This window comes from Phormidesmis sp. 146-20 (genome assembly GCF_052939475.1).
The window spans coordinates 1-57,671 of sequence record NZ_JBJPHT010000034.1; the positions used below are offsets into that span (position 1 = coordinate 1).

51 protein-coding genes are annotated in these 57,671 nt (G+C 49.9%); 28 read left to right on the top strand and 23 right to left on the bottom strand.

What is annotated here, in order from left to right; all coding sequences use genetic code 11:
• Positions 1-191: 191 nt before the first annotated feature.
• Positions 192-2,006: a M61 family metallopeptidase gene (locus ACKFKH_RS22240; protein ID WP_446860543.1), complete on the bottom strand. Its 1,815-nt coding sequence runs from the start codon at positions 2,004-2,006 to the stop codon at positions 192-194.
• A 1,287-nt stretch (positions 2,007-3,293) separates the two neighbouring features.
• Here ACKFKH_RS22240 and ACKFKH_RS22245 point away from each other — a divergent pair.
• The 6 genes from ACKFKH_RS22245 to ACKFKH_RS22270 all read left to right on the top strand — a co-directional run bounded on the left by ACKFKH_RS22245 (position 3,294) and on the right by ACKFKH_RS22270 (position 9,236).
• Entirely contained in the window at positions 3,294-4,721 is a 1,428-nt protein-coding gene (locus ACKFKH_RS22245; protein ID WP_446860544.1) for a PP2C family protein-serine/threonine phosphatase, read from the top strand.
• A 358-nt stretch (positions 4,722-5,079) separates the two neighbouring features.
• Positions 5,080-5,232 (top strand): type II toxin-antitoxin system HicB family antitoxin, encoded by a 153-nt coding sequence (locus tag ACKFKH_RS22250; RefSeq protein WP_446860545.1) that lies wholly within the window; start codon positions 5,080-5,082, stop codon positions 5,230-5,232.
• Between the two features lie 74 nt (positions 5,233-5,306).
• Positions 5,307-6,392 carry a hypothetical protein gene (locus ACKFKH_RS22255; RefSeq protein WP_446860546.1) on the top strand — a complete coding sequence of 362 codons (1,086 nt, stop codon included), beginning with the start codon at positions 5,307-5,309 and terminating at the stop codon, positions 6,390-6,392.
• Between the two features lie 189 nt (positions 6,393-6,581).
• The gene (locus ACKFKH_RS22260; protein ID WP_446860547.1) at positions 6,582-7,532 is read left to right on the top strand and encodes a branched-chain amino acid ABC transporter permease; all 951 of its coding nucleotides are present in this window, start codon (positions 6,582-6,584) and stop codon (positions 7,530-7,532) included.
• Between the two features lie 137 nt (positions 7,533-7,669).
• On the top strand, positions 7,670-8,596 hold the full coding sequence (locus tag ACKFKH_RS22265; protein WP_446860548.1) for an RluA family pseudouridine synthase: 927 nt from the start codon (positions 7,670-7,672) through the stop codon (positions 8,594-8,596).
• Between the two features lie 22 nt (positions 8,597-8,618).
• A complete protein-coding gene (locus tag ACKFKH_RS22270) occupies positions 8,619-9,236 on the top strand; it encodes a phosphorylase (protein ID WP_446860549.1) in 618 nt (205 codons plus the stop codon).
• On the opposite strand, the gene ACKFKH_RS22275 is transcribed toward ACKFKH_RS22270, so the two are convergent.
• The 3 genes from ACKFKH_RS22275 to ACKFKH_RS22285 all read right to left on the bottom strand — a co-directional run bounded on the left by ACKFKH_RS22275 (position 9,228) and on the right by ACKFKH_RS22285 (position 10,621).
• Positions 9,228-9,623 carry a RidA family protein gene (locus tag ACKFKH_RS22275; protein WP_446860550.1) on the bottom strand — a complete coding sequence of 132 codons (396 nt, stop codon included), beginning with the start codon at positions 9,621-9,623 and terminating at the stop codon, positions 9,228-9,230. The two genes, ACKFKH_RS22270 and ACKFKH_RS22275, sit on opposite strands and share 9 nt — an antisense overlap.
• Positions 9,624-9,650: 27 nt before the next feature.
• A complete protein-coding gene (locus tag ACKFKH_RS22280) occupies positions 9,651-10,199 on the bottom strand; it encodes a thylakoid membrane photosystem I accumulation factor (protein WP_446860551.1) in 549 nt (182 codons plus the stop codon).
• A gap of 143 nt (positions 10,200-10,342) precedes the next feature.
• Positions 10,343-10,621, bottom strand: a complete 279-nt coding sequence (locus tag ACKFKH_RS22285) for a hypothetical protein (protein WP_446860552.1) — start codon at positions 10,619-10,621, stop codon at positions 10,343-10,345.
• 197 nt (positions 10,622-10,818) lie between these two features.
• On the opposite strand from ACKFKH_RS22285, the gene ACKFKH_RS22290 reads away from it, so the two are divergent.
• From ACKFKH_RS22290 to ligA, 3 genes are all read left to right on the top strand, one after another.
• A complete protein-coding gene (locus tag ACKFKH_RS22290; RefSeq protein WP_446860553.1) occupies positions 10,819-13,506 on the top strand; it encodes an ATP-binding protein in 2,688 nt (895 codons plus the stop codon).
• A gap of 69 nt (positions 13,507-13,575) precedes the next feature.
• Positions 13,576-14,865, top strand: coding sequence for a sensor histidine kinase (locus ACKFKH_RS22295; protein WP_446860554.1), 1,290 nt, complete (start codon positions 13,576-13,578; stop codon positions 14,863-14,865).
• A 49-nt stretch (positions 14,866-14,914) separates the two neighbouring features.
• Entirely contained in the window at positions 14,915-17,092 is a 2,178-nt protein-coding gene (gene ligA, locus ACKFKH_RS22300; protein ID WP_446860555.1) for an NAD-dependent DNA ligase LigA, read from the top strand.
• Between the two features lie 194 nt (positions 17,093-17,286).
• Here ligA and ACKFKH_RS22305 read toward each other — a convergent pair whose 3' ends face one another.
• Entirely contained in the window at positions 17,287-19,257 is a 1,971-nt protein-coding gene (locus ACKFKH_RS22305; protein ID WP_446860556.1) for a protein kinase domain-containing protein, read from the bottom strand.
• Between the two features lie 182 nt (positions 19,258-19,439).
• Here ACKFKH_RS22305 and ACKFKH_RS22310 point away from each other — a divergent pair, with 182 nt between their 5' ends.
• From ACKFKH_RS22310 to truB, 6 genes are all read left to right on the top strand, one after another.
• Entirely contained in the window at positions 19,440-21,104 is a 1,665-nt protein-coding gene (locus ACKFKH_RS22310; RefSeq protein WP_446860557.1) for an alpha/beta hydrolase, read from the top strand.
• A gap of 165 nt (positions 21,105-21,269) precedes the next feature.
• Positions 21,270-21,587, top strand: coding sequence for a DUF2500 domain-containing protein (locus ACKFKH_RS22315; protein ID WP_446860558.1), 318 nt, complete (start codon positions 21,270-21,272; stop codon positions 21,585-21,587).
• 92 nt (positions 21,588-21,679) lie between these two features.
• Positions 21,680-21,910: an addiction module protein gene (locus ACKFKH_RS22320; protein WP_446860559.1), complete on the top strand. Its 231-nt coding sequence runs from the start codon at positions 21,680-21,682 to the stop codon at positions 21,908-21,910.
• Positions 21,907-22,203 (top strand): type II toxin-antitoxin system RelE/ParE family toxin, encoded by a 297-nt coding sequence (locus ACKFKH_RS22325; RefSeq protein ID WP_446860560.1) that lies wholly within the window; start codon positions 21,907-21,909, stop codon positions 22,201-22,203. Before ACKFKH_RS22320 ends, ACKFKH_RS22325 begins: the two co-directional genes overlap by 4 nt.
• Positions 22,204-22,331: 128 nt before the next feature.
• Positions 22,332-22,847, top strand: coding sequence for a Uma2 family endonuclease (locus tag ACKFKH_RS22330; RefSeq protein WP_446860561.1), 516 nt, complete (start codon positions 22,332-22,334; stop codon positions 22,845-22,847).
• Between the two features lie 23 nt (positions 22,848-22,870).
• On the top strand, positions 22,871-23,803 hold the full coding sequence (truB, locus tag ACKFKH_RS22335; protein WP_446860562.1) for a tRNA pseudouridine(55) synthase TruB: 933 nt from the start codon (positions 22,871-22,873) through the stop codon (positions 23,801-23,803).
• Between the two features lie 276 nt (positions 23,804-24,079).
• Here the strand turns inward: truB and ACKFKH_RS22340 are convergent, their stop codons facing one another.
• Positions 24,080-24,889 carry a hypothetical protein gene (locus ACKFKH_RS22340; RefSeq protein WP_446860563.1) on the bottom strand — a complete coding sequence of 270 codons (810 nt, stop codon included), beginning with the start codon at positions 24,887-24,889 and terminating at the stop codon, positions 24,080-24,082.
• A gap of 150 nt (positions 24,890-25,039) precedes the next feature.
• On the opposite strand from ACKFKH_RS22340, the gene ACKFKH_RS22345 reads away from it, so the two are divergent.
• The 3 genes from ACKFKH_RS22345 (at position 25,040) to ACKFKH_RS22355 (ending at position 25,856) form a co-directional block, all read left to right on the top strand.
• Positions 25,040-25,255, top strand: coding sequence for a hypothetical protein (locus ACKFKH_RS22345; protein ID WP_446860564.1), 216 nt, complete (start codon positions 25,040-25,042; stop codon positions 25,253-25,255).
• Positions 25,256-25,278: 23 nt separating this feature from the next.
• Positions 25,279-25,479, top strand: a complete 201-nt coding sequence (locus tag ACKFKH_RS22350; RefSeq protein ID WP_446860565.1) for a DUF2949 domain-containing protein — start codon at positions 25,279-25,281, stop codon at positions 25,477-25,479.
• Positions 25,480-25,547: 68 nt separating this feature from the next.
• A complete protein-coding gene (locus tag ACKFKH_RS22355; RefSeq protein ID WP_446860566.1) occupies positions 25,548-25,856 on the top strand; it encodes a hypothetical protein in 309 nt (102 codons plus the stop codon).
• Positions 25,857-25,944: 88 nt separating this feature from the next.
• Here the strand turns inward: ACKFKH_RS22355 and ACKFKH_RS22360 are convergent, their stop codons facing one another.
• Positions 25,945-26,412, bottom strand: a complete 468-nt coding sequence (locus ACKFKH_RS22360; RefSeq protein WP_446860567.1) for a DUF4174 domain-containing protein — start codon at positions 26,410-26,412, stop codon at positions 25,945-25,947.
• A 320-nt stretch (positions 26,413-26,732) separates the two neighbouring features.
• On the opposite strand from ACKFKH_RS22360, the gene ACKFKH_RS22365 reads away from it, so the two are divergent.
• A complete protein-coding gene (locus ACKFKH_RS22365) occupies positions 26,733-28,478 on the top strand; it encodes a ShlB/FhaC/HecB family hemolysin secretion/activation protein (RefSeq protein ID WP_446860568.1) in 1,746 nt (581 codons plus the stop codon).
• Positions 28,479-28,921: 443 nt separating this feature from the next.
• Positions 28,922-29,551 (top strand): esterase/lipase family protein, encoded by a 630-nt coding sequence (locus ACKFKH_RS22370; RefSeq protein WP_446860569.1) that lies wholly within the window; start codon positions 28,922-28,924, stop codon positions 29,549-29,551.
• Here ACKFKH_RS22370 and ACKFKH_RS22375 read toward each other — a convergent pair.
• A complete protein-coding gene (locus tag ACKFKH_RS22375) occupies positions 29,548-29,979 on the bottom strand; it encodes a VOC family protein (protein WP_446860570.1) in 432 nt (143 codons plus the stop codon). The two genes, ACKFKH_RS22370 and ACKFKH_RS22375, sit on opposite strands and share 4 nt — an antisense overlap.
• A gap of 61 nt (positions 29,980-30,040) precedes the next feature.
• Here ACKFKH_RS22375 and ACKFKH_RS22380 point away from each other — a divergent pair, with 61 nt between their 5' ends.
• On the top strand, positions 30,041-30,820 hold the full coding sequence (locus tag ACKFKH_RS22380; RefSeq protein ID WP_446860571.1) for a TIGR00297 family protein: 780 nt from the start codon (positions 30,041-30,043) through the stop codon (positions 30,818-30,820).
• Positions 30,821-30,837: 17 nt separating this feature from the next.
• On the opposite strand, the gene ACKFKH_RS22385 is transcribed toward ACKFKH_RS22380, so the two are convergent.
• The 8 genes from ACKFKH_RS22385 to psbZ form a co-directional block, all read right to left on the bottom strand.
• Positions 30,838-31,707, bottom strand: a complete 870-nt coding sequence (locus ACKFKH_RS22385) for an SDR family oxidoreductase (protein WP_446860572.1) — start codon at positions 31,705-31,707, stop codon at positions 30,838-30,840.
• 54 nt (positions 31,708-31,761) lie between these two features.
• Positions 31,762-32,541, bottom strand: coding sequence for an exodeoxyribonuclease III (xth, locus tag ACKFKH_RS22390; RefSeq protein ID WP_446860573.1), 780 nt, complete (start codon positions 32,539-32,541; stop codon positions 31,762-31,764).
• A 53-nt stretch (positions 32,542-32,594) separates the two neighbouring features.
• Entirely contained in the window at positions 32,595-33,914 is a 1,320-nt protein-coding gene (locus tag ACKFKH_RS22395) for a protein kinase domain-containing protein (RefSeq protein ID WP_446860574.1), read from the bottom strand.
• A 185-nt stretch (positions 33,915-34,099) separates the two neighbouring features.
• A complete protein-coding gene (locus ACKFKH_RS22400; protein WP_446860575.1) occupies positions 34,100-34,804 on the bottom strand; it encodes an FHA domain-containing protein in 705 nt (234 codons plus the stop codon).
• A gap of 94 nt (positions 34,805-34,898) precedes the next feature.
• A complete protein-coding gene (gene pgl, locus ACKFKH_RS22405; protein WP_446860576.1) occupies positions 34,899-35,624 on the bottom strand; it encodes a 6-phosphogluconolactonase in 726 nt (241 codons plus the stop codon).
• Between the two features lie 150 nt (positions 35,625-35,774).
• The gene (locus ACKFKH_RS22410; RefSeq protein ID WP_446860577.1) at positions 35,775-36,791 is read right to left on the bottom strand and encodes a sulfate/molybdate ABC transporter ATP-binding protein; all 1,017 of its coding nucleotides are present in this window, start codon (positions 36,789-36,791) and stop codon (positions 35,775-35,777) included.
• A gap of 278 nt (positions 36,792-37,069) precedes the next feature.
• On the bottom strand, positions 37,070-37,648 hold the full coding sequence (ribH, locus tag ACKFKH_RS22415; protein WP_446860578.1) for a 6,7-dimethyl-8-ribityllumazine synthase: 579 nt from the start codon (positions 37,646-37,648) through the stop codon (positions 37,070-37,072).
• 389 nt (positions 37,649-38,037) lie between these two features.
• The gene (gene psbZ, locus ACKFKH_RS22420; protein WP_446860579.1) at positions 38,038-38,226 is read right to left on the bottom strand and encodes a photosystem II reaction center protein PsbZ; all 189 of its coding nucleotides are present in this window, start codon (positions 38,224-38,226) and stop codon (positions 38,038-38,040) included.
• A 95-nt stretch (positions 38,227-38,321) separates the two neighbouring features.
• Between psbZ and ACKFKH_RS22425 the strand changes: the two genes are divergently transcribed.
• The 6 genes from ACKFKH_RS22425 to ACKFKH_RS22450 all read left to right on the top strand — a co-directional run bounded on the left by ACKFKH_RS22425 (position 38,322) and on the right by ACKFKH_RS22450 (position 46,645).
• Positions 38,322-41,078: a CBS domain-containing protein gene (locus ACKFKH_RS22425; RefSeq protein ID WP_446860580.1), complete on the top strand. Its 2,757-nt coding sequence runs from the start codon at positions 38,322-38,324 to the stop codon at positions 41,076-41,078.
• Between the two features lie 76 nt (positions 41,079-41,154).
• Positions 41,155-42,750 carry a serine/threonine protein kinase gene (locus ACKFKH_RS22430; protein ID WP_446860581.1) on the top strand — a complete coding sequence of 532 codons (1,596 nt, stop codon included), beginning with the start codon at positions 41,155-41,157 and terminating at the stop codon, positions 42,748-42,750.
• A 200-nt stretch (positions 42,751-42,950) separates the two neighbouring features.
• Positions 42,951-43,271 (top strand): DUF6825 family protein, encoded by a 321-nt coding sequence (locus tag ACKFKH_RS22435; protein WP_446860582.1) that lies wholly within the window; start codon positions 42,951-42,953, stop codon positions 43,269-43,271.
• 63 nt (positions 43,272-43,334) lie between these two features.
• On the top strand, positions 43,335-45,254 hold the full coding sequence (locus ACKFKH_RS22440; RefSeq protein WP_446860583.1) for an ABC1 kinase family protein: 1,920 nt from the start codon (positions 43,335-43,337) through the stop codon (positions 45,252-45,254).
• A 30-nt stretch (positions 45,255-45,284) separates the two neighbouring features.
• The gene (locus ACKFKH_RS22445; RefSeq protein ID WP_446860584.1) at positions 45,285-46,031 is read left to right on the top strand and encodes a Stp1/IreP family PP2C-type Ser/Thr phosphatase; all 747 of its coding nucleotides are present in this window, start codon (positions 45,285-45,287) and stop codon (positions 46,029-46,031) included.
• Positions 46,032-46,447: 416 nt separating this feature from the next.
• A complete protein-coding gene (locus ACKFKH_RS22450; RefSeq protein WP_446860585.1) occupies positions 46,448-46,645 on the top strand; it encodes an NblA/ycf18 family protein in 198 nt (65 codons plus the stop codon).
• A gap of 326 nt (positions 46,646-46,971) precedes the next feature.
• Here the strand turns inward: ACKFKH_RS22450 and ACKFKH_RS22455 are convergent, their stop codons facing one another.
• The 6 genes from ACKFKH_RS22455 to ACKFKH_RS22480 form a co-directional block, all read right to left on the bottom strand.
• Positions 46,972-47,871 (bottom strand): hypothetical protein, encoded by a 900-nt coding sequence (locus tag ACKFKH_RS22455; RefSeq protein WP_446860586.1) that lies wholly within the window; start codon positions 47,869-47,871, stop codon positions 46,972-46,974.
• A 178-nt stretch (positions 47,872-48,049) separates the two neighbouring features.
• Positions 48,050-49,165, bottom strand: a complete 1,116-nt coding sequence (locus tag ACKFKH_RS22460) for a glycosyltransferase family 4 protein (protein WP_446860587.1) — start codon at positions 49,163-49,165, stop codon at positions 48,050-48,052.
• Positions 49,131-50,132 carry a hormogonium polysaccharide biosynthesis glycosyltransferase HpsE gene (gene hpsE / locus ACKFKH_RS22465; RefSeq protein ID WP_446860588.1) on the bottom strand — a complete coding sequence of 334 codons (1,002 nt, stop codon included), beginning with the start codon at positions 50,130-50,132 and terminating at the stop codon, positions 49,131-49,133. Before hpsE (ACKFKH_RS22465) ends, ACKFKH_RS22460 begins: the two co-directional genes overlap by 35 nt.
• Positions 50,133-50,190: 58 nt before the next feature.
• Entirely contained in the window at positions 50,191-51,156 is a 966-nt protein-coding gene (hpsE, locus tag ACKFKH_RS22470; protein WP_446860589.1) for a hormogonium polysaccharide biosynthesis glycosyltransferase HpsE, read from the bottom strand.
• 88 nt (positions 51,157-51,244) lie between these two features.
• Positions 51,245-51,616: a hypothetical protein gene (locus tag ACKFKH_RS22475; protein WP_446860590.1), complete on the bottom strand. Its 372-nt coding sequence runs from the start codon at positions 51,614-51,616 to the stop codon at positions 51,245-51,247.
• Positions 51,617-52,297: 681 nt separating this feature from the next.
• Positions 52,298-52,510, bottom strand: coding sequence for a hypothetical protein (locus ACKFKH_RS22480; RefSeq protein ID WP_446860591.1), 213 nt, complete (start codon positions 52,508-52,510; stop codon positions 52,298-52,300).
• Here ACKFKH_RS22480 and acnB point away from each other — a divergent pair, their 5' ends adjacent.
• Entirely contained in the window at positions 52,511-55,120 is a 2,610-nt protein-coding gene (acnB, locus tag ACKFKH_RS22485) for a bifunctional aconitate hydratase 2/2-methylisocitrate dehydratase (RefSeq protein WP_446860592.1), read from the top strand.
• Positions 55,121-55,572: 452 nt separating this feature from the next.
• Here the strand turns inward: acnB and ACKFKH_RS22490 are convergent, their stop codons facing one another.
• Positions 55,573-57,150: a PAS domain-containing sensor histidine kinase gene (locus tag ACKFKH_RS22490; RefSeq protein ID WP_446860593.1), complete on the bottom strand. Its 1,578-nt coding sequence runs from the start codon at positions 57,148-57,150 to the stop codon at positions 55,573-55,575.
• Positions 57,151-57,671: the final 521 nt, after the last annotated feature.

The window sequence follows — 57,671 nt, forward strand, 5'->3', positions numbered from 1 at the left end:
TAGGGGGCTGAAGCCGATTGAAACGAAGCGAGTCACTCTCATCGAACTGACGTTGAATTAACAACCGCAGCGAAAGGTTTCATCGAATTCACGTTCAGACAAGACTTCCGCAGCTATCCAAATACGCTTCTAGTCTGCGAAGGCAGATTTCGTGCTTGTAGGCGCGGTTTTAAACGCCAGCCGCAAGTTATTTAATCCTCCCTCCTAACCCCATTTGGCACTTCTTCAAGGTTAGAGACCCCCAGCCATCCTTTGAGGTTTTGTTGCTGAGTTTGACTAGGATGCTCGATCGCGACTACCTGATATTGAGTCGGACGAGGCTCTACTAGTTTAATGGTGCAGATTCTTAACTCATCTTGATGAAACAGGGTCACCTCGATCGCATCCCCCCCAGAATATTCTTTGAGACGATCGCTCAATTGTTCCGCAGTAACTCGTAAACCGTCGATCGCTAATAGCTCGTCTCCAACATCAATGCCAGCAGTTTGAGCGGGGGAATTAGCTTCGACTAATTTAATCAGCGATCGTCCATTCTCTGATTTCACCGTCATCCCGGTGTAAGGCGGCAAGTCAGCCTCAAGATTTGACTGCAAGCGCAACCCAAAGCCAGAAAGATATTCATCAAAGGGCAGTTCTTCGGTGCCGTCGAGGTAGCGATCGCAAAAATTCGTCAGGTCAAATTCAGCAACAGACTCGATCACAGACTTCAATTGCTCAGGCAAAAAGCCAATCTCATCTTTGCCAAACTGCTCCCACATCTGGCGCATTACATGATCAAACGATCGCTGGTTGCTATGCTTGATCCGAATCGCCAAATCGAGCAGCAGCGTAATCATTTCGCCCTTCAAATAGTAGGATATCTGAGAGTTGGGACTGTTGGCATCAGGACGATAAAGCTTAATCCACGCATCAAAGCTGGACTCACTCAAGGGTTGCACCAGTCGCCCCGGAGTCGTCAGATAGCGAGAAATTTCCTGACTCAGCGCATTCAAATAAGCTTTTGCATCATAGATTCCCGCTTTGAGTGGAATGAGCAAATCGTAGTAGCTAGTTGTTCCCTCGCTAAACCAGAGAGAAGGCGTGTAGTTTTCACCTTCGTAATCAAAGACTTCTAGCCCCTTGGGACGAATGCGCTTAACATTCCACAAATGGAAGAACTCGTGAGCAACTAGCTGCATAAAGCGATCGTACTTATCCTTTGCCCGAAACCCCGATCGACCATAAACCAATGAGCAAGAATTTTTGTGTTCCAGTCCACCAAAGCCGTTGGTTGTTAGATGCAGCAGAAAAAGGTAGCGATCGTAGGGTAATCCTCCAAATAGATTAGCTTCGACCTCAATAATTTTTTGGGTGTCCTGAATGATGCGATCGACCTCCACATTTCCTTTGCCAAAAATTGCCCACTGATGAGGTTTTCCTAGCGCTTCAAATGAATAGGTCTGATGTGTTCCGATTTCAAACGGACTGTCTACTAACATATCGAAGTCGATCGCTTCAAATGTATTGGATCTACCTGGAACGATCGGCAGCGGAGTCGTGACTTGCCAACCGTCGGGCGGCACAATCTCAATTTGCATCGGTTGCTGCTCAAATCCTGACACATAGAAAAACAGCGCTGCCCCATTAAAATAGCCGTGGCTAACATTCAATTGATTCGTGCGAACAGTTAGCTCATTGGCAAAAATTCGATAGCGAACTGTAATCTCACTCTGTGCCTGCGTCTCAATCTGCCAATGATTTTTGCGAATCTTTCGCCAGGTTAACGGAGCCGCCTCAAAGTTTTGCAAATGTCGAGAATATTCGCGCACCAGATAAGAGCCAGGTGTCCAGACGGGCATTTTCAGATCTAAGGTGGGTTGTTGCCAGCCTGTGATGCGAAGGGTCACCTCAAACAGATGCGATTGGGGTCGAGGCATCGCCACCTGATAGTGAAGTTTGACGGTGGAGATCGGAGCCTCTGCGGAAGGGTTGACGGTCAGATCTTGCTTTAGATTCTCTCGATTCATGGTTTGATTGACTCCGATCGACACACAGCGTTATTTTGAGCGTTGCAGCGCAGCACAGACGTTAGACCTTAGATTCGTTCTGTCTAAAGTCGGGACTAAACAAGTAATACATATCATGCCTTACCTTCTCAACGACGCTGCCCACCTCACGGGTGAAATTTTTAACCCACTTGATGAAGTGCAAGGATAGGTGAATGCGATAAGATTCTGCGCGCTTTGAGACACCCGTGAGGAACTGTAGCGTCAGGTTGATCCGCAAATTCACCTGTCAAAGACTTTGATTTGAGAATCTTGTCTTATACCAAATCAACCAACAAACGATACTCGTAAAAATCAGTTAATTAACCGATTTCTATCTCTCAGATTTGAAAAACCCCATCAGGGAAGCTGTTTCAAAGTCCCCCAAAATGGGGGATTTAGGGGGCGAGGATCTGTATCAGTATAGTGAATTTGGTATTAGCCTGAATTCGATAGAATCTTTCGCTTCGCTTGCAGATCCGGGCAGCCCCCTAAATTCCCTACGAGTGAGGGCCTTTGAACCCAAAATCTTGTCTAAAAGTCCTCCAAAATTGGCAGCTTGAAGAAGTAATCAGCAATGCAGTGAGAAAACTTCATCAAAATGGCTTTAAGAATCACTATCGGAATTTTGATCCGCCTTAATTAAAACGGACTGACATACGGACAAAATTTTTCTGTGCAGCAGGTAATTACGCTGAGTCGCTGCTTGAAATTTATGAAAACTTTTTATACCATCGTCGGATATTTGCTCTATAACTGAAGAATTGTGTCGCTCATTCAGCAGAACGTTGATTACTACAGCCGTTATCATCAGGGTCAGAGCACAATTTCTGAGTTAAATTCTCGATCGAATGGTGACATTTGACGCTCTAATCTCCTTGTCAAGGGTAAATCACACAAGTTGTGACTTGATCGCTTGCAATTAATCAAACAGTCCTGTAGATTTTGCAGAAGTTTAGATTTTTGCGATCGCGCTATTGACGGCTCTCACATCCTTGATTCCTCTATGGTTAGCAGTTTGGTTGACAGAGGCTAATCTGTGATTTTACTTATTTTGCGATTGGTAAACTACTGAAAATCACGTATCAATAGAAACCAAATCTTGCAGTTTGAGAAACGGCTTTCTCAGTAGCTAAAAAAACTCACAAAACTAGATGTCACGATTTGCAAGTCATTCGCTAATATTGATGTTCACAACTTGTTTCCTGAATCTCACCAGATAGACATTTTTTTGAACGCGCTGTCTGTTTCACCCCATGCCCTGACCTAATGACTGCTGTGCCCCTTCCCCGACAGCCCTCTCAACCCGATCGCAACGGTGTCCCGCCAGATGTCACCCCTGTTTTTGCACTCAAAGAACTCGTGGCTCGGCTCAACCGTGAGCAACACAAAATTCAGGATTTGTTGAGTTCTCTGGGGTTTGCACTTCGCAGTTTCAACAATCTCAACCAGTTTTTAGAATTGATCCCCTTGATGGCCAGCCGCGTGACGGATGCGGATGGGGGCGCTTTGGTGATGTTTCGTCCCAACGGTCAGGTGAAGCTGGAGCGATTGCACTGTCAAGATAATCATTGGGGACAAGAAATTCGTAAAGCGCTCGAAGCGGCCACCCGACAGATCACGACTTCGCTCGCTGGATTGCCCCCTAGTGAAGCGATTACCAAGTCTCCGCAAGCGATCGCCACGCTGGATTATCAGGTGAGCCGTCATCTGGGATCAGACATTCAGATTTTTGGGACGGCGATTTTGGTCAAAAATAGCGAACGGGGACGGCTGTATGTGTTCAGTCGCGATCCCGATTATTCCTGGACAGAAACGCGGCAAAAACTTGTGAGACTTGTGGCCGATCAGACGGCGGTGGCGATTGAAAACGATGAGTTGACGGTTGAACTTCGCAAAAAAGAACGGCTCGATCGTGAACTAGAAATTGGAGCCGATATCCAACTGCGTCTGTTGCCGCGTCAGTGTCCCAAAATTCAGGGGATTGAGTTGGCTGCCATGTGTAAAACAGCGAGTCGGGTGGGCGGCGATTATTACGACTTTATTCCGGCGGATTATGGGCAGGTTCGCAAGTCTGATGTGGAGAATGCATCGGGGCGGTGGAGTGTGACGATCGGCGATGTGATGGGCAAGGGCGTTCCGGCTGGGCTGATCATGACGATGACGCGGGGAATGCTGCGGGCAGAAGTGCTGAACGGTCACTCGCCTGCGCGAATTTTGCAGCATCTCAATCAGGTGATGTATTCTGATTTAGAAAATTCCAACCGATTTGTGACGCTGTTCTATTCGGAATACGATCCGACGACGCAAATTCTTTCTTACAGCAATGCGGCTCACAATCCGCCGCTACTTTGGCAAGCTAAAAATGACGCAATCAAGCGGCTCGATACGTTGGGAATGTTGATTGGACTGGATGCCGAAACTCAGTATCAAGATGCTCAGGTGCAGCTTAATCCGGGTGACACGCTGATCTATTACACCGATGGCTTTACAGATGCCGCCAATCAATATGGACGCAGATTTGATGAAGAGAATCTGACCAATGCGTTTCGGTGGGCCTGCCGCAATTACAGTGATCCGCAGTTGATTTTGAAGTATCTGTTCGATCGCGTTCAGCAGTTTATCGGCGTGGGCAATCACAATGCAGATGATATGACGCTGGTGGTGATGAGAGTGGATGAGAGGGATGAGGGATGAGGGCGAATAGAATGTGCGCCTAGAAGAACGAAGTTTACCTTCGCAGACTAGATTTAACGTGAATTCGATGAAATCCTTCGCTGCCGTTACAAATCCGGGCAGCCCCCTAAATCCCCCACGAGTGAGGGACTTTGAACGAAGACTATGATCTAAAAGTCCCCCAGATTGGGGGGTTGGGGGGCAGAAGCGCTGAAGACCGAAGCGAAAAACTCCCATCGAATTCACGTCTGATTATCGGTCTACAGTCTGTCCGACAGGGGTATGATTCTCTGTAGGGGCGATCGACATCTGACTTGAAAACGCTAAGATTACCGTCCAAATCCTTCCTCTTGAGAAAAACCTGAAGTTGAGGCATCTGATGAAAACTAAAGTGGTCATTCATGAGGCAGAAGCGGGAGGATTTTGGGCAGAAGTGCCAGCCATTCCAGGTTGCGCTACCCAAGGAGATACCTTTGAAGAGCTACTGCAAAACCTCTATGAAGCGATCGAGGGTTGTTTAGAAGATGAATGACAACCGGATTTGACAAATTCTCGACAAGCGATCGCCTACAATCACAGTGTCAATATGCGGCTGGATAGCTAGAGATGACGCGATTGTGGATGGGCTGTTTGAAGGGATTTCTAGCGTTGATAGCCAGTTTGCTGCTAATGACGACGAGCGCGGATGCTAATGCGCCTGCACCCCCGTCTTATTTTTGGATGACGTTTCAAGGTCGAGATGCCAAAGCGGTCAACGTCGAGGGTGCCCAGTTTGTAGAATGTGCGACGAAGACATGCGATCGTCCCATCTTGTTAATGAAAACAGGCATTTGCACCGGAGAGGATTGTTTAAAGTTGAGTCCCATTCTCAGCGCTCCGCATCGGTTTGACTGTGTGCAAAACACCTGTCTCTATGCAGAATCGCAGTTTAGCCAGCGATCGACCGGCCCTTATTACAAATTGGTGGCTCAATTTGACGATCGCACCAAAACAACCCCCGCCTTCCCCTTAGATCTTCAGAATCCGTTGGTGGGCTATCCCAAACGTTTGAGCGTGACGGTGCAGCCTGATGACTTGACGATTGAAGTCGATCGCGCCCCCATGAAGCCGACTCGCTGGGAAATGTTTGGAATTGCCCTGGGTTTGACTCAGATCACAGAGTTAAGTTTGGCGGCCTTGTGCCTGTGGAGATTGAAGATTGAGCGATTGGTGATGAGAATTTTAGTTGCGATCGCATTCATCAATCTATTAACTTTTCCGGTTGTCTGGTTTTTCTTTCCAGCGTTGCAGCCGTTTCAATACACCACGACACGAGTATTTGGAGTCTTGAGCTTGCTGATTGCAATCGGTTTCAGCATTTTTCTAGCCACCCGTTCAGAAATTACCATTAGAACGCTGCAAAAAGTGTTTTTGGTCTGGTTACTTTCGCTGCCTGTGGTGTTAGCGATCGGCTTTGTCGTCGCTATCTTCTTGGGATATGGCGAATCACTGCCCCCGGCAATGGGCGTTCCTTCTCTGATCACGCTGCCTGCCTCTGAAATTTTTGCTGTGGGATGGGAGGCATGGCTGATTGATCGGTTGAGTCAAAAGCGTCTCATCTTTGCCCAGGTTCTCACTCTAAGTCTGTTGATGAATCTGGTAAGCTTGATTCTCGGTTTGGTCTTGCTTCCTGCAATCCAGCAGTTTGGTTAAGATCAAGCTTTTCCGCTGCGTTGTTTTGGGCTTCTGCCCCCCAACCTCCCAATTCTGGGGGACTTTTGGACAAGATTTTAAGACAAGCTTCTCGATTCAAAGTCCCTCACTCGTGGGGGATTTAGGGGGCAACCCGGATCTGTAACCGAAGCGAAGAGATTCATCGAACTCACATTTGTTAGTGTTTATATGGATGCCACAATCTTTTTGCAAAATTTCCTCAATGGATTGTCGATCGGCAGCATCTACGCCATTTTTGCATTGGGCTATACGTTAGTTTTTTCGATTTTAGGCATTATCAATTTTGCTCACGGGGCTATCTTTACGCTGGGTGCTTACTTTACTTATGCACTGATGGGTGGTGCATTCGGATTCAACGGATTATTTGCAAATTTGGTGTTGCCGATCAAGTTGCCGTTTTGGTTAGCAATTATTTTGGGAAGCGCGATCGCTGGCATTGTTTCTGTAATCATCGAACGATTTGCCTTCCGTCCTTTGCGTCGTCGAAAAGCCGATTCTTTGCTGACCGTGGTTTCAAGTTTGGGCGTTGCCGTTGTGATTGTGAATCTGATTCAATATCTGGTCGGCGCAGAAATCTATACCTTTCCCCCAGATACTTACGGAAACCTACCACCAGCGATTAACTTTGGCACCGATAGCAATCCCATTCCGATTCGCAGTGTGCAAGTCGTAATCTTCTTAGTGTCGGGTATTGTTCTCAGCATTCTGACTTACCTGATCAACGCAACCAAGTATGGAAAAGCGATGCGAGCCGTTGCCGAAGATCAGACGACCGCCAGCTTATTGGGCATTAATCCCGATCGCTTCATCGTCCTCACGTTTTTTGTCAGCGGCTTTTTAGGCGGCATGGCAGGCACGCTCGTCGGCTCCAGTGTCAGCATTGCCGGCCCTTATTTTGGCATCGGGTTTGGTCTCAAAGGATTAGCCGTTATCGTGTTAGGAGGCTTGGGCAGCATTCCAGGAGCCGTCGTTGGAGGGTTAGCGATCGGCTTAGTCGAGGCCTTCGTTCCAAGCGACTATTCTGCTTACAAAGATGCCGTCGCGTTTAGTATTCTCTTCCTCATGTTGCTGCTCAGACCGCAGGGATTGCTGGGACGATCGCTGATCCAAAAAGTCTAATCAACCTTCGATAAATCTTATCTCAAAGTCCCCCAAAATTGGCTGGGGGCAGAAGCCCAAAACAACGCAGCGAAAGAACTTTATCTAACTGGCGCTACCATAGAAGTCCCGCCCAAACGTCCCCTGTTCAATCTCTCATGTCTCTACTGACCGAAATTCAGGTTGAAGAAACGACCGACCGCCTCGATCGCTACCTCGCGGATGAGTTGGCAGATTTATCTCGATCGCGTGTTCAAAAACTGATCGAACAAGGACTCGTGCAGGTCAACGGAAAAGTTTGCACCTCCAAAAAAGCCGAAGTGAGAGAGGGCGATCGCATCCAGGTCGAGATTCCTGAAGCCCAACCGTTAGAGTTATTACCCGAAAACATTCCCCTCGACATTCTCTACGAAGATGACTCGTTACTGATTCTCAACAAACCTGCGGGAATGGTCGTGCATCCATCTGCGGGACACGAAACTGGTACGATGGTGAATGCTTTGTTAGCACATTGCCCAACGCTACCGGGAATCAATGGTATGCAGCGTCCCGGAATCGTACATCGATTAGATAAAGACACCACAGGCGCGATCGCTGTCGCCAAAACCGAACAGGCGTTTCACCATTTGCAATCCCAATTTCGTGTCAAAACGGCTCGACGAGATTATCTGGCGATCGTCTACGGCGCACCCAGCACAGACAACGGAACCGTCGATCAGCCCATTGGACGGCACCTGGTCGATCGCCAAAAAATGGCCGTCATTCCCGAAGAAAAAGGCGGACGGCGAGCCATCACTCACTGGCACGTTAAAGAACGCATCGGCAACTACACCCTCATCCACTTTGAGCTAGAAACAGGACGGACGCATCAAATTCGAGTACACAGCGCTTTCATCGGGCATCCCATTGTCGGCGATCAGGTCTACGGGTCAGGACGGTCGATCGGCGTAAACCTCCCCGGTCAGGCCCTTCACGCTTGGCGGTTACGATTAATTCATCCCGTGACTCAAGAATGGGTCGAAGCGATCGCCCCAATTCCTCGATCGTTGACCACGCTTTTAGAAGTTCTCCGACGCAGAGCTTAGATTTCTCAAACGGGAGGTTGATTTGCTGATTCTCGTTCCTCAAGGTGCAGAATATCAAGCGGTTTGTCGGGGCATCAAGCGCACGGCCCATCCGCCTCAAGTGGTGCCGATTCCGGTGGGCATTGAGCCTGTGACTCGCTTTTTACAAACCTGGCAGCCTCCTCAATCCGACATTTTGGTCATGGGGCTGTGTGGCAGTTTGACGGCCCAGTTTCAAGTTGGCGATGTGGTTCTCTATCGGGAATGCGTGGATCAGTTGGGGACAGTTTGGCCCTGTGATCCGTCTCGATTTGAGAAAGTTGCTCCTGCTGTCAGAGCCTTGACCAGCGATCGCATTCTCACCTCAGCGATCGAAAAACGCAACTTAGGCAAGCTTCACCAATCCGCTGTCGTCGATATGGAAGGAATCGCTATTCTCAAGGGGTTGCCGGGTGCGTCCATTTCAATGCTGCGGGTGGTGAGTGACGATAGTGAGTACGATTTGCCCGATTTGTCAGGCGCGATCGATTCTCAAGGACGACTCCAACCACTGCCTTTAGCGATGGGACTGATCAAGCAACCGATCGCCGCCACTCGTCTAATTCGCGGTTCTCTCAAAGGGCTACAAGCCTTACAGAGCCTGACTGCAAGCTTATTCTGAAATCACGGCAATACAATCCACCTCGACCAATACATCCTTGGGCAAGCGAGACACTTCGACACAGGCACGAGCGGGAGCCGTCGCCTCATCAAAATATTGACCATAAACCGCATTCACGGCGGCAAAATCATTCATATCTGCCAAAAAGACCGTCGTTTTGACCACATCTTCGAGGGTTGCTCCCGCCGCTTCTAAAATGGCTTTGAGACTGTTCATGGCGCGCTCGGTTTGCTTGGCAACATCGCCTTCGCCAACGATCGTACCCGTCATCGGATCAAGAGCAATCTGACCCGCGACAAAGACCATCTGACCTTGGGCGGCGATCGCTTGATTATAAGGGCCCACAGGCGCAGGCGCGGAATCTGTTTGAATAATTTTGCGAGACATACGAGTTTTGAGAAAGTTTTGAGAAGGCTATTTTTTGGCAGGGGCGGGGGGCACGAGTTCGGTGTTGACTTCGTTGACCTGGCGACGTTTTAAAGGAACGGATTCTTCTCGCGGCAATAGGTCAAACACTTTGCGAAATGCATCGTCAATTTGCTCGTAGGGAATCGCCCCCGTTTCATTCAAAACCACCTTACCAGACTGGTCAAACCCAACCGTCTGAGGCACGTAGCCCTTGTAATAGTAGCCCGCTTCGGTCGGCTCATATTTGTCTTTGATCGGCAACGAATCGATGCGAATTGCCAGAATATCACTCGCTCGACCATAAAACGCTTGAAACTGCGAAACAACGGTCGAATACTGCTTACAGTCGCTACTGTCGTCGGTATACAGCACCAGCAAAGTCGGTTTTTTTTGCTTGAGCGAGTCTGCCAGCGAGATCTTGGGCGGCACGAGAGACCCATTTCCGGCGTAGAGCGCAAAAATGTCACCATCATAGCGATCGTCGGTCAAGCCAGCCATTGCCGGAAGCGGAAACAGGAGGCAGACGATCGTCACCAGCGAAAACAAAACCGTCAAAAGGCGAGGGATTGATCGAAGAGACTTTGATCGAAGAGACTTTGATCGAAGAGACATAGCGTTAGAAATTACAAGGTCAACATGCTACTCCTATTGTGTGACCTCAAGGGAACATGCTCAAACTTTAGTCCCTAAAGAATTCATTACTCTACCTTCTCTCTTTGTGGCTTGCGAATGGTAAAGGAGATTGGCCGCGGCGCTTTGGGGGGTTCAAGTTCGAGCGGTTCTGACACAGACGCATCCAAAAACTCATCAGGCAGCAAGTTAAACGGAAAACTAGCGCGTCGATCGTAGTTAGAGGCGATCGCTAGAAAGGCTCCACCCAAAATGAATACGGGCAGCGGCAGCGAAAGATGCTTCATCCACTGAAACAATTCTGATAGGGCAAACAGCACAAAAAAACTCGCTAACCAAACCTGCATCGTTAACACCACAAGTACATATCTACCAGGCAGAATACTCGATTCTACAAATTTTGCAACCGCATCGCCTCAGATGAATTTGGTATGAATCAAGATCCACTGGGCACACTGGCTTACAAAATATAGCTTGCGCCATCATGGGCTTCAGACTTCCCCAAAAATTTCCCCTTCGCTTTGTTTTAGTTATACCGTTTCTGTTGCAGACTTCTACGGCGGTTGGGCTAGTGGGATATTTTTCCTTTAGAAACGGGCAGCAAGCCGTCAATGACCTGGCGTATCAGATGATGAACAAGGTAACCAACCTCGTTGATCAGCATCTTGACAGCTATTTAGCCACTCCTCACAAAATTGCCCAAACCAACGGAGACGCGATCGACCTTAAGCTACTCGACACTCAGGACTCAAAAACGCTGGGTCAGTTCTTCTGGAAACAGATGCAAAGTTTCGATATAGGCTACATTCTCTACGGCTCCAAGACAGGAGAGTTTGCTGCCGCTGGATACTTCTTCAACAACGATCGCGTCTCCATCAACGAAGTCTCGCCTCGGCAGCATCAAAATGGCGACCTCTACACCTACGACGCAGACAGTCAGGGAAATCGCGTCAAGTTAGCCGACATCGCCAAAGACTACGCCTTTCAAAAAGAAGGCTGGTACAAAGCAGCATTTGAAGCTAAGAAACCCGTTTGGAGCGCAATCTATCAGTGGGAGACGGCTCCCTATCCGCTGTCGATCGCCGCCAGTCGCCCTGTCTATGATCGCAACCAGAATCTGATCGGAGCGATCGGCGTTGAGCAGCGTCTTTCTCAAGTGAGTGACTTTTTACGTCAGCTTAAAATCAGTCCGTCTGGCAAAGCCTTTATTTTAGAGCGCAATGGCTTATTGGTAGCCGCTTCTAGCACCGAGCAGCCTTTCACCATTGCTAACGACAAACCGCAGCGACTTAGCGCGATCGCCAGTTCTGATCCCTTAATTCAGGCGGTCAGCCGACAGTTGGCAGCGCGTCTTGGTGACCTCAACCAAGTGCAGACTATCCGGCAATTTGAATTTTTGCTTGATGGTCAGCGGCAGTTTGTGCAAGTGAGTCCGTGGCGCGATCGCTGGGGATTGGATTGGCTGGTAGTCGTGGCGGTTCCCGAAGCTGATTTTATGGGACAGATCAACGCCAACACGCGCACCACGATTTTGCTGTGTCTGGGTGCTTTGGGCGTGGCGACTGTTTTGGGCATCTACACCTCTCGCTGGATTTCCCGACCCATTTTGCAACTCAGTCAAGCCTCCGAAGCCCTGGCCTCACACGTCGCTGATGGCACCAAGACCGGATTGGCTCAACCCGTCGAGGTCAAAGGAATTGGCGAACTCGAAACCCTGGCCCACTCGTTTAACCAGATGGCAACTCAGCTACGATCCTCGTTTGAGGAGTTAGAAATTCGGGTCGAGGCGCGCACTCTGGAACTCAAACAAGCCAAAGAATCCGCCGACAGCGCCAACAGTGCCAAGAGTGATTTTCTGGCGAATATGAGCCATGAGCTTCGGACTCCACTCAACGGCATTTTGGGCTATGCCCAGATTCTTCAGCGTGACAAAACAGCGACCGTCAAGCAAAAAGACGGCATCAGCATCATTCATCAGTGCGGTTCACATTTGCTGACGTTGATTAATGACATTCTTGACCTGTCTAAAATCGAAGCCCGCAAGCTCGAACTGTCTGCCAAAGATTTCTCGATCGACTCCTTCCTCACAAGCATTGTTGAAATCTGTCGCATTCGGGCCGAGCAAAAAGAAATTGCGTTTACCTACGAAGTGCTCAATCAATTACCCAAAGCCGTCTTTGCCGATGAGAAACGGTTGCGTCAGGTGTTGATCAATCTGCTGGGAAATGCGATTAAGTTTACCGATCGTGGCAAAGTCACCTTCAAAGTGGGCGTAGTCGGAGAGTCTCCCAAATCGTCTGAACCCTCAGAGGCGGACGTTCCAAAAATTCGCTTTCAGATCGAAGATACGGGCGTGGGCATGACTCCCCGACAGATCGAGAAAATCTTTTTGCCCTTTGAGCAAGTGGGCGACAAACAGCGCATGACCGAAGGCACCGGACTCGGACTCGCTATCAGTCAGCAAATTGTAGAACTGATGGGCAGCCAAATTCAGGTCGAAAGCATTGCGGGACAGGGCAGCAGATTTTGGTTTGATGTCGAGCTACCCGAATCAGACCAATGGATTGAAACCGACGGCAAAGCGAGTCACAACATCATGGGCTACCAGGGACGCAGACAAACGATTCTCGTCGTGGACGATCGCTGGGAAAATCGCTCTGTCATTCTCAATCTCCTGGCTCCGCTAGGATTTGACCTCATAGAAGCCGCCAACGGACAAGAAGGACTGAATCAAGCGATCGCTCAACCCCCCGATCTGATTCTCACGGATTTGGTGATGCCTGTGATGACGGGTTTTGAGATGGCGCAGCAGGTGAGGTCGTTGCCCAACTTTCAAACCGTGCCGATCATTGCGTCTTCTGCCAGTGTGTTTAATTTCGATCGTCAACAAAGTCAGGACTCAGGCTGTAATGATTTTCTCCCCAAGCCTGTGCAGTCAGAAGAGTTGTTTGAGCAGCTTCAGCGCCATCTCTATTTGACGTGGATCTATGAAGAGACAACCGTGTTGAAACCAGTCAATCCGCCGATTGAGTCCTCGACGATTCCCACTCGCGAAGAACTGGCAGATCTCTATGGGGCGGCTCTCATCGGTGACATCAACGCAATCAAGCAGGCTGCCCTCAAACTACAATCACTCGATCCCACTTACCAGGCTTTTTCTGAACAAATTCTACAACTGGCCGACGAAATGGACGAAGAAGCCATCTTTAAACGAGTCCAGCAGTTTGTCTAAAGCGCAGTGAACTTCTAGCGATCGCAGTCCTTTTGTTTCTACTCTTTGTCTCTTTATCTACTTCGACCCATGTCCATTCACCAAGCCCTGATTCTTGTTGTAGACGATAACTCAACCAATATCAAAGTGCTGTTTGATGTGTTGCAAGAAGCCAGCTATCGGGTGCTGGTGGCCAAGAATGGAGAAAGCGCGATCGCCAAGCTACAGGCCGTTTCGCCGGATCTGATTTTGCTTGATGTGATGATGCCAGGAATCGATGGATTTGAAACTTGTCGTCGCCTCAAAGCCTCAGAACACACTCAAACTATTCCAGTTATTTTTACAACAGCGCTAACGGACGTAACCGACAAAGTAAAAGGATTTAGCCTCGGCGCGGTAGACTACATCACCAAACCTTTTCGTCGAGAAGAAGTGCTGGCCCGCGTTCAGATGCATTTAAAGCTGCGTCACCTCAACCAGGCACTCGAACAGCGGGTGTCCGAACGAACGATCGAGCTATCCGAGGCACTGACCAAACTCCAGGATTCTCAACTACAACTGGTGCAGAGTGAAAAAATGTCGGCTCTGGGGCAATTGGTGGCAGGGGTTGCCCACGAAATCAACAATCCCGTCGGAGCCGTTAGAGGCAATCTGGTTCATGCAGGCACTTATCTACAAGATCTCATGCAGCATTTGCAGCTTTATCAACAACAAGCGTCTGAAACAGAAATCGCAGACCATGCGGCAGAGATTGAGCTAGATTACCTGCTCGAAGATTTGCCCAAAATGCTGAAATCGATGAAAGAGAGTGTCGATCGCATTCAAAATATCAGTGTGTCGTTGAGAACTTTTTCTCGAACAGATGGGGAGGTCAAAGTTGCGGCAGATCTGCACGAAGGACTGGACAGTACGCTGATGATTCTCAAGCATCGACTCAAAGCCAGTAGTCAGCATCCGGACATCGAAGTGGTGCAACAGTATGGTGATTTGCCGCTGGTTAGTTGCTTTCCGGGGCTGCTCAATCAGGTGTTTATGAATTTGTTGGCGAATGCGATCGACGCGCTAGAAGAATCGAACCACGATCGCAGCTTTGACGACATTAAAGCTTCTCCCAACCAAATCACCCTGCACACTGAAGCAAACTACCATCAGGTCAAAATCTCTATCCACGACAACGGCATCGGCATGACAGACGACGTAAAGCAGAAAATTTTTGATTACCTGTTTACCACCAAACCGATCGGCAAAGGGACTGGAATCGGGTTAGCGATCGCCCATCAGATCATCGTCGAAAAACATCAGGGTACCCTGGAGGTACGATCTGAGTTAGGGCAGGGTTCAACGTTTATAATAACGCTTCCATTGATGCAAAATGGGTAAATTAGTGGTACACAATTACTATAATGGCAAGTGGTGTAGATAGGTAGATATGGACTCGTTAGAACAAGCAACCCCCGAAATCAAGCAGCGAGTGCAAGAATTAACCAAGATTCTGCAAAAAGCCAGCTATGACTACTACATTCTGGACGCGCCGACGATCGAGGATGCTGTCTACGATCGCCTCTACCACGAACTGCTAGACCTCGAAACCCGCCACCCCGAATTGATTTCACCCGACAGCCCAACTCAGCGCGTAGGAGAGCGTCCGGCTAGTCAGTTCAATTCGGTTAAGCACAACGTACCGCTTTACAGTTTAGAAAATGCCTTTGGCAACGATGACTTGAGCTTGTGGGAACAGCGCTGGAAACGAGTCGCGCCCGATGTCACCGAGTTTGATTATGTGTGTGAACTCAAGATTGATGGGTCAGCGATCGCCCTCACCTACGAGAATGGCGTTTTGGTCAGAGGGACGACGAGAGGCGACGGCATTTCTGGCGAAGAGATCACGCAAAATGTGAAGACGATTCGATCGATTCCCCTCCGTCTGAATCTAGAAAATCCGCCTGCTTTGATCGAAGTCAGAGGCGAGGCATTTTTGCCGTTAGACTCCTTTGAGCAGATCAACCGCGAACGCGAACAAGCCGGAGAAGCCCTGTTTGCCAACCCCCGAAACGCCGCCGCCGGAACCCTTAGACAGCTAGACTCTCGCATCGTCGCCCAACGAAAACTCGATTTCTTCGCCTACACCCTACATCTTTTGAGGGAGGAGGGAGGAGAGAGGAGGGAGGAAAGTAATAGGGAGGAGGGAGGAGGGAGGAGGGAGGAAAGTAATCCTGATCTGCTGCATTCTGATCCATCAACCCAAACCTCGGAGTCTATTTCTTCCTCCTCACTCCTCACCCCTCATTCCTCACTCCTCACTCCTCACTCCCAATGGGAAGCCTTAGAACTTCTCAAAACAATGGGCTTTCGCGTGAATCCGGAGCGGCAGCGGTGCGGAACGATCGACGATGTAAAAGCCTACTGTGATCATTGGGCGATCGCTCGGACTCAACTGCGCTACATGACGGATGGCGTGGTGGTTAAGATCAATTCCTTTGCGCTTCAAGAACAACTCGGCTTTACGCAAAAGTTTCCGCGCTGGGCGATTGCCCTCAAGTATCCTGCCGAAGAAGCGCCCACGATCGTCGAAAATATTAGCCTGAATGTGGGACGAACTGGAGCCATTACGCCCGTTGCAGACCTTCGTCCGGTGCAGTTAGCGGGAACGACTGTTGCCAGAGCCACGCTGCATAATCGCGATCGCATTGCTGAGTTAGATATTCGGATCGGGGACACAGCGATCGTGCGTAAAGCGGGCGAGATCATTCCTGAAGTGGTGCGAATTTTGCCAGAGTTGCGGCCGGCGGGTGCTAAACCGTTTGAAATGCCGACTCATTGCCCGGAGTGTAGTGAACCTGTGGTCAAGCCTGAAGACGAAGCCGTGACGCGCTGTATTAATCTTTCTTGTCCAGCGATTTTGCGGGGGGCGCTGACTCATTGGGCGAGTCGAGGCGTTTTGGACATTGACAGCGTGGGCGAAAAATTGGTCATGCAACTGGTGGATCAGAAGCTAGTGCAATCGGTCGCTGATCTCTATGAGTTGACGGTTGAACAATTGCTGACGCTTGATCGCATGGGCAAAAAGTCAGCCGAAAAAATTGTCAAATCGATTCAGGCATCCAAGTCTCAGCCCTGGTCACGAGTGCTGTATGGGTTGGGAATCCGGCATGTGGGCAGCGTGAATGCTCAAGTTTTGACGCAGACGTTTCCTAATGTGGAGCAACTGTCCCAGGCTTCTCCAGAAGCGATCACTGCCGTCTATGGGATTGGGTCTGAGATTGCTCAATCGGTGTATCAATGGTTTCAAAATCACGCCAATCAAGTGTTAATTGAAAGGCTGCGATCGGCGGGTCTGCAATTAGCGGGCGAGGTCAAAATGCCACAGGCGCAAACTGCCATCACTGGAAAAGTCTTTGTAGTGACTGGGACGCTGCCGACTTTGAAGCGCGATGAGGCTAAGTCACTGATTCAAAAAGCGGGCGGCAAGGTGACAGATTCGGTGAGCAAAAAAACGGATTATGTGGTTGTGGGTGAAGAGGCAGGTTCTAAGTTAGAAAAAGCCCAATCTTTAGGAATTTCTCTCCTTTCGGAAGCGGAGTTATTGGAGTTATTAGAGTCAAGGTAATGGCAATTTGATGAATTAATGGGCAATTTAATGAAGTTTTTCGCTTCGATGTTCAGTGCTTCTGCCCCCCAACCCCCCAACTTTGGGGGACTTTCAGACAAGATTTCCGATTCAAAGTCCCCCAGAATTGGGGGATTTAGGGGGCTGCCCGGATTAATCACCGTAGCGAAAGATTTCATCGAATTCACGTAAATTTAAGGGTCAATTAATAGGCGGTTTTGTCGTTCTTCTTGATGTTTTTTGCGCTTGTAAAGTAAGTTTCTCACTGGCTTGAAATATTTCATTAGCGTTAGAAAAAATGCGCCATTGCTGACTGCTACAACGAGGGAAAAAAGCAGAAATTTATCTTTTGAAATCCAGAGCGCGCCCCAACTGATTCCGGCGACGATCGCCAACAAAAGAATCCCTAAAGCCGTCACTTTCTTAAATCCTCGTTGACCAAACGATCGCAAAATTCGTCCTGTACTGGTGCCGATCGCAGGAATCCAGAGCAACAGTTGGCGAATGACTCGAAAGCTCACCCAAAAGAGAATTTTTGTGACCAGTGCTGCGACCAATAAGGGAGCAAAGCGATCGTACCAACTGCCCGTTACCCAGTTGCGAATGAAGACCCAAACAATGCCAAACAGCGTCCCAAATAACAATCCGTCAAACGCTGCAAACAGCCGACTTTCGGTAAATAAAGCAACGCTATCTAACGCACAAAATAGTTTAGCGGTTGGAAACAACCCTCGTAAAACTGACCACCCGATCGCCCATCCAACTGCCGAGATTTCAAATGCATCGGGTAGCGCAACTCCCGAAAAGATTAGCGTATAAATGGTTGCGACAATAGGAATGATGGGAATAGAGGCAATAAAAACACCTATCAGATGAGCGTAGGGCAGAGTGTGGTTGACCGCAAGCGGCGCAATTTTTTGAACTTTGATCGTTAGCTCATACTCACTTGGCTCGGTATTTGTTTTGAGAATTAGAGCGCGATCGTAAACCAGATTTGACATTAAATATTCAGGATTAATCGTCAGGTTGAATTGAATTTTGGTTTCGTGATTTTTAAGTTTGGTGCTAAATCTTTCTGGAGAAATTGTAATCCAGGTCAGGCGATCAGCCGGAACAACCCATTCTCCCTTAAAGCTTGTGTAAGGGGTTGCATTGACAATCTCGATCGCTTGAGTAAGCTGTGCGGAATTAGTTTGTAAATCGGCTTCTGTAAACGTGAATTCTAACCGCGATCGAGAAACCATAATTTTGGGCAGCAAATCTAGATAAACGTCGTGGGCTGACTGATAGCGATCTTTAGCGATCGGCTCCAACAAATGATTCAAAACTTGTTTTAGCTGAGGCGTGATTTGGCAGCGGTTTAACGCTTCTTGCCACCAGGATTGGCTTTGAAAAAGCTGTTCGATCGCTTGAGGAGATTTCCCGGTGAGTAAGTGTAAGCAAGTTGCGCCCAAACTATATAAATCACTGGCAGCCGAGGCACGACCTGAAATTTGCTCGATCGCTGCATAGCCTTCGGTAAAAACTCGCGTTCCAGGCTTACCTGCATTCGTTTCGGTAAATTTTTTGGCTACTCCAAAGTCGATCAACACAAGCTGATTGTCGTCAGTTCGGCGCATAATATTTTCAGGCTTGATGTCTCGATGAATCACATTTCGCCCATGCACTCGCTCGATTACGGGTAACAGTTCTCTCAAAAAACGACGAATCTGAATCTCATCAAAACTTCCTTTTTGTTGCAGTTCTTCTAATAGATTTGTTCCTCGAATATATTCTTGAACCATGTATAAATATTTGGGGGCCGACTGTCCCTTGGGTTGCCCCATTTGCTCCAATTCTTGCTCAAAATAATCGAATAATGTGGGAATTTGAGGATGATGTCCCAACTCAGCTAGCCGCGCCGCTTCTTCTCGAAAAAGCCTTAAAAAAGTTGTCAGTGAAGCGGGATTTTTTTGCACTTCGATCGGTGGTAATAACTGCTTAACCACACAATGACGATTTGCTTGAGTATCCTCTGACAAAAAAACCTTTCCCCAGCCGCCTTTTCCTAATAGTTGAATTGCTCGATAGCGCTCCATCAACATCAATTTTGCACCACAACTTTGACAGTAGTTTTGACCACCGATCGCAGGAGACTTACACCGAGGATTAAAGCAATAGCCCATTCTTAATCACAATGACAAAGGATGCTTTGAGCAGATGAAAACCAACTGGAGAGTAATTAGAATAACCTGGAAGTAATTCTTAAGGAACGTTGCTCTCTAAGCGTCGAGGTACGGCACAATTAATTATGCCTGCTTCAAAGCAATTTAAGAAATCACCCTCACGGCTTACTCTTGGGCACTTTATGAACGATCGCGCTTCTCATCGGACTCGTCGAACCGCGGGTCAATTGCTCAAACGAATGGGCTGGGGACTGTTGCCCGTGGTTTTGATGACTCGCCCGGCACTCAGCGCCGAACGGCTCTACTTATCTTATGGGCTGCTGGAGCGATCGATTTCTGTGTCTGCGCTCGAAGCTTATGCCCAAAGAGGCGAACTGGACGAAGATTTGCTCGTTTATGCTCAGTACGCCAAGCCCCAAGATTTGCAAAACCTGCGAAAAGCCCTGGTTGCACGGGCAGATTTGACCCCGATCGCCGTCTCTCAGTTTCTCTACACGCCTCAAGGCGAAATTTTGCTGCGACGATTGGGGCAGGTGATTCAGCCAGAGTCTCGCGATCCAGGTTTTTTTGCGATTCGGGCGGCTCTGATTTTGGCATCCGACGATCCCCAGGGATTGACTCCTCTGAATGTGTTTCGCAAATTTCCTACCCGCGGAATTCGCATTGATTTGCAGCGGAGTCTTGAGATTGCTGGAAACCTCGAACAGATTGTCTCCCAGACCAACCGCGCCACCACGACGATCGCTCAACTGGCCACCCAGGAACCTGCCCCCCCTCTACAGGGCATCAGCGATTTGGGCACAAGAGGCCCTTACCCCTGGCAAAAAACAACCCTGAAGCTCATCGATCGCCGTCGAGGGTTTGTCACGGCTTTGGGACGCGATCGGATCTTTCCCGTCGATGTCTATTTGCCGCAGAGTCGGGGCGATCGTCGCGGGCAGATTCCTGTCATTGTGATTTCTCATGGGTTAGGTTCCGATCAAGAAACCTTCCGATATCTGGCAGAACACCTCGCCTCTCATGGGTTTGCTGTTGCCGTTCCCGAACATCCGGGTAGCAGTGCCAAACAAACTCAGGCCTTGTTAGCGGGCGTGGCTAATGACGTTGCAGAACCCAGCGAATTTGTCGATCGTCCCCTAGACATTAAATACCTGCTGGATGAATTGACTCGCCTTGCAAAGTCTGATTCTCGTTACAAACGGCTCAATCTCCAAGAAGTGGGGGTTTTTGGACAATCGTTTGGCGGCTACACGGTCTTTGCCCTGGCAGGTGCCTCAATTAACTTTGAGCAATTACAAAAGGACTGTAACCCGACTGCCCTGGACGATACGCTCAATATTTCTCTGCTGTTACAGTGTCGCGCGATCGCGCTACCTCAAATCAATTACGATCTGTCTGATCCGCGAGTCAAAGCGATCATTGCCATGAATCCGGTGAACAGTGGCATTTTGGGTCAAGCAGGTCTCAACCAAATTAAAATTCCTACCATGATAATTGGCGGGAACGCAGACACGGTTGCTCCGGCGCTACCCGAACAGATTATTCCTTTTACCTGGTTACAGACCGTCGATCGCTATCTGGTTCTCATCGATCGGGCGACTCATTTCTCAGCCCTGGCAGACTCCAAAAATGATGCGTTTGTTTTGCCGCCTGATGTGGTGGGCCCGACTCCTGCGGTCGCTCGTCGCTACACAAATGCGCTCAGTCTGGCCTTTTTTCAAACCTACATCGCCAATCAGCCCAGCTATCGTCCTTATCTATCTGCCGCCTACACAAGCATTCTCAGTCAGGGGCCCTTGCGGTTGAGCCTGATTCGATCGCTGACTGCCGACCAGATCGCAAAATAAAAGAAGCTCAGTCAAACCAAACCTTTGTTAGACCGCTTGAGTTCTCTGTTGGGAGATAGAGAAATTTCATTTGTAAGATTCGATGTCCAAGTTCAGCAAGGTTCTCGGTTAGGATGTGGTTGAGAGGTTTTAATGGAGAGCAATCGCATACGTAGAAATTAGACTATGGAAATCTTTATCTTTTGTATATTTCTCCTGTTCATAGGACTCTTATTCTATACAATCGCTTCTTTAATCACAACTTCCATCCGCAATGCTTCCTCACCTCGTCTTGCCAGAGAAGCCCGCGTTGTTGGCAAGCGTTCGCGCGTCTCAGGTTGGAGCGATACAACTTCTACCCATTACTACATGACTTTTGAATTTGCTGATGGAAGCCGCGAGGAATTTGGCGTGAGTTCCAAAGTTTATGGGATGTCGGCAGAAGGAGATTTGGGGACACTGCATCAAGGAACCCATATGCGGGAATTTAATCGGCGAATTTGAAAAGCCTTCAGCATAAGTGGCTTGTCTAATCACGCAGAATCCTTAAGTCCAAATACAATGAATGCAGTTCATTATCGAATCTCTAAATAGCCATGACACTTGAAAATCTTGAAGCTGAAGTCCTTTCCCTACCGAGAGACACTCAAGCAACATTATTAGCTCGGCTCTTGGAGCATTTGGGTCAGAGCAATGAAATTGATCAAGAAGTCGCATCTGTCTGGGCTGATGAAGCTGAACTACGCGATCGGGCAATGGATGACGGGCAAACTGCTGGAGTTCCTGCTCAACAAGTATTTCAGCGAATTCGTGCGTCTTTGCAATGAAAAACGTCGTACTTCATCCACTAGCGGAACAAGAGTTACTTGACTCCGCGATCTATTATGAGGAGCAAAGAGTTGGGCTTGGGCTAGAGTACCTAGAAGAAGTAGAAAACGCAGTCAACTTTCTCACACGGTATCCTGAAGCTGGTTCCAAAGTTCGAGGCTCTGTGCGTCGTCTAACTTTACCCAAGTTCCCCCACTCTCTCTTGTATCGCTTGTTAGAAGATGACCAGATTCGTATTTTGGCAGTAGCGCACCACAAGCGTAGACCACAATACTGGCTTGATCGAGAGTAGTTGGCAGCGGTCTAACAATACGTTGGTGCGGATGGTATAGAGGTTATCGGTGTGAGTTCGAGGTTATCTGCCGCCGCACAACTTCACCGTTGGGAGGTCATATATTGCTCACTATCCAGGATTTAGAAATGCTTCAGGGAGAGCATCCCGACTTAAAGATGGAATTGGTTTCTGGAGAAATTATTGTCAGGAGTCCATCGGGCTACGAATCAGACGAAGTGGCGTTTGAGTTTGGCGCTCAGTTGCGAAATTGGGTCAGACCTCAAAAACTGGGCCGAGTCACGGGGTCGAGCGCTGGATTTGTGTTGCCCAATTCTGATACTCGTGCCCCAGATGTTTCGTTTGTGCAAGCCGATCGACTGCGCCGAAGTCCCCGATCGTTTGCTGAGTTGGCCCCGGATCTGATGGTCGAGGTGGAGTCTCCGAGTGACAGTCTGACCAAGTTGAGAAACAAAATCGATCAATTCCTCACCCTGGGAACTAGAGTAGGAATCTTGATCAATCCTGAAGGTCGATCGCTTGAAATTCGTCGCGCTCATCAGGATGCCGTCGTCCTGCATGATGGCGAGACGTTGACCATTCCCGATCTGCTTCCAGGTTGGGAAGTGCAGATTTCTGATCTTTGGGCACCTGAGTTTGATTAATTGTCCCTGTGTAGATTTTGCTTGTGAATGGTTTTATAAATCTCAACAAACCTGCTGGCTTTACGTCTCATGATTGTGTGGCCAAAGTGCGACGGCTGCTCAACACCAAGCGAGTCGGACATGCGGGCACCCTCGATCCGGCTGCGACGGGTGTGTTACCGATCGCCCTCGGTCGTGCGACTCGACTACTTCAATATTTGCGGCAAGACAAAGCCTATCGGGCCACGATTCGGTTAGGAATCACAACCGCTACAGACGATTTGGAAGGGGAGGTTTTGACTCGTCGAGCCGTTCCTGACCTTACGTTGGAAAGCGTCAAAGCGCAGTTACCTCAGTTTGCGGGCAAGATTCAGCAGGTGCCGCCTAATTACAGTGCGATTCAGGTGCAGGGAAAGCGGCTGTATGATCTGGCCCGATCGGGACAAGCGATCGACGTGGCTGCCCGATCAGTCGAAGTTCATCAAATCGAAGTGCTGGATTGGCGGTCGGGTGATTTTCCAGAATTGGAGTTGGCGATCGCCTGTGGCCCGGGGACGTATATTCGAGCGATCGCCCGTGATTTGGGAGCCGCTTTGCAGACGGGCGCGACGTTGGCAGCTCTCATTCGCACAGAAAGCAGTGGGTTTGTGCTGTCAGAGAGTTTGACGATCGAGGCGTTAGCGGCTCAGATTGAAGCGGGCCAATTTTCTCCCCTGTCGCCGGAGGTGGCGCTGTCTCATGTGCCGATCGTCACCCTGTCTGCGGAAACGGCTCAACGCTGGTGTTGGGGTCAAAAAGTAGCCACCGATGAAGTTTTGATCAATTTGACCAATCAGCACTCAGCCGCCAGAGTTAGTCATCCGTCGATCGTGCAAATTCGCCATGAGGACGATCGATTTTTGGGCATCGCACAGCAGGTCGAATCGTTTGATAACATTCTGCTGGTTCCCCAAATGGTGTTTGATCCGATGCAGTAAATCGACGTGAATTTACGTGAATTCGCTGAATTCTTTCGCTACGGTTGTTAATCCAGGCAGCCCCCCAACCCCCAATTTTGGGGGACTTTTAGAGAGAAATTCTGGTTCAAAGTCCCTCACTCGCGGGGGATTTAGGAGGCTTCCCAAGATTGGTAACTTCTCTGCTAGAAATCTCCTTAGATCGAAAGTTCTCAAATTTGTTTTATCCAACGTCTCCTGTCCAACGTCTTCCGTCCAATGTCTCCTGTCCAACGTCTCCCGTCCAACATCCCTACCCTAAGGCGCTCCCGTGACGCTGGCCCAAAAGTACTTCTTGAACGAAGGTACATCCATGTCGAGATGGAGTTTTTTTGACCAGGTGTAAAGATCAAAGCTGATGCGCTCTCCCACTACCACGCCACCCAATAGCACGACCCAATGACTCGGAAACGGAATCGGCGGCGGATTGTTCTGCAACATGCCTTCAGCAGTGACCAACATCAAAGCGACACCGCCTGATTGGATGGCGATCGCACTCTGATTTAAGGCACTAACATCATTCATCAGGTAGGCGTGATAATACTCTGACTTGCGGTAGCCGAGAATTTCACGAATCCAGCCGCGCATCTCCCAGGATTTGGTCATGCCCGCGATGTTGCGAATCATTTCTGGTGCGTTTGGCTCAACGGGAAACAACATATTTTCAGACTCGCGCAGCGTTGCCAACACCATCCAATCAGCCTGCCCCATTTTGAGGTCGCCGCGACTAGCCTGACGCAGATTGTCAGAAGCCGAAATCCAGCGGGTCGTCGCTTGTAGTCCTCCTGACTCAAACAGGCTTTGGCAGATTTGCACATAGCGCAACGGTTGCTTTCTGACTAGCTCAAACAAGACCGCGGCCGGCCCACAAAACGGTTGTCCTCCTTGATTGATTTGAAACGGATCACTGACCCGCGATCGCATTTCTCTAATAATCGTCGCCTTGTCCAAAAACACCCATTTGCTCGGTGCGCTCGACTTCTCAAACGTGTCAATGGCCGCCGTGGCCGTTTTAACCAGATCAGGATTGGGAAGATATAACCCGGTTGATGCGTTAGTCACCGTCATAAAAATTCCTCTTACTGAGTTTTCAAAGGGGAGACGTGATGAATATCACTCGATCGCTCACAAAATGTCACACCTGCGTGTCTAACTTGTCACCGAAATTTAACAGCCGCAAGCTGATACTAATAACATCACATTCCCAACAGGTTCCCGATGATTGCTGGCGATCTCCTTCCAGGTGCAATTTCTGAACTCTACGCCGACGCTGCCTCTACGGGCAAACTGACGATCGGCGATCGCTACACCATTAGAACAGCCCTGGTTAATGATTTGCTCGATCCAGAAGAACAAGGTGCCCTCGATCGCTTGCTCTACGCATTTCGTAAAGGAAACGTGCAGCTTGTAGAGGAACTGTCTGCTATCCTGTAGTCTTGTTTTCGCAGGGTGCCCCTATGAAGTTATTAACTCATCCCCTCATCCAATTTTTGACCGACGAACTGGGACTGTCTCAAGCCTCGATCGCGCTGGCACTAGAGCATTCTGAGCAAACCCCTAGTCTATTGCCAATGACCCTTTGGAAGTATGGTTTGATTACACTCCCACAGCTAGACGAGATTTTTGATTGGTTAGAGCATTATGGCTCGCCGCTGTAGTTTTCAGCCTATTGGGGTTGTGAATTGATATAACAGGGACAAGTCCTCAATTCGCTCTTTAGTTTGTGATGAAATTCAAAGTTTTGTCTACCGCTGCTCTGATGACGATCGCCCTGATTGCTCCCGTCAGAGCCGAAAATCAGCCCCAAGACACCGCTCAATCTCAGCCCAATCAGCGTCAGATTCTCGAAGCCTGTGTCCAAAATCGCGCTGAAACTTTACCTAACCCCTTTAGCGATGTGCCCGCTAATCATTGGGCTTTCAAAGCCGTTTTGACAATGCACTACTGCGGAGCCTTTCGCCAGGCCACCCCGCCCAGTCTGGTCGATCGCCTCGTCAACGAATCACAGTCCCCCCGATCGCAGCCCGTCCAATAACTATCATAAAAACACAGCGAATCTCTTAAGGCCACAGAATTAGCAGCTTGGGGAGCAGAAGCATTGAACATCGAAGCGAAAGCGCCATCTAGTTAGCACGATCGCTCATCTCTTGTCGGCGCATCGGCATTTGATCAATTTGGCGGTAGATTGCATTCATCGCAGTAGGAGCCGTTTCTCGTCGCTTTTCGGTGCCATCTTTGCCCACCAGAATGATGCGAAACTCGTCTGATTGAATGCCGTAACGCTTTCTCAGTTGAGCGATCGCCTCCGAGTTGATCGCCTGATCTCCAACAAAGCCAGTTTCTTTAAAGACTCGAATCAGTAATAGATTGCGATCAACCAGTTGAGACTGTTGAGCCTTGAGAAACTGAAGCTGCGATCGATAGTCAGCACTGCTTTCAGAAGGCGCAAAGATCAGTAGGAGGCGATTTTTCCACTGATATTGATCAAGATCCATTGCAGTTCTTTTTGGTAGTGAAGTGGATTGCGGAGCGGCCTGACCTTGCAGCAGTAAAAAGCCGAGCAAAATCGCCAATGGGAAAACAATTCGCATGAGGTAGAGAGGGCCCGATCGTTCAAAAATATCCTCAAGTCTAACGATCAAAGCGAGGAAGAAGAATGTCCAAACGGTGGGATCTTCCACTTATTTTTTTAGTCTGATCTAATCAAATATAATCAGTGGAGCAATGTCCGCTCTAGAGCCACGTTAGAAGTAATCTCTCTCAGGGAAGCATTGACTCGAACCTAGACCCTACTTTCAATCCCAGTGTTGAATTCTCACCCTGAATTACTGATGGAAATTACATCATTCTGATAGCTAACTAAGGGAGCGAAGGCGACGGTTCATTCACTTTGGTCACTCTTTCTCCTGCCATGTCCCCCAACTTTGCCCGTCGCTACCCGGTTTCTCTCGGTTTCTCTGTTTTGGTCGCGAGTTTGAGCCTGCAATTTGCAACGACTCAGGTGATCAGCGCTCAACTGCCACCTGCGGACAATCCCCTTCCTCGTGAGCCACAGCCGCCCTCAACCCAACCTCAGCCTCTCCCCGAAGCGCCTCCCCGTCTGCCACCTCCCGCCGAGTTGCTTGCGCCCACCGCTCCCACGCCCGGAGAAACACCTTCTGAAGACACGCCCCAATCCATTACGGTGCAGGAGTTTAAAGTCACGGGCAGCACCGTGTTTGAGGCGGCAGACTTTGCCAAAGTGACAGAGCCGTTTACCAAGCGACCCATTTCGCTGGCGGAGTTGTTTCAAGTGCGGGATGCGGTGACCAAGTTTTATGTCGATCGTGGTTACATCACATCAGGCGCATTTATTCCTCCGCAAAAGCTTGAGGCAGGAGTGGTTGAGATTCGCGTCGTCGAGGGCGGACTAGAAGACATCAAAGTAACCGGATCGGGGCGATTGGCTCCTAATTACGTGAGAAGCCGAGTTGCGATCGCGACTCGCAAACCCCTTAATCGCGCCAAACTCCTCGAAGCGTTGCAGCTATTACAGCTCAATCCACTGATTCAAAATCTGTCAGCAGAACTCTCAGCCGGAACCACACCCGGACAAAGCTTGCTCGAAGTCAAAGTGACCGAAGCCAAGACCTTTGCGGCTCAAGTAACGTTGGATAACTCTCGATCGCCCAGTGTGGGCACCAATCGCCGTCAGATTCGACTCAGTGAAGCTAATCTGCTCGGTCTGGGAGATGGCTTGAGTGTGGCTTACACCAATACCAATGGCAGCAATTCGGGAGACATTAGCTATACATTGCCGATCAACCCGCGCAATGGCACTCTCAGCTTTGACTTTGGCATTTCGTCGAGCAAGGTGATTGAGCGTCCGTTTGACATTTTGGATATCGAATCGGCTTCTCGCTACTACGAATTAACCTATCGTCAGCCAATTATTCAGAAACCGACTCAGGAATTGGCGATCGGCTTAACGGCAACGCGACGAGAAAGTAAAGCAACCCTTTTGGATGGTGAAATTCCTTTCCCTGCTTTGGGTGCAGACGACGAGGGAGAAACCAAACTCACCGCCCTGAGATTCTTTCAAGAATGGACGCAGCGCAGTAGTCGATCGGTGTTTGCAGTTCGATCACAGTTTAGTTTGGGCTTGAATGCGCTAGGTTCTACAATCAACGAGACGGCTCCCGATAGTCGATTTTTGGCGTGGCGAGGTCAGGCGCAATGGGTGAGATTGTTGGCTCCCGATACGCTGCTATTGGTGCGATCGGATCTGCAACTGGCGGATCGAACGCTCTTACCGTTTGAGCAGTTTGGGCTGGGTGGACAAGACAGTGTGCGGGGCTATCGTCAAGATGCGTTGCTGACCGATAACGGGTTGTTTGCCTCAGCAGAAGTGCGCGTCCCCATTTTTAGAGCGCCCAGATCAAATCTACTGCTACAACTCACGCCCTTTGTCGATTTTGGGACAGGTTGGAATCGATCGGGCAGGCCCAATCCAGAAGACAGTACTTTAGCATCGGTGGGGTTGGGCTTACGATTGCAGGCGGGCGATCGCTTCACCGCAAGGCTTGATTGGGGGATTCCACTGCTGTCAATTTCTGGAGAAAAACGCACTCTACAAGAAGATGGTGTGTATTTCTCCGCCAGCTACAGACTATTTTGAAGGCGTTGCTGAATCAGGGGATGAATTGCCCCAAAGCGGCGGGAAACCCAAGGTTCAAAGTCCCCCAATTTTGGGGGATTTAGGGGGCGAAAAGATGGACACTTCCCACAGATTTATCCCTCCAATCAGCAACGCCTTAAAGAAAGCCAGAAAGTGTTAGGAGCGTTTATGTCTAGCCGTTGTGCGTCTTGAATAGAAACAGAATGGCCAGCGCAAAAGGTAATGATCACCGTGACGATCGCGCCTTCGATGATTCTCGCTCTGACTTTTGAAACCCCTTGAGAAAGATTATGCCATCGCGTTTGGGGTTAGTTGCCTGATAGGTTAGCTCTCGCGTCATGCCATTTCAAACGCTGTCCTCGACCTAACCGCAACGATCGAGGGATTCTACTAAGCTAGTGATCTGATGATGAACTGCTTACCCAAAATCACCTTTCTCAAGAATGACTACCGTAGACTCTCGCAATCCCGTTGTGCTAGTGCATGGATTGACCGACACGACGGCGATTTTTAGAACCATGACCAAGTATCTGGCGACCCACGGCTGGAATGTCTATAGCCTGGATTTGATTCCGTCGAATGGCGATCGCCCCCTTGATTATCTAGCCCAACAGCTTGCCGAATTTGTCGAGACGACTTTGCCCAAAGGTCAGTCCTTTGATCTGGTGGGCTTTAGCATGGGGGGTGTGGTTAGCCGATATTATGTGCAGCGATTGGGAGGACTCGATCGCGTTCAGCGGTTTGTTACGATCTCCTCTCCCCACAAGGGCACGATCGTCGCCTATCTCTCTCAGCGTCCAGGCTGTGTGCAGATGCGTCCTGACAGTTCATTTCTCAATGATTTAAATCGAGATGTGCAGATGTTGGATCGGCTAAATTTCACCTCTGTTTGGACACCGATGGATTTAATGATCGTGCCAGCCAGCAGTTCTCAACTCCCCGTCGGAAAGGCGATCCAGGTGAATGTGCCGCTTCATGCCTGGATGGTGACCGACTCAAAAGGCTTAGAAGCGGTGGTCAATGCGCTCAAAGAACCCGTGCGCGGGGAGAAGGTGACAACCGATGTCCGTTAGCGATCGCCAATTTGCGCCAGTTGACGATCGCCAAAAACAGCCGAACTGTGAGCGTAGTGCTTAAACTCCATCAGATTTGAAAAGGGGTCTGAGAGAAAAAAGGTGCGATGTTCGAGGGGCGTTCCGGGAAAGCGCTCTTTGGGCTGCTGGTAGAGCGCAAGCTGCTTTTGCTGGACTCGTTCTAGAAGAGTTTGCCAGTCCGATCGCTCCGTAAACACCAGCCCAAAGTGACGTGGATAAATGCCCTTTTGAGTGGTCAACGGTTCCTCAGTCAAGTGGGCGACAAGCTGATGTCCATAGAGATTGAGAATCACAGCCTGAGCGCTTTCTCGCCCCAACCCACAGCCCAACCCATCCACATAAAATTCCTTAGTCTGACCAATATCGCTCACTGGGAAGGCTAAGTGAAATAAAACAGGAGAAGTCATGAGAGGTGAATTCCAAGTTGAGGGGTGTCACAATAAATTATCGCGAATTTTCTAATCACCGATGCCCTCACTCCTCACTCTTCACTCCTCACTCCTCACTCCCTGGGTGATCGCTGTTGCGATTAATACGGTCTTGCTGACGATCGTTTGGTTTGCTCCTAAGAAACTTTTGACTTTAGCGGGTGTGATTCATGCCTGGATATTGGGTGTGATTGTCTGGGGCATTTTGGGCTGGCAGGGGTATGTGATCGTTGGGTTTTACTTCTTAGTCGGGTCGGGCATTACCTTTGTCGGCAAGGCGCAAAAAGAGGCGATGGGAATTGCAGAAAAGCGATCGGGTGCCCGCGGCCCTGAAAACGTCTGGGGGTCGGCTTTGACGGCAACCTTGTGCGCGTTGGGCGTTTTGGCATTACAACTTGCACAACAGCCTCAATTCATTCCCGTCTTGCTGTTGGGCTATGTGGCCAGCTTTTGTACAAAACTTTCTGACACTTGCGCCAGCGAAATCGGTAAAGCGTATGGGCAGCGCACTTTTTTGATCACAACGCTACAACCTGTGCCACGAGGGACAGAAGGAGCCGTCAGTTTAGAAGGGACACTTGCAGGAATTGTCGCATCCGTCGCCATCGCTTTCCTCGCTTGGGCTGTGGGCATGATTTCCCCGATCGGAGTCGGATTTTGTATCATTGCCGCTTTTATTGCAACCAATCTAGAAAGCGTAATCGGAGCTACATTGCAGTCGAAGTTTGACTGGCTGACGAATGAATTTGTGAACGTTTTGAATACACTAATTGGAGCGATCGTCGCAATACTACTGGGAATAGCGACCCCTTGCGGGTAACTCGAAGAGATCGGCGTTTAATTACTCACATAGCGTCGTAAAAAACTTTCTAACGTCTCCAACTTCAAATCAAACAGTGATTCGATCCGTTCAACTTCCGCAGGCGTACAAAAATACTCATTTGCCAGCAGCGCTCTCAACGTTCCCAAAGATTCCCGGACTTTTGGATTGAATAGTCCAACCACATTGCGAATGCCGTCAAAGGCGAGAAGAGGCGGATTGATCAGAATGGGTTCACGGTCAAAGACTCGCCCAAAGATCCGAGGAACATCCTGACGCTGCAAAACTTCTGGGCCGCCCACGGGCAAGATCTGATTTTTGGCACCCTCGACTGAGACGGAGGCGATCGCAATTTTTGCCAAATCATCGGTACTCACGATCGATGTGCGACTTTGAGGATCTCCAATCAGCAGATAGGTTCCCGTGCGGCGAAACTGTTCAGCGAGAGGCAGCAAATTGGACGAAAACCCCGCAGGTCGCAGAATCGTATAATTCAACCCACTGTTTTGTAAATACTTCTCAACTTCTCGCTTGGCTTTGAACACAGGCGCATCCTCATAGCCACGATCGACTCCCAACACAGAAATAAACACAAAATGCTCAACGCCTGATTCGAGGGAGCGATCGATTAGTTCAATATTGGCGCGATAGTTAATCGATTCACTTTCTCCCCCGTGGGCGCTGATCACATAGTGCACATTTTGAACGGCTTTTTGAATATCGCGATCTCTGGACAAGTCACCAATAAAAACGTCTGCCCCACGATTTTCCAGTTCGGCATAGTTTGACATCAAGCGTACAAACGCTCTGACCGCCAAATCTTGCTCTCGCAGCGATCGCACAATTCGACGACCCAATCCACCTGTTGCGCCCGTGACTAAAAACATATCATTGCCTGTTGTGACTTCTTATTGGTAGCGGTTAATGGTCTAAAGTTCAACTTAAAGTTCGACGATGACAGGCGTGTGATCGCTGGGTTGGGTGAGGTTGCGAGGGGTGGTGTCGATCGTGCAGCTCGTCGATCGCTCATACAAATCCGGGGTCAGGTAGTGGTGATCAATTCGCCAGCCTGCATTGCGCCGAAAGGCACCCGTCCGATAGTCCCACCAGCTAAAGTTGCCGCCTTCTGAAGTAAATTTGCGAAACGCATCCGACAGTCCCAAGGACAAAACATTCCGCAGGGCATCCCGTTCTGCATCGGTTGCCATCACTTGTTTCTGACGATTTTTGGGGTCGTGAATGTCGATATCTTCTAGCGCAATATTAAAATCTCCACACACCAATAGACTGCTGGACTGTTGTAGTAATACCTGCAAGTATTCGCGCAGAACTTTTAACCAGTGCAGTTTGTAAACGTATTTGTCACTGTCGATCGCCGATCCATTGGGCACATACAAATTCACTACTCGAACGCCGTCTACAACGCCCATGATCACCCGCTTTTGCTCATCCAAATCACCCACATCTGGCAAAACGGCCCCAAAGCCCATCCTCACATCTGACAGTGGCGATCGGCTGACCAGCGCCACCCCGTTGTAGCTTTTTTGACCATAAATATAAGTTTCATAGCCCAGATCCGTGAAGGACGATCGCGGAAATAGCTCATCCACGACCTTCGTCTCTTGAAGACACAGCACGTCAACCGGATTCTCTTGAAGCCAATGCGTCACCTGCTCCAGGCGCGTCCGAACCGAGTTCACATTCCAGGTTGCAATTTTCATGAAAATATAAAAATGTCCAGGCAGACGATTTTAACTCGTTTCGCCCAGCATTCTCATCCGATCTCTCGCAATGCTTCTGCAACTTCTTGGGCAGACTGGTAGCGATCGTTCGCCTCTGGGTTCGTCAATTTGCGGATCACCTGAGCAATCTCCGTCGTCAAACCTGGCACATATTCGGGATAAAAGCGATGTCCCTGTTCTCGGTAGCGATAAAACGCCTCTGGTTCTTGTCCTGATAGTAAAAACGCCAGCGTCGTCCCTAATGAGTACAAATCAGATGCAGGAGTCGCAATGCCCTTTTGTTGCTCAGGAGCCGTATAGCCGAGCGAACCGATGCGCGTCCCCGACTGCAAGCCCAAAAGCCGCACCGCTCCAAAATCAATCAGCGTCACCTCATGAAAAGCCGTAGGCACCGATCGCCGAATCAAATTCTCTGGCTTAATGTCACGATGCAAAACTGACCGTCCATGCAAATATTCCAGAATGTTGCAGATTTCTAGCACCCAAGCGATCGCTTGCTTTTGGGGCACCGCACCCCACTTGCTCACCTGCTGATGCAGCGATCGCCCATAGATCATCTCCATCACCAAATACGGCTGTCCCGCTTTGATAAAGAAGTCTCGCCACTCAGGAATTCCCGGATGCTTTAGCTGTTTGAGAACAAAGGATTCACGCTCAAATAGCTCCACTGCCTTACGCTCACCCAGCCAGCGATCGTTCAGCGTTTTGAGAACCAGATGCTTACCATCTCGCCAGACCAGATAAGTGCTGCCCATGCCGCCCTGTCCCAGCAGTTTGACCACCTGATACTCGCCAATCACCTGCTGAATTCTGAGCGGCGCACCACAATCAATACAGAATCTCAGATCGGGCGTTTTGCGAGTGTGGGCACAGACCACATTTAGCTGAGGTGGCTCCATTGCGGTCTTACGATCGGGAAGTTGTGCCCCAACTGCGGCCGAATTCAACGGTTGAGTAGACTCTCTTTCGGGCGAGTGTTCTTCTAAATCAGGCTTGAGTCGCTGAGAAAGCGTCCGTTCTCCCGTGATCTTTTTCGCTTCAGCACGAGCAGACACGCCGACATGAATCTGAATATTGGGGCCCGATCGCGCCAGACGAATGATCATCCCATTCTTAATTGGCACCTGCTCAATGCGTTTGCCATCGACATACGTACCATTAGCACCCAGACTCAAGACAGCCCAAACCGCACTGTCACACTGGATTTCTACGTGATACCGAGAAACCACCGCACTGTAGAGGACAACGTGATTATCCGTTGCTCGACCAATGCGAATGACAGATTCATCCTCAAAAGTCCAACATTGAACGGGCGTTAACTGGACGGGGTGCAGCAGGGTCAGAGTAATCACGTTCGCTGGAGAGCATGAAGAGGCAGACAAACCAAAGGGCAACCTGAGAGGCTTTTGATTCTAAAGCTGTGATGAATGAAAAAATCTAAAAAGAAAACAGTCATCCATCTAAATTAGCCCAGAATCATCCAATCAGATTGCCGAAGTTACTAAAGATACCGTGGGTAAACGAAACAAACGCAGACTTAGGATAACTGAAACAAGAACGAAACCTTGTCTCCTTTACCCAGAGAGATGCGATCGCCTGCCCGCAGTCGATGACGATTGCCCAAAGGTAATGGCGCATTGTTGATATAGGTGCCGTTTGAGCTTCCCACATCTTCGATAAAATAAGCATCGCCCTCCATGCGAATGTCTGCATGAATCCGCGAGACAATTTCTGAGTCAGGAAAGCCAGACACATCTACATCGGGTGGAATGCGATCGTTGGGTTTGCCCAAATGCACGACAGGTAGACCAGGCGGTAACTCGATCACCACATCGGTTTGAATGTGAAGCAGTTTGGCGCTTTGTTGCTGTAGCTGAGTGGCACTGGAGGCAACGGGCGTGACAGGAATCGGAGCCATAACTGCTTCTTCAGGCTCAGAGGCGACGGGGGAAGGATTGGGTGACATTTCAGGAGAAACGACTAAAGGGTCGGGGGGAACCAGGGGATCGAGGTCGATCGAATCCGGGGGTAGATTCACGATCGGGTCGGGCGTTTCCGGATGGCTCTGACTCATGGTGGCTGTCCTCAAATTAAAGCCGCACTGACCACAAAAGCTAGCATCTGCCTGGACGGTCGCGCCACAGTTTGGACATTGCATCGTTGCCGGAAGGGGCGTATAACAAGCCTCACACTGAACGGCACCCTCCGGATTTTGATGATTACAATTTGGACAAACGATCATGCAGGTTCCCCATTCACCAAAGTTAATGATAGAGGAAGACTGGTCAGAGGAAGGAGTTTGCGTCACCTTCTATTTAGAATTCACGTCTTAGAATTCAGGTCTCTGCCAGGTTCTCTCCGGCGGGTCGATCGAGGAGCCACCACAATTCCGCTTGGGCTTGAATAAACCGGGCAGGATAGGTGTTTCCATCCGCAACGGGCGCAAAAATCTGAGCCAGCGCAGACTGTTTGTTAGCTCCGGCCACCATAAAAAGAACGGTACCCGCTTGATTGATTAGAGGAATGGTAAAGGTGATACGCGGCTGACCGTCTTTGTTGCCTACAGTGATTAGGCGATCGCACACCTGCAATGCGTCTGTGTGAGGAAACAGCGAAGCCGTATGAGCATCATCACCGATTCCTAGCAAGATCACATCCAGGGATGGAAATTCACCCGATTGAGTCTGAAAAAATTCTTGCAGTTCGGCTGCGTGTTTTTGAGCCGCGATCGCCGGATCGTCTTCATCAGTCGGCATCGGATGAATGTTTTTTGATGGGATGTCTACTTTATCTAACCAGGCTAATCGGGCCATTCGCTGGTTACTGTCTGGGTGATCTGGAGAAACGTAGCGCTCATCGCCCCAAAAAATGTGCACTTTATCCCACGGCAACGATTCACTCGCCAGCTTTTCGTACAAGGGTTTGGGAGTACCGCCACCTGCCAGCGCGATCGTCGCCATTCCCCGTTCAGCGATCGCCGCTTGTAGTTTCTGAACGACGATTTGCCGCGATCGCTCTACCAGCGTCGTTAGATCGGGCAAAACTTCCACATATTTATCCATACCGTTTCCTGAAAACCACACCGCAAGGATAAAGGAAGATCGCGCGATCGTGCCTTGCTCTCCAGAATGGTTTCACATCTGAGTCAACTCTGAGGCAGGATTCTGGAATCTTTGAACGACTCAGATTGAACAGTATCAGATTGAACAGTATCAGATTGAATAGTAGAGCGGAAAAGACTTGGCATCCTTGGGCTTGATATAGACACGCTGATCCGGTTCTAGCTTTAATTCGTCGAAGCGATCGCGGGTCAGATGGGCGGTCATCACCTGTCCGTCGTCGAGGGTCAGTTCTGCTTGAATTTCCCAACCTAGATGAATCAGGCGAGTCACTCTAGCAGCGACAGTGCTGCCATTGGGCGAGGTTTCTACCAAAATATCGTGCGGCCGCAAAAACATCTCAGGATTGGCTGAGTCAAAGCCATTGTTTTGAAACAGATGAGACGAACTGGGCAACACATTCACCGGGCCAATAAAGCTCATCACAAAGGCGGTTGCCGGATGGTCGTAGATTTGGGCGGGCGTGCCAATTTGCTCGATTTTGCCCTTGTTCATCACGACAATTTCATCGGCGACTTCCATCGCTTCTTCCTGATCGTGAGTCACAAAAACGGTCGTGACATGGACTTCATCATGCAGACGACGCAGCCACGCTCTCAAATCTTTGCGGACTTTGGCATCCAACGCCCCAAACGGCTCATCTAGCAGTAATACTTTAGGCTCAACCGCCAGGGCACGAGCCAGGGCCACCCGTTGGCGCTGCCCTCCTGAAAGTTGAGACGGATAGCGATCGCCCAGTCCGCCCAGTTGCACCAGATCCAGCAGTTCTTCGACGCGCTTTTTGACCTTCCCTTTCTCAGTTTTGCGAATCTCCATTCCAAAGGCAATATTTTGCCGCACCGTCAAATGTTTGAACAAGGCATAGTGCTGAAAGACAAATCCGATGTTGCGATCTTGTACGCTGCGATCGGTGGCATCTTCTCCCGTCAGCCAGATCTTGCCCACATCGGCGTTTTCTAGCCCTGCAATCAGCCTCAACAACGTCGATTTTCCTGATCCAGACGGGCCCAGCAGCGCGACCAGAGAGCCACTTTTGATTTCTAGATTGACGCGATCGAGTGCCTGAAAGCTGCCAAACTGTTTAGATACGTCTTCGACTACAATGCCCACGACAAGAAACCTCTTAAGAACGGTGAGGGATGAGGAAAGTTAATCGCATTCAGGACTTACGGAGAGAGTCCAAGAACTTTGAGCTTCTCATCAACCTTTAATCTCCGGTTTTTAGATGAGATTACTGTAGATTTATAGCACAAAATTGGTAGCAACTCTTCAAGACAATTTGAAACCTGGAATTTAATCCCAGGGTCGTAACTACTAAAGGCGATCGACCTCTCTACAAACCCAGTGGGGGCAACACTGAGTCAGGATAAAGCTTTAGGAGTCTTACGCTACTCAGACGCTTCGGCAACGGCACTGTGCATTGAGGCAGAAAGCGTATGGTGAGCTGCTGGAGAAAGCGCTCCATTAGTAAAGTGTGATGTGCTGCCTTTGATTTGTCGCATCAGGCTGGCCATCTCTAGGGCATTCATCCCATAGCCCCAGCCGTGATTGCTCTTGATGCCTGCCCGCTCTAAGGCCTGCTGCATCGTGTCAGCAGTGATCACCCCAAAAATTACAGGGACTCCGGTCTGAAACCCAACTGCCGCAATGCCTTTAGAAACTTCGGAGGATACGTAGTCAAAGTGAGGCGTCTGACCGCGAATCACGGCTCCTAGACAGATGATGGCATCGTAGCGACTAGAGAGCGCCAACTGTCGGGCGACAAGGGGCAACTCAAAACAACCGGGCACCCAGGCATAATCGACCTGAGTTCCTTGAGAGTCAAGATCGACGTTTACGCCGTGACGCTTGAGGCAGTCTTGACAGCCTTCTAAAAGTTTGTTGGTGATCATGTCGTTAAATCGGCCGATCACGATCGCAAATCGGAAACTATCGGAATGAGCAAACGATCCTTCAAATAATGTCATTGTTTCAATCTAAGTATCAATGATTCACAGCTACGATCTCAGAGTGAGTCTCAAAAACGCTTTTAAAAGCATCTTTGAATCTATTCTTTATGAACCGCATTTCATCCAAAAGATGAGTTCTTCCGGATATCCACTTAATCTAGCGGCATCGTCAACTTTTGAACAGAGCTAATTTAGTGAATTTATGTAGGTTTTATGGTTGAGATGGGTTTTCTGGGTATCAGAGAAAACAATTCGCAACTCTAAACGTTCATAATCAACTTAAGAAAGATAACTTTGGGGTGGCTGAATGACGAATCAGGTCTTAACTTGTTTTGCAACAAAAGATAGCGTTTGAATTGCAACGCCTGTGTTCATCATTCAGCACATTTTGAGAGGTGACTTGAAATTTAAGCAACCAGGAAATTGAGTGCGCCTACGGCAAAAACCAAAATAATCCAAAGTCCCGACCCCAAAAGCAATAACCGCTTTGACTGATCCCAATTGCGAGGGGAAGCGTAGGCAACGGGCACTGCGACCACCATGACAAATGAGAAGATAACGAGAGCAGCTAAGGCAATCTGAAACAAAATTGACATCTTTTTTCTCCCAAACTCAGCAAATAAATAAACCCAGCTTTGGCGGCAGATAGACTGCACTTATCACCAGCCCATGAAAGTAACCTATCAGAAAAATGCACCTGATTCTATGCCATACGACGGCAGATTTTGACACGCTGGGGGCGGCCGTAGGGCTGACTCGTCTCTTACCGGGATCGCGGATCGTTTTGGCGGGGGGTGCCCATCCGACGGTGCGAGATTTTTTGGCGCTGCATCGCGATGAGTTTGCTTTGATTGAGCGGCGATCGATTGCTTCCGATACCATTCATGCCCTCTCTTTGGTGGATGCTCAACGGCGCGATCGCTTCGGCAAAATGGCGGAATGGTTTGATCTGCCCAATCTGACGATCGCAATCTATGACCATCATTCAGCAGCAGATTGTGACATTCCCACTCATCAGCTTTGTGTGGAATCGGTTGGGGCGACGACGACGTTGATTGTAGAAAAACTCCAGTCAGCGCAAGTTTCACTCAATGCTGTAGAAGCCACCGTCATGGCGCTGGGTATTCACGTCGATACGGGATCGCTGACGTTTGAGCAGACGACTGCACGAGATGCGACGGCGTTGGCGTGGTTGATGACGCAGGGGGCAAATTTGCGAACGATCGCCCATTACGTCGATCCTGGACTTTCTCCCACTCTGCAAATGCTGCTCAGTCAAGCTTTAGACACCTTGCAGTCAGAAGTCATGGAGGGCTATACCGTCTCATGGGTGCTGTTAAAAACGGAGGATTATGTGCCAGGACTGTCTAGCCTTGCGTCTCGATTGATTGACATGACTGAAAGTGATGCGCTGCTGTTGGCCCACCAATACTGTCGCGGGGCAAATCAGTCGGAGGCCAATGTTTTGACCGTGATTGGGCGATCGCGCATCCCAGGCACCCATCTCAATGCGCTATTCAAACCTTGGGGGGGCGGCGGGCATTCTCAAGCGGCAGCGGTCACGGTGCGAGACGGCGATCCAGACCTTTTGGCACAGTTGGTTACTGCCTTGAGCGCTCAGATTCCCCAGCCGCCGATCGCCCGTGAGTTGATGTCGGCTCCGGTTCGCACAATTCGCCCTGAGACGACGATCGCCGAAGCTCAAAGAATTTTGCTGCGCTATGGGCATTCTGGCTTGTCGGTGGTGGATTCTCAAGATCGGCTTGTCGGCATTGTGTCGCGTCGCGATCTGGACATTGCCCTACATCATGGGTTTAGTCACGCTCCAGTTAAGGGCTATATGGCGACGAATTTGAAGACGATCGCGCCCGACACACGCCTCCCCGAAATCGAATCTCTGATGGTCACCTATGACATCGGGAGGCTTCCCGTTTTGGACGAAGGTCAACTAGTGGGCATTGTGACGCGAACGGATGTGCTGAGACAGATTCATCAACAAGAAACCGGGGAGCAGAGCAGAACCAAGGAGCCGTTCACTCAAATCTCAAAAGTTAACCCTCCAACCCTCGATCGACTTCCTGAAAATCTCCGGAGAATCTTGACGATCGCCGCCCAACAAGCCGAACTGCGAGGCTGGCACCTTTATCTAGTGGGGGGTGCGGTGCGCGATCTGTTGTTAGCCGATTCGGATGTGATGATTACGGACATTGATCTGGTGGTGGATGGCTACCATCGATCGACCGATGTGGGCGCAGGTGTGGAATTAGCGCGATCGTTGCAAACGCTTTATCCCAACGCTCGTCTGGAGGTGCATGGCAAGTTTCAAACAGCAGCGCTGCTGTGGCACAAAGATCCTGGTTTCGATTCGCTGTGGATTGACATCGCCACGGCTCGGACGGAGTTTTATCCCTACCCGGCAGCTAATCCAGAAGTAGAGGCGAGTTCGATTCGGCAGGATTTGTATCGTCGAGATTTCACCATTAATGCGCTGGCCTTGAGATTGACGAATCCGCGCTCTGGCGATCTGTTGGATTTTTTTGGCGGCGTTCTCGATTTGCAAACAAAACAGATTCGTGTCCTCCACACCAACAGCTTTATCGAAGATCCGACGCGCATTTATCGGGCAGTCCGGTTTGCGGTGCGGTTGGGGTTTGAGATCGAGCCACAGACCGAAGGCTACATTCGTCACGCGATCGCCAGTGGTATTTACGAACAGATTCAAAAAGTCGCCGGACGGGTCAACGCGCCCGCTTTGCAAACTCGCCTCAAATCAGAACTCAAATACAGTCTGCAAGCCCCTTACTGGAAGGCAGCTCTACAGAAGTTAGACGACCTGCAAGCCTTGCGCTGCATTCATCCCAATCTGAAATTCGATCAAGCCCTGAGTTGGCAACTGCGATTTGTAGAAAAGCTAATTGCCTGCGATCGTTTGCAGACCCTCACCCCCTGGCAACTGCGGCTAGAAGTTTTGATCGCGCAGCTTGATCCCGCAGATCGCCTTCCGGTCGCCCAAAATCTGCAACTCGCGAGTGATAGCCGCGATCGCCTCTCCCGGTTAGAGACGGTTCAACATCACCTAGACGAGAATCTGCCTCACTGTCATCGTCCCAGTCAAATCGCTCGACTGCTCAAACCTTATGATCTGCCGATGCTCGTTTTAGTGGCGGTCAAGAGTGCACGATTAGCGCAAGGCGCAACTCCGAAGGAACCGATTCGCAGACAAATTTGGCGCTACGTCACGGTCTGGTCAACGGTGAAACCCGCGATCGACGGGAAGGATTTGCAACGGTTGGGATACAAACCTGGCCCTCAGTTTAAGCAAATTTTGGACGATTTGTGGGCGGCTACGCTGGATGGAGAATTGAGCGACCCCTTGCGGGTAACTCAAAGAGATCGCTCTCAGACAGAAGCGTATCTAGCCCAACACCATCCTCTGCCAAATTGCTGAAAAATTCCTAGTTCCTGATTCTAGGTAAATCTGCCCGAAAGGGGTAGCATGGTTTGAACTGTGCAGAGAGACAGCGATGGAACTTAAAGCGGGAATCACTCTCCAGGGCGGAAAATATCTGCTCAATCAGGCGTTGGGCAATCAAGATTTTGGCATCACTTATCTAGCTACCCAGACCTATTTAAATCAAACAGTAGTTGTCAAGACGATCGACCCCAGCCTGCAAATTACCCGTAGCTTTCCTCACCTGCACCAGCGCTTTGTCGAAGAAACCCGCCTTTTAGCGAGAAGTCAGCACCCTAGCATCGTCCGGGTTCTCGACTTTTTTCAAGAAGAAAATCTGCCCTTTATCGTCATGGATCAGGTGCCCGGAAGAACCCTGGCCGAAATCATCCAGGTCAAAGGCGCACTCACCGAAGCTCAAGCCGTCTATTTTATTCGGCAAATCGGGGCGGCTCTGGCAGTCGCTCACCACAACGGACTGATTCACCGCAACCTCAAGCCTCAAACAGTAATTCGCCGACAAGGAACTAATCTCGCCGTTTTGGTTGGATTTGGGATTGCTCACGACCTAGCAACCTCTGTGACCCCCTCACAAAACTCCGCCGCCGACCTTAACTCATTCGCCCCGCCGGATGCCTCTTGGCTCGGTGACAATCGATTTGCGATCGACCTCTACGCCCTCGTCGCCCTCTTTTATTACTTACTAACCGCCCGTCCGCCCAGTCAGCCCCTGCAATTTGACGGACAACTCTGGAATCCTGCTATCAAGCAAGCGATTTTGCGGGGTCTTTCTAACGACAAAAATGTGCGCCCTCAGACGATCGCTGACTGGCTGCGCCTCCTACCGAGAGAATCATTGCCGCTGGTCGCCCCACCAACTGCTGCCGCCCCACCGCCGCCTCCCGTTTTTAGCAACGGACACTCAGCCAATGCTGCCGTCCCGATTGCTCAAGTCGCGATTTCGCCAGTCCCGCCAAAGCCATCCACCGACAACGGTAAGGGAGCCGCTTTGCCGATCGTGCCCGCCGCCATCACACAGCCCCCTTCTACCGTGAATGCAACCGCTGTGTCTGCCGCCAAAAAACTCGCCCCGGTTCCCGCTGTCTTACCCCCCCGCCTGCCCAAAATTCTTGGACTCACCAGTGTAGCGGCGGCTGCGATCGGCGTATGTTTTGGGCTAGTTTTACGCTTTAGTGCCGCCCAAGCCCCCGGTGCCAGCCTCTTTCACCCCGAACAGTCTTTTCCGTCAAAGGACTGGAAAGGCACGCCAAATGCAGAAGACTTGTCAGAGATTCCAGTCGAGAAGCCTGTCACCGGAGCCTCCACCCGCAACGCCGTCAATGCACGTCCGTCAGAAACTTCGATTCCTAGCGGCTCAGACTATAAAAACGCTCCTCCTGCTGATACCTACCTCGAACCCGCTCCGCCCAAACCTGTTGAGCCTCGTCCTGCCACCCCTCGCGCCAAAGACCCTGTTGAGGTAGCTCCCCCGATCGTCAAGCCTGATCCGGTTCCTGCACCCCCCGCTCCCGTTGCGCCTGCTCCCAATCAAGCCCCCGAACCTCCCGCTCCCGAACCTCCTAGCGCCGCGCCGGAGCCGCCCCCTGTCAACAAGCAACCGATCGGAGGCAGCACTCGTGATACTGCTCCCGTCCCGCCTAAAGAATGAGAACTTGAGATTCAGGAACCCATTCCTTTCATTCAATTTGTGTGAGGAATGTAGCCAAATTCGATGAGTCAGCAATCTCTTGCGGCTTTGGTCGCATGGATTTGGAAAACTAGCATTAGCTCAATTAGCAGTTTCTCGCTACCCCCACTCCTGAGTTCAGGCAAGCTATAATTCAGGGCAGTGTGCGTATGAAAAACCCCATGAGTAGTCCTTTGATTCACGCCTTTTTTGTCGGTCGAGCGATCGCTGAAATCGCCTATGAACAGCTTGAAGCGGGGGTCACAAATGCCCTGAGCGAATTGGGCAAATTTGATGCCGAACAGCGAGAAAACTTGCGAACCTTTGTCGATCAAGTCACCGAACGAGCCAACCGCGAAGCAGAAATGGCTCAACGATCGCAGACCTCTACGATTGTCCGAGTCGATGCTCCCACTGATTTGCAGGCGACGATCGACGACCTTCGAGCCGAAATTGCTGAGTTACGCTCAGAGTTACAGCGCTATCGCAGTCGTTCTGTTTAGCAATTTAAGCAACATTTCTACATCAATAGCCGATAATTAAACCAAAGTTAGTTGGAAGGTCGAGTGTCTGTTTCTCCGAATGACTCCAGCACGCCCCAGCACCCCGCGGAGCCAGTGACAGGTGCTGAACTACAAGTGTGGCAAAAATTGTCCCTCGATCCGGGTGGGGCAAGCAATGGTGTATCTAAAACACTGCCTTCTCACATGACCCACGAAAGCGACGATTCTCTAGAAGAACTGCCTCTTGGTCACGCTCCCTCAGAAAGTCTGCTTGCTACCCCTTCTCGCAAAGCGATCGCCAAGCCTCACAAAGCCAAAGCCTATCGCTGGAGTCGAGAACGCTACTCAAAACAAGGGCGCTTTATTGATATTTGGGCATTTGTCCTCAAGCTGTTGGGCGCAAGGTGGCTTTACAACAAGTCTTGGAGCTACCAGGGCGGCATCTCGGATGCAAAAAAAGCAGCAAGGCGGCGATCGCTGGCCGCTTGGATTCGCGAAACGCTGCTTGATCTGGGGCCGACTTTTATCAAAATTGGTCAACTTTTTTCGACTCGGGCCGACCTTTTTGCCGTAGAGTTTGTCGAAGAATTGTCGAAACTTCAAGATCGCGTTCCTGCTTTTAGCTACGAACAGGTCGAGACAATCGTTGAGCAGGATTTGGGCAAGTCGATCGCCGAACTCTACCGCAGTTTTGATCCGATTCCCCTTGCTGCCGCCAGTTTAGGGCAGGTTCATCGCGCTCAACTCTATTCGGGTGAAGAAGTTGTTGTCAAAATTCAGCGTCCCGGTTTGAGACGACTGTTTGAGATCGACCTGGCCATTCTCAAGGGGATCACGCGCTATTTTCAAAGCCATCCCGAATGGGGACGCGGACGCGACTGGATTGGCATTTATGAAGAATGCTGCCGGATTCTCTGGGAAGAGATTGACTATCTCAACGAAGGCCGCAACGCCGATACCTTCCGCCGCAACTTTAGAGGACTGGATTGGGTAAAGGTGCCCAGAGTCTACTGGCGCTACGCTTCTCCACGAGTGCTGACCCTGGAATATCTGCCGGGGATCAAGATCAGTCACTATGAGGCGCTAGAAGCGGCAGGACTCGATCGCAAGCGTTTGGCCAATCTGGGCGCAGAAGCCTACCTGCATCAACTTCTTGACAATGGGTTCTTTCACGCCGACCCGCACCCTGGCAATATTGCAGTCAGCGCCGAAGGAGAGCTAATTTTCTACGATTTTGGCATGATGGGGCAGGTCAAAGCCATTACTCGTGAGAAACTGCTTGACACCTTTTTTGGCATTGCTCAGAAGGATGCCGATCGCGTCGTTGAATCCTTAATTGCCTTGGGTGCTTTGGCTCCGACCGATGACATGGGGCCGGTGCGGCGATCGGTGCAGTTCATGTTAGACAACTTCATGGACAAGCCCTTTGAGGATCAGTCCGTTAGCGCCATTAGCGACGATTTGTATGAGATCGCCTACGGCCAACCCTTTCGATTTCCGGCTACCTTTACCTTTGTGATGCGAGCTTTCTCGACTCTAGAAGGGGTTGGCAAAGGTCTCGACCCAGACTTTAACTTTATGGAGGTTGCAAAACCGTTTGCAATGCAGCTTATGACGAATGGAAACTCTTCATCCGAAGCGGGAAGTTTGCTTAATGAATTAAGTCGGCAAGCGGTACAGGTGGGCAACACTGCCTTTGGGCTGCCCCGTCGCATCGAAGACACCCTCGATAAGCTAGAGCGGGGCGATATTCGAGTGCGGGTTCGCTCTACAGAGACCGATCGCATTCTGCGGCGGATGAGTGGGGTTAATATGGGGACAAACTACACCCTGCTGACCTGCGCCTTTACATTGTCGTCTACGATTTTATTTGTTAACAACTTCCCGTGGATCGCGGCGGCGATGGCAGGGGCGGCGGTTGTAAGCGCGATCGTTTTGATTCGGCTACTCGTCCGGCTCGATCGCTACGAGCGTCTGCCTTAGCTCCCAAGTCTTTCCACCCTTCTCCTCGCTATGAAACTCCTTTTTACAGGGATGACGGATACGGGCCTCGTTCGGTCTGTTAACCAAGATGCTTACTACATTGACCCAGCGGGGCACTTTTTTGTGGTGGCAGATGGGATGGGGGGTCATGCAGGTGGGCAAGAAGCGAGCCGTCTAGCTACTGAAGCGATTCGAGCTTATCTAGACACTCACTGGACTTCGACAACCTCCTCTCAAGATCTTCTAGAAAAAGCCCTGCTGGAGGCCAACTACGCCATTCTTGAAGACCAGCGGCAAAACCCAGAGCGATCGGACATGGGGACGACGGCGGTGGTCGTTATTTTTCGAGATGACCAGCCGATATGCGCCCATATTGGAGATTCGCGGCTATATCGTCTGCGGGGCGCAAAGCTAGAACAAATCACAGAAGATCACACCTGGGTGGCACGGGCGATGCGTCTGGGTGAGATTACGCCGGATCAAGCGAGAAGCCATCCGTTGAGACACGTCTTAGCCCAATGTCTGGGTCGAGAAGATTTGCGCCAGATTGAGATCGGATCTTTAGCGGTGCAGCCGGGCGATCGTCTCCTACTCTGTAGTGATGGACTGACCGAGGAGCTTTCTGACCAGTTGATTGCCAATCAGCTTAAATCGATTCGGGCTTGTGAGAAGGCGGCGGCGGCTCTGATCAATGCGGCCAAAGATCACGGTGGACGAGACAATATTACCGTGGTGATCGTGACGATCGATGGTCTGAGCCGTAGCGACAAAGAATGACTCAATCAACACAGACGCAGAGCAACAGGCAAGGTAAGTTCTTGTTGTTGCTTGATTTTGTGGGCAATTGACGATTGACTTTCGTGAATTCAATTTGACAAAGCCTTTGTGGAGTAAGCTTTTCAGCAATGCGTGCGTCCACTTTTCCTATTCATGTTTTGCCACATCGAAGGGAGCTAAGACTGCCTTTTGCTTGCTTACCTGACTCAAGGTGTACGGTTATCCTCCCAAAACTCAGCCAAGTGGAGTATGGTCACTTTGTCAAACACTTGTTATCTTTTGTAATAACGGATTAGTGATTCGCTTTCTGATTTGGGTATCTTTGAGGAATCAACTGAGTTCGTCGAGAATCTACCCTTGACAATCCCAAGTCAAAGATTCTCTGATCAACCTACTCTCTTACATTGGAGCCTGTCATGAACCAACCCGTAGAACTGTCGCTGGAACAAAGATTCAACATTCGATCGTTTGAAACGCAAGTCGAGAAGATGAGCCGCGAACAAGCCCAAGACTTCCTCGTCAAGCTGTACGAGCAAATGTTGATGCGCGAAACCATGTATCGTCACTTCCTCAAGCATCAATGGGGTCTAGAGCCTGGCCCACAGATGCCGTAGCTTCACTTCTCGCTGCATGGGCGGCCTCGATCTCTTGCTTTGTTCTGATGTGGAAAGAAGCTGGTGTGTGGGGCGTTCATCCGAGAACCAACTGACTCCGTACTTGAATCTAAACGAGTATCTGAACTTAAACGATGCGTGCTGTGAGCCGCCTTGTCGGAGGGCGCTCTCAAGAGACAGATTGCAAAGCTTTGCTCTGATACCAAACTTTTCTCCATTGTTTTACAGTCACACGCTTTAAGTACCGTGACTGCCTGCTCTAAATAAAGCGCATTGATGAATTAGAAGCGGGTAGACCTTCTGGTTTCTGCGTTTAGAATCTTTAACTAGCCAAACAGACTGCTATCCGGTGCCAGCCAGAGTACCAGATTTCGCACGTAGGCATGAATGTCGGCGATCGCTCTCGGTTCGCTCATCGTATTGCCGGGTAGCTCATCGACAAAGCTAGGACAGCCCATTTGAGTATCCCAGTTGTAGTCGCAGAAGTGATGAAAGGTGGATTGAGCGATCGCTCGTCCCAAATGATTGCCCAGTTCATCTATCTCACGCTCTAAGGCAACTGCTAGATTAAACTCGCGCCCGGTCACTAAGCTTTTCCCAGTAGCGATCACCTGTGCGTTGGGAGTCTGGGCAGTTACGCCAACGGCTCCTTCGTGGGGGTGGGCCGGAAAGAAGTCAATGTATCCAGAGGAAGATTGGGGATTTTGAAGGAGATCGTGAACGGGGGATAAGCGGGTAATCGCCTGATAATCGCCGTTGCGTCCTGAGTGGTAGTTGGGGTAAGAGATATAGGTGGTGTAAGGATCGTCAATACAATGGCGAGTTGCGTCCGGATCAGGATTTTTGCTGTGAAAGAAGTGGGTTGCGCCGATGCCAGCCAGCGAGCAGATCGAGCAGCCTAAATCCATGTGATCTCTCGTTGCCAGAATGCCGCCGCCCCGTTGCCGAAACGCAGTAATTCCAGCACAATCTTTTTCGGTAATGCCATCGCCGACATCGACCGCGAAGAGCCAGAGTTGGTCAAAGGGTGAGCGCTCCAGCGTACTCAAAATGGGATCGTCGCCCTGGGAGTCAGATTCACGATCGCGAGACACGACTTCGCAGAGAGGATTGCCATTATCAGTAAGCGATTCTAAATACTGGTGCAGCAAAGAGAATCGGGCAATGCTCCAGTCGTCTGCTGTCGTGGGAATCGTCGTCTGTAAAAGAATCCGAAGGGGCCGCATATATTCTTCTCTAGCACTGAGAGGATTATAGCGATTCTTGAATTTAATACAATCTGAACTGATACCAATCCTTCATAAAGCTGCACGCCTTCTGATCGCCCCTAACCCGCTTGAAAAGAGGGGAAAAGAATGGGTTGTGAGTTGAGTGTCTGAGTACCAATTTGAAGTTTTTGGATCGTTAAGTTTTTGAATCTTGTGTGATTGCAGCCTGACCGATTTCTTGATAAATCATCAGGAATTGATCGACGACGCTGACAGGAGAAAACCGTTCACTCACGTATCGATAGGCACTTTTGCCTCGATCGATCGCTGCCTGGGGATTCTCCAAGCATCCTTGCATTGCAGCAGCGAGTTCTTGAATGTTTTCTGCCTCAAACAGCAGATTATTTGTCCCTGCCATTTCGGGTAGACCGCCCACGTTAGCGACGATCGAGCAAGTCTGAACGCTGGATGCCTCTAGAGTGACGTAGCCTGCGGGTTCTTGCCAGCGAGAGGGGGCAATCAGCGCCAGAGACGATCGCACAATGGGCAAAATGTCCGGTTGAGAATAGTTGCCTAAGAATTTTACGCAGTCCGAAATTTCTAATTTGTCAGCAAGGTCTTTCAGGTCTTTCGCCTGATTTCCATCACCAATGATCAAAACTTTAAAGGGATGATTTTGAGTGCGAAGAATTTTAGTGGCCTTAAGCAAAAGATCAACGCCTTTGTCGTTGTACAAGCGACCGACATAAACAAATGAATAAGGTTTAGAGAAAGTATCGATCGTCTTTTCAGGCTGGTTTCTAGGAATATTAATCGGATTATATAAAGTGTGAACCTTCCAGGGAAAGCTGTGAGACTCGGCGAGAAACTGACTACAGGCTGCCTGACGATCGCTGACCAGGGTTGTAGAAAATCGAGTTACAAGCCTGGCTAATTTTATAAAGGTGTGAAGCTTCCACTTGAGGGGATAGTTGCGTTTGGGCAATGAGTAGATGAATTCTTTTTTGAGCCGTTGTAATAAAGACATTGGCTCATAGTGATCATGAATTGATAGATAAAAAAGATAGTGATATTTGAGGATAATCTTCTTACCCAAGAGTTTACATAGGATTGCAAAAGCTAAATGATTAGAATTCATATGAACGACATCAGCTTGAGCGATCGCAGTTAGCCAATCTCGAACAGAAGTCTCTTTGGTTGAGATAACCTGTGTCTCGATTCCTCTTTTGTGAAATTCTGGAGCGATGGAGTTGATGTAGGTGAGAACGCCAGCAATTTCATCCTGGACGTGATTGTGTTGAATCAGTATCATAACTTACATTTCTTTTAAGATTTAAGCGATGGTTCCATAAATAGAAGGGGCTGGCTACGCTGCTTTTAAGTAATTCCAATTCGCAAGCGGCAAACAGGTCGGTTTTAATGACTTTTCTATATTGAATGGAGTGCCTTGTAAGTTTGATCAAGTCATTGACTAAAAACACCGGGAAAGCGATCGGGCGCTGCCAATCTTTAAGCCGAATCATCCGAATGTGATGTTTTGCCAATCCTACCCCGCGCACTAGCTTGATCAAATAGTCTCGCTCCAAGCGCCATTCTGGAATCTGATGATAAAGGTGCATTTCAGGGTTATACCAGATCTCCCAACCTTGCATCTGAACATGGGCAACCGCTTCGATATCCTCACTGGCTAACATCGAGTCAGCCGTTCTACCAACCAGAAATTGCTGCTGGGGGACGGCATTTAACCAGGCTTCTCGACGAATCACTAAACCTGCGGTCGGAGGAAGGACTCGCCGCTTGGGTGTGTATATGTGAGGTTTTGAACCACGTTCGATAATCGCTAAATAGGTAGACAGTCGTTTGAATTCTTCGGGCGGCTCGACTTCAAACTCTCCATGAATTTGACCGTTGAAAGCGCCCGCTTTGGGATGTTCTTGAGCAAACTTGTAGGCAGCAGAAATCCAATTTTCGTCAGGAAGATTATCGTCATCCAGCAAACAGATGAGTGAGCTATTTGCATTTTGAATCGCCGTCTGTCTTGCAAAAGCGGCTCCTTGTTTTCCTTCAAAAAGGTAGTGAATAGAATCGGGCTGAGGCCAATCTTTTTGATAAGTTTTAACGACTTCTGAAGTACGATCGCTGCTGTTGTTATCGACAATAATGATTTCCCAGGCGATGTTCTCGGTGTTGACTTGCGATCGCAATCGTTCTAATACTTTAGGCAATCGATCGGCACCGTTGTAGGTACAAATCGCAACACTGAGATCGAGTGACTTCATAGGAGTTCTAATTTAATGTCAGTACTTGCAAAACGGTAGAGCGCCCTGTCCCTGAACTTCAACTTGAATGGGCTTGTTTCCGCTTTTCGTAGAGGTTCTTCCAAATATGAAAGGGGCTGAACAGTCTGCCTACAAAAAACTCCATTTCACAGGCAGCAACAAGGTCGGATTTAAGGGTGCTGCGATGTTGAATGAAATGTAGCGCAATCTTGCGAAGGTCGTTGAGCAGCAGTAAGGGAAACATGAAGGGTCGCTGCCAGGGCTGAAATCTCAACATGCGAAACCGATGCTGGCTGAGTCCGATGACACGAAAGAAGTTGACTAAATAATCTCTTTCTAGACGCCACCTGGGAATTTTGTGAACGATCGTCATCTCCGGGTTGTACCAGATTTCCCAGGAGGACTGCTTAATATAAGACAGCGCTTCTGTCTCTTCACCTTTGAGCGAAAAGCCTTTGCCGACGGGGCCCTGAACGATCTGATCTGTCACCCAATCCAGCCAGACCTGCTTGCGAATCACCAACCCCGCCCCGACGGGTAAGCCTCTTTTGTAGGAGTCGTAGCGAAAGGTTTTTTTGCGCTCCATTGTGGGCAGGTAATGGGAGATGCGCTGAAAGTTTTGCGGCGGCTCGACTTCGTACTCTGGGAGAATGCGGCTTCCGTAAGCGCCTGCGTTGGGGTGAGTCTGAGCAAATGTGTGGGCGGCCGCAACCCAATTGGGAGTGGGCAGATTGTCGTCGTCTAGAAAAGCAATGATCTGCCCGTTGGCTTCGTGAATAGCTCGACGGCGGGCGATCGCTGCTCCCTGTTGCGGTTCAAATACGTATCGGAGTTGGCATTGGGGCAGCCAATCGCTTTGGTAATCACGAACCACATCCGCCGTGTTGTCGGTGCTGTTGTTGTCTACGATCAAAACTTCCCAACTGACGGATTCGAGTTGGATTTGCGATCGCAGTCGGTCTAGCATTGGCGATAGACGAGCAGCACCGTTGTAAACACGGATGGCTACAGTAATATCCAGCATGGTTCTTAGGTAAAGACTACAAAAGACAAGCGCGTCTCACCTATAATTTGCCCAGGCTAAGGATTTTCTATCAGCCTTTGGAGGGGTGTTATTTGAATAGGGTTAATTTGGCGCGATCGTTCAGTAGGACTCCTCCTTTTTCATTCATGCTGAAGTCGTTTCCGGGAGTTAATCCTTTGTCGATTAGTCTTTTGTAGAGAGTCATGGAGGTAATACGGCGGATTTCTCGCATCACGTAGCCCGGAACGGTGTTTTCGACCGCCCAACAGAAGGCGAGGGGGTCTGTGTGGATCAAGCGTTCGAGGCTGACGAGGACGATTCCGGCGACATCTCGAAGGGTGAGGTGGCTTCGCAGGTTGGCGATGATTTCTTTGCCGATGCAGGTGTTGCGGGTTGCGAAGGCGCTGGTCAGTCTGCTGATGTCTTGTTCGAGTTTGAGATAGCTAATTTTTTGTTGCACGATGTCTAACTCACAAGGGACTTTCGGTAGCAAAATTACGATTCCAGAAAGTATACCCTGAGATAGATTTCCGCTTGTTGCAAAATAACTAACTTTCCCAGGAAGTTTGTTGCTCTTGAGCCGAAAGCTTTGTGAAAACTGGGGTTTCGTCTGTTCTCGTCTTAAAGTCTTCTTAACTCACTTCTTGAGCGATCGTGCCTCCAAGCTCTCTTGGTTTTCTCCCAAACAAAGTTAGGCGCTTTGCAAAGAAACCGCATTCGTTACGACAGAACCTGCGATCATTAGAACAGAACTTACGATCATTACGACAGAACTTACGATCGTTACGACAGAACCTGCGATCGTTACGACAAAGCCTGCGATCGGGCATTCGATTTGAAAGATCCTTCGTACAAGACAAACAACAAGCCCGCCACATCATTGATGCAGAATTTACAGAAATCAAAGCCAAGCAACTTCCCCAATGGCAAGACTTATTGAAAAGGTTCTGTAAATGCTACCTGTAGCTCAACGCTTTCACCTTTTCAATGGCACCCCCAACATTTGGCAAGGGTTATCCACATTGTTCTGCGGTTTCAATCCAAAGTTTTGCGGCAATCTCTAGTTCTGCCAAAGTTTCGGGCAAAGTTTCGGGCAAAGTTTCGCCTTGAGCCAAACATCCTTTCAGCGCTGGAATTTCAGCTACATAGCCACCCTCACCACTGGGATAAATCGCGATCGGATAGTTCCTGACAAAGACCCGATGTTAGGAGTCGATGGCACGCCTGTCAACTCAGAAAGAAACTCTTCATACTGAAATAAGAGACGAAACCTGGCAAAATTCCTCGATAAAGTTGAACTAATCGACCGAACGCCGCAAAATCGTTGAATGCCGATCGTTAAGAGAAACTTCACATGCTTGAATCCTACCGCCACCACGTAGCCGAACGCGCTGCTTTGGGCATTCCTCCGCTGCCGTTGACCGCTCAACAAACCTCTGAACTGTGTGACCTGTTAAAAAATCCTCCGACGGGCGAAGAAGAAGCGCTGCTGTCCATGCTGCGCGATCGCGTTCCTCCGGGCGTGGATCAGGCCGCTTATGTCAAAGCGGGATTTCTCACGGGGATTGCAAAAGGGGCGATCGCCAGTCCTTTGATTTCTCCCAAAGAGGCCGTGTTTTTGTTGGGCACGATGATGGGCGGCTATAACGTTCACTCGCTGATCGAACTGTTGTCCTCAGACGACGCAGATCTGGCTAATGAAGCCGTTGCCGCTTTGAGTAAGACGCTCTTGATTTTTGATGCGTTTCACGATGTTCAGACGTTGGCTGAGACGAATGCGTTTGCCAAACGAGTCCTGCAAGCCTGGGCAGATGCCGACTGGTTTACCCACCGTCCCGCGCTCGCAGAGGAAATCAAAGTCGTCGTCTTCAAAGTGCCCGGAGAAACCAACACCGACGATCTGTCTCCTGCGACTCATGCCACCACTCGCCCCGACATTCCGCTTCACGCGCTGGCCATGCTCGAAACGCGGCTACCTGGCAGTCTGCAAACGCTGGTCGAATTAAAGAAAACGGGCTACCCGATCGCTTACGTGGGCGATGTTGTGGGAACGGGTTCTTCGCGCAAGTCGGCGATCAACTCGGTGCTGTGGCACATCGGACAGGATATTCCCTTCGTGCCCAACAAGCGGACGGGTGGATATATTTTGGGCGGGACGATCGCTCCAATCTTTTTCAATACAGCAGAAGATTCGGGAGCCTTGCCGATTCAATGTGACGTGACTCAGATGGAAACGGGCATGGTGATCACAATCCACCCCTACAAAGGTCAGGTGACTGATGAATCGGGAACGGTGTTGGCGACGTTTGGTTTGCAGCCGGATGCGATCGCCGATGAAGTTCGAGCAGGTGGGCGAATTCCTCTAATCATTGGACGTGCGCTCACTGACAAAACTCGGCTGGCAATGGGGTTGTCTCCCAGCGATTTGTTTGTGCGCCCCCAACTGCCTGTTGATACCGGGAAAGGCTTCACGCTGGCTCAAAAAATGGTCGGCAAAGCGTGTGGTTTACCAGGCGTGCGTCCCGGAGCGTCATGCGAACCTGCGATGACAACAGTGGGATCTCAAGATACGACTGGCCCCATGACCCGCGATGAATTAAAAGAATTGGCCTGTCTGGGATTCAGTGCTGATCTCGTCATGCAAAGCTTCTGTCACACGGCCGCTTACCCAAAACCCGTCGATATCACCACTCATCACGAACTGCCTGATTTCATCTCATCCAGAGGCGGTGTGGCGTTGCGTCCCGGAGATGGCATCATACATTCCTGGCTCAATCGGATGCTGATGCCTGACACAGTGGGGACGGGCGGCGATTCTCATACGCGGTTTCCGTTGGGGATTTCCTTTCCGGCGGGATCGGGACTGGTGGCATTTGCGGCGGCGATCGGCGTGATGCCTCTCGACATGCCCGAATCGGTTTTGGTGCGCTTCAAAGGTGAAATGCAGCCAGGGATCACGCTGCGAGATTTGGTGAATGCGATTCCCTATGTGGCGATTCAGAAGGGTTTGCTGACGGTGGGCAAAGAAAATAAGCAAAACATCTTTGCGGGCAAAATTATGGAGATCGAAGGACTCCCTGATCTTAAAGTCGAGCAAGCGTTTGAACTCACCGATGCCACCGCCGAGCGTTCTTGTGCGGGCTGCACGATCAAACTCAGCATCGAAACGGTTTCAGAATATCTGCGATCGAACGTTGCCCTCTTAACCAATATGGTCGCCCGTGGCTATCAAGATGCCAGAACGATTATGCGCCGCGTCGCCCAAATGGAAGCGTGGCTGGCCAACCCTGTCTTACTCGAAGCCGACCCCGATGCGGAATACACCGAAATCATCGAGATTGATTTGAATCAGATCAAGGAACCGATCGTTGCCGCACCCAATGACCCCGATAACATCAAGCTACTATCTGAAGTCGCTGGAGACAAAATCGACGAAATTTTCATCGGCTCCTGCATGACGAATATTGGTCACTATCGAGCCACCGCCAAAGTGCTAGAGGGTGCGCCCCCGGTGATGGGTCGTCTGTGGATTTGTCCCCCCACTCGCATGGACGAAAAGCAGCTTAAAGAAGAAGGCATTTACGGCATTTTTGGAGCGGCGGGAGCCAGAACCGAGATGCCCGGATGTTCACTGTGTATGGGCAATCAAGCACGAGTCGCCGACAACACAACCGTTTTCTCAACCTCGACGCGCAACTTCAATAACCGCATGGGCAAAGGCGCACAAGTCTACCTCGGCTCTGCCGAACTGGCCGCCGCCTGCGCGTTGTTGGGTCACATTCCCACCATTGAGGAATATCTGGAAGTCGTGTCGAAGAAGATCAATCCCTTTGCCGATGATTTGTATCGCTACCTCAATTTCGATCAGATCGCAGGATTTGACGACGAAGGCCGCGTGATTCCGCTAGAAGAGATGCCCCGCATTGAGGACATTTTGGGACTGCCGATCGCCGCCGGGAGATAGTGTCGATTTAATTTGTAGATGCGACAAATCTTCAACCTCCCCCAACCCCTCATTAGTTAGGCTACCGTGTACACACAAGTCGTTATCGCTTCGTTTCAGGCGGCTTCAGCCCCCTAAATCCCCCAGTCTGGGGGACTTTGACCAAGGAAAGATTTCCAAAGTTCAAAGCCAGGACGACGGCTCAAAGTCCCCCATTTTTGGGGGATTTAGGGGGCGAAGGACCTCAGCAATGACAGATCGATCGACGTGGGTGTACACGGCAGCATTAGTTAAGCGGGGAATAGCTGCCGTGAAGACAAATTAAACGCACCTAGACGAGTGGATGGGCGGCCAAGTTCTCAAATCATCCCTCTCGCGGAGCGTGCCGCCAGCAGCAACCCCTCATCCCCCATCGCGAAGCGGATTATCCAAAAAGGGGAACAGAGCATCGAAGTTCTCCCTCATCCCTTCCCTCACCCAATCCCCAACCTCTGCGTCGCCTGTCCATCCGCCGCTCCATAATCTGACCTCGAATCGACTGCCCCATGACTCAGCGGCAATCGGATCGTAAATCGGCTGCCCTGACCCTCTTGAGACTCAACCTCGATCGTGCCAAAGTGCAGTTCTGCCAGTCTGCGAGTGAGAGCCAACCCCAACCCCGTGCCTTCGTGTCTGCGCGAAACGGAGCCATCTACCTGCTGAAAAGGCTGAAACAACAAATGCTGCTTGTCTTGAGGAATGCCGATCCCCTTGTCCCAGACGACGATCTGCATATCACCCGCCTGCACTTCGACATCCAGCCCGATCTGCCCGCCTTCTTCAGAAAACTTGATCGCATTAGACAACAAGTTGAGCAACATCTGACGCACTCTCAACTCATCGGCCATCAAAGGCGGCAAATTTAATTGGATCGAGTGATGCACTTCTAGTTTGCGGCTGCGGGCCTGTTCGCTGACCAGTCCTAGCGTGTCTTCACAGAGTTCGTTGAGGGCGATCGGCACAATTTCTAGCCGCATCTGACCCGCTTCGACCTTGGAGAGATCCAGCACATCGTTGATCAATCCGAGGAGGTGTTGACCGCTCTGATTGATTTGCTGAATGTAAATTTCTTGTTTGGGATTGAGAGAGCCAAAAATCTGTTGCCGCAAAATCGACGAAAAGCCCAAAATTGCCGTCAGTGGCGTTCGCAACTCATGAGACATGTTGGCCAAAAATTCAGACTTGAGGCGGCTGGCTCGCTCTAGCTCCAGGTTTTTGGCGGCGAGTTCAGCTTCGATTTGTTTTTGCTGAGTGATGTCGCGTGTGATAAAGGAAACGGCTGTCGTGTTGTCTCGCTCATCACAGATGGGGCCAACCGACACCAGCGCCGAAAAGCGTTCTCCATTGCGACGACTGCACAACACTTCACCGCTCCATCCGCCCGCGATCGCCTGCTGAATCAACCACTGAGTTTGCCGCCGCTCTGGATAAAACACGCCCGAATTTTTGCCCAACAACTCGCCTAACTGCCAGCTAAAGATGCGACTGGCCGCAGGGTTGGCGTAGAGAACTTGACCGTCTAAATCGGTGATCACCGCGCTATCGTAGGCAGATTCTACGGCTCTAGAAAACATTTGCAGTTGTTTTTCGATCCGCTTGCGCTCGGTGACATCTCGCCCAATGCCAATGCCGCCAATCAGTTCACCAGTGCGGTGCAACAGTCGCCCATTCACTTCTAAATAAATCTCGGCCCCGACTCGCGGCTGAAGGACAAACTCAAAGTCTCTGAGTTCGCCTGTGGTCATCAGGTTGCCGAAAGCTTTGGCAGTTTTTTCGCGAAACGGAGGTGAAACAAACTCTAAGTAAGGGCAGCCTACAACGTCTCGGTCTTCACAGCCTAATAGTTTTTTCCCATAGGAATTCATGTAAGTGAGCCTACCCAACAGATCCACGGTATACACCATGTCATTTGCGGCTTCTACATAGGCTCGAAACAGTTCTTCTGATTGTCCGAGACTGAGTTCGATCGCACCCATCCGCAGAAAGGGATCGTCGGAATTGGAGTTCAACATTTTATAAGGGTAACCAGGTTCTGAGTTCGGCAGCGCTGGCGCGAAATTTACCTTACGTGGACAGCAGAAACACGACGGAGGGCAAGTGAGGGATTCAAACTTTCAGGGGTCGCGGGTCAGCTTAGAGATTTGGTAGAAGAAGAGATTTGGTAGAAGAATGGCTTCAAGTCCCTTAATCTCACCAGTCAAATCTACCCATTATGCTTAGATGCAGTTAGTTAGATGCAGTTAGTTAGATGCAGTTAGTTAAATGCAATTAGTTAACAGTGTCTATCAGGTTTCCACTTAGGCTAACAGGGTTTATACGGATCATCCCCTTGTGGATTTAATAAATTTAGCAAAGAGGATTCCGTATTTCTACAAGGTGTACTGGTGAAATGGCTGAGAATCTTGCGTCTATGAATACTTTATAAGCAAATCAAAAGATTATTCTGTGTAAACGCGATAAGTATAAATTCGGGAGTTGCCAAGATTGCGGATGCTGAGATGAAGAATCGCTGGTTGGGCAAAGACGATCGCGC

Coding starts and splice junctions, on each gene's coding strand:
- ACKFKH_RS22400 (WP_446860575.1), bottom strand. CDS start 34,804: ATGATCGTTTGTCCAAATTGTAATCATCAAAATCCGGAGGGTGCCGTT.
- ACKFKH_RS22460 (WP_446860587.1), bottom strand. CDS start 49,165: ATGATACTGATTCAACACAATCACGTCCAGGATGAAATTGCTGGCGTT.
- ACKFKH_RS22285 (WP_446860552.1), bottom strand. CDS start 10,621: ATGCAGGTTTGGTTAGCGAGTTTTTTTGTGCTGTTTGCCCTATCAGAA.
- ACKFKH_RS22250 (WP_446860545.1), top strand. CDS start 5,080: ATGAAAACTAAAGTGGTCATTCATGAGGCAGAAGCGGGAGGATTTTGG.
- ACKFKH_RS22265 (WP_446860548.1), top strand. CDS start 7,670: ATGTCTCTACTGACCGAAATTCAGGTTGAAGAAACGACCGACCGCCTC.
- ACKFKH_RS22365 (WP_446860568.1), top strand. CDS start 26,733: ATGTCCCCCAACTTTGCCCGTCGCTACCCGGTTTCTCTCGGTTTCTCT.
- pgl (WP_446860576.1), bottom strand. CDS start 35,624: ATGGATAAATATGTGGAAGTTTTGCCCGATCTAACGACGCTGGTAGAG.
- ACKFKH_RS22370 (WP_446860569.1), top strand. CDS start 28,922: ATGACTACCGTAGACTCTCGCAATCCCGTTGTGCTAGTGCATGGATTG.
- xth (WP_446860573.1), bottom strand. CDS start 32,541: ATGAAAATTGCAACCTGGAATGTGAACTCGGTTCGGACGCGCCTGGAG.
- ACKFKH_RS22240 (WP_446860543.1), bottom strand. CDS start 2,006: ATGAATCGAGAGAATCTAAAGCAAGATCTGACCGTCAACCCTTCCGCA.
- ACKFKH_RS22350 (WP_446860565.1), top strand. CDS start 25,279: ATGAAGTTATTAACTCATCCCCTCATCCAATTTTTGACCGACGAACTG.
- ACKFKH_RS22380 (WP_446860571.1), top strand. CDS start 30,041: ATGCCCTCACTCCTCACTCTTCACTCCTCACTCCTCACTCCCTGGGTG.
- acnB (WP_446860592.1), top strand. CDS start 52,511: ATGCTTGAATCCTACCGCCACCACGTAGCCGAACGCGCTGCTTTGGGC.
- ligA (WP_446860555.1), top strand. CDS start 14,915: ATGGACTCGTTAGAACAAGCAACCCCCGAAATCAAGCAGCGAGTGCAA.
- ACKFKH_RS22360 (WP_446860567.1), bottom strand. CDS start 26,412: ATGCGAATTGTTTTCCCATTGGCGATTTTGCTCGGCTTTTTACTGCTG.
- ACKFKH_RS22435 (WP_446860582.1), top strand. CDS start 42,951: ATGAGTAGTCCTTTGATTCACGCCTTTTTTGTCGGTCGAGCGATCGCT.
- ribH (WP_446860578.1), bottom strand. CDS start 37,648: ATGACATTATTTGAAGGATCGTTTGCTCATTCCGATAGTTTCCGATTT.
- ACKFKH_RS22260 (WP_446860547.1), top strand. CDS start 6,582: ATGGATGCCACAATCTTTTTGCAAAATTTCCTCAATGGATTGTCGATC.
- ACKFKH_RS22425 (WP_446860580.1), top strand. CDS start 38,322: ATGCACCTGATTCTATGCCATACGACGGCAGATTTTGACACGCTGGGG.
- ACKFKH_RS22295 (WP_446860554.1), top strand. CDS start 13,576: ATGTCCATTCACCAAGCCCTGATTCTTGTTGTAGACGATAACTCAACC.
- ACKFKH_RS22385 (WP_446860572.1), bottom strand. CDS start 31,707: ATGTTTTTAGTCACGGGCGCAACAGGTGGATTGGGTCGTCGAATTGTG.
- ACKFKH_RS22375 (WP_446860570.1), bottom strand. CDS start 29,979: ATGACTTCTCCTGTTTTATTTCACTTAGCCTTCCCAGTGAGCGATATT.
- hpsE (WP_446860588.1), bottom strand. CDS start 50,132: ATGAAGTCACTCGATCTCAGTGTTGCGATTTGTACCTACAACGGTGCC.
- psbZ (WP_446860579.1), bottom strand. CDS start 38,226: ATGTCAATTTTGTTTCAGATTGCCTTAGCTGCTCTCGTTATCTTCTCA.
- ACKFKH_RS22450 (WP_446860585.1), top strand. CDS start 46,448: ATGAACCAACCCGTAGAACTGTCGCTGGAACAAAGATTCAACATTCGA.
- ACKFKH_RS22430 (WP_446860581.1), top strand. CDS start 41,155: ATGGAACTTAAAGCGGGAATCACTCTCCAGGGCGGAAAATATCTGCTC.
- ACKFKH_RS22310 (WP_446860557.1), top strand. CDS start 19,440: ATGAACGATCGCGCTTCTCATCGGACTCGTCGAACCGCGGGTCAATTG.
- hpsE (WP_446860589.1), bottom strand. CDS start 51,156: ATGCTGGATATTACTGTAGCCATCCGTGTTTACAACGGTGCTGCTCGT.
- ACKFKH_RS22455 (WP_446860586.1), bottom strand. CDS start 47,871: ATGCGGCCCCTTCGGATTCTTTTACAGACGACGATTCCCACGACAGCA.
- ACKFKH_RS22320 (WP_446860559.1), top strand. CDS start 21,680: ATGACACTTGAAAATCTTGAAGCTGAAGTCCTTTCCCTACCGAGAGAC.
- ACKFKH_RS22330 (WP_446860561.1), top strand. CDS start 22,332: ATGCTTCAGGGAGAGCATCCCGACTTAAAGATGGAATTGGTTTCTGGA.
- ACKFKH_RS22275 (WP_446860550.1), bottom strand. CDS start 9,623: ATGTCTCGCAAAATTATTCAAACAGATTCCGCGCCTGCGCCTGTGGGC.
- ACKFKH_RS22355 (WP_446860566.1), top strand. CDS start 25,548: ATGAAATTCAAAGTTTTGTCTACCGCTGCTCTGATGACGATCGCCCTG.
- ACKFKH_RS22345 (WP_446860564.1), top strand. CDS start 25,040: ATGATTGCTGGCGATCTCCTTCCAGGTGCAATTTCTGAACTCTACGCC.
- ACKFKH_RS22255 (WP_446860546.1), top strand. CDS start 5,307: ATGACGCGATTGTGGATGGGCTGTTTGAAGGGATTTCTAGCGTTGATA.
- ACKFKH_RS22315 (WP_446860558.1), top strand. CDS start 21,270: ATGGAAATCTTTATCTTTTGTATATTTCTCCTGTTCATAGGACTCTTA.
- ACKFKH_RS22305 (WP_446860556.1), bottom strand. CDS start 19,257: ATGGGCTATTGCTTTAATCCTCGGTGTAAGTCTCCTGCGATCGGTGGT.
- ACKFKH_RS22340 (WP_446860563.1), bottom strand. CDS start 24,889: ATGACGGTGACTAACGCATCAACCGGGTTATATCTTCCCAATCCTGAT.
- ACKFKH_RS22245 (WP_446860544.1), top strand. CDS start 3,294: ATGACTGCTGTGCCCCTTCCCCGACAGCCCTCTCAACCCGATCGCAAC.
- ACKFKH_RS22445 (WP_446860584.1), top strand. CDS start 45,285: ATGAAACTCCTTTTTACAGGGATGACGGATACGGGCCTCGTTCGGTCT.
- ACKFKH_RS22490 (WP_446860593.1), bottom strand. CDS start 57,150: ATGTTGAACTCCAATTCCGACGATCCCTTTCTGCGGATGGGTGCGATC.
- ACKFKH_RS22325 (WP_446860560.1), top strand. CDS start 21,907: ATGAAAAACGTCGTACTTCATCCACTAGCGGAACAAGAGTTACTTGAC.